The 56,154-nt window shown below is 70.1% G+C and carries 50 protein-coding genes (1 of these 50 only partly in view); 20 read left to right on the forward strand and 30 right to left on the reverse strand.

Annotation, left to right across the window (positions count from 1 at the left end):
• Positions 1–478, reverse strand: a 478-nt coding sequence (locus ACIRQP_RS19215; RefSeq protein ID WP_403891213.1) for a twin-arginine translocation signal domain-containing protein, incomplete at its 3' end; no start/stop codon positions are given.
• A gap of 315 nt (positions 479–793) precedes the next feature.
• Here ACIRQP_RS19215 and ACIRQP_RS19220 point away from each other — a divergent pair.
• Positions 794–1,834, forward strand: coding sequence for an NlpC/P60 family protein (locus tag ACIRQP_RS19220; RefSeq protein ID WP_403891215.1), 1,041 nt, complete (start codon positions 794–796; stop codon positions 1,832–1,834).
• A gap of 86 nt (positions 1,835–1,920) precedes the next feature.
• Here the strand turns inward: ACIRQP_RS19220 and ACIRQP_RS19225 are convergent, their stop codons facing one another.
• From ACIRQP_RS19225 to ACIRQP_RS19280, 12 genes are all read right to left on the reverse strand, one after another.
• Positions 1,921–2,823: a M56 family metallopeptidase gene (locus tag ACIRQP_RS19225; RefSeq protein WP_403891218.1), complete on the reverse strand. Its 903-nt coding sequence runs from the start codon at positions 2,821–2,823 to the stop codon at positions 1,921–1,923.
• The gene (locus ACIRQP_RS19230; RefSeq protein WP_403891220.1) at positions 2,820–3,185 is read right to left on the reverse strand and encodes a BlaI/MecI/CopY family transcriptional regulator; all 366 of its coding nucleotides are present in this window, start codon (positions 3,183–3,185) and stop codon (positions 2,820–2,822) included. The genes ACIRQP_RS19225 and ACIRQP_RS19230 overlap by 4 nt, the downstream gene beginning before the upstream one ends.
• Before the next feature lie 95 nt (positions 3,186–3,280).
• Positions 3,281–3,916, reverse strand: a complete 636-nt coding sequence (locus tag ACIRQP_RS19235; RefSeq protein ID WP_403891223.1) for a hypothetical protein — start codon at positions 3,914–3,916, stop codon at positions 3,281–3,283.
• A 59-nt stretch (positions 3,917–3,975) separates the two neighbouring features.
• Positions 3,976–6,333 (reverse strand): FdhF/YdeP family oxidoreductase, encoded by a 2,358-nt coding sequence (locus tag ACIRQP_RS19240; protein ID WP_403891597.1) that lies wholly within the window; start codon positions 6,331–6,333, stop codon positions 3,976–3,978.
• Between the two features lie 100 nt (positions 6,334–6,433).
• Entirely contained in the window at positions 6,434–6,946 is a 513-nt protein-coding gene (locus ACIRQP_RS19245) for an SRPBCC family protein (protein WP_403891226.1), read from the reverse strand.
• Positions 6,947–7,484: 538 nt separating this feature from the next.
• Positions 7,485–8,765, reverse strand: a complete 1,281-nt coding sequence (locus ACIRQP_RS19250) for an SGNH/GDSL hydrolase family protein (RefSeq protein WP_403891229.1) — start codon at positions 8,763–8,765, stop codon at positions 7,485–7,487.
• Positions 8,762–11,203 (reverse strand): glycosyl hydrolase family 95 catalytic domain-containing protein, encoded by a 2,442-nt coding sequence (locus ACIRQP_RS19255; protein ID WP_403891232.1) that lies wholly within the window; start codon positions 11,201–11,203, stop codon positions 8,762–8,764. The genes ACIRQP_RS19250 and ACIRQP_RS19255 overlap by 4 nt, the downstream gene beginning before the upstream one ends.
• 222 nt (positions 11,204–11,425) lie before the next feature.
• Positions 11,426–13,315, reverse strand: a complete 1,890-nt coding sequence (locus ACIRQP_RS19260) for an alpha-galactosidase D (RefSeq protein ID WP_403891235.1) — start codon at positions 13,313–13,315, stop codon at positions 11,426–11,428.
• Positions 13,316–13,456: 141 nt separating this feature from the next.
• Entirely contained in the window at positions 13,457–14,380 is a 924-nt protein-coding gene (locus ACIRQP_RS19265) for a carbohydrate ABC transporter permease (protein WP_403891238.1), read from the reverse strand.
• Positions 14,377–15,321 (reverse strand): carbohydrate ABC transporter permease, encoded by a 945-nt coding sequence (locus ACIRQP_RS19270; protein ID WP_403891240.1) that lies wholly within the window; start codon positions 15,319–15,321, stop codon positions 14,377–14,379. Before ACIRQP_RS19270 ends, ACIRQP_RS19265 begins: the two co-directional genes overlap by 4 nt.
• 21 nt (positions 15,322–15,342) lie before the next feature.
• Positions 15,343–16,656, reverse strand: a complete 1,314-nt coding sequence (locus ACIRQP_RS19275; protein WP_403891243.1) for an ABC transporter substrate-binding protein — start codon at positions 16,654–16,656, stop codon at positions 15,343–15,345.
• Between the two features lie 8 nt (positions 16,657–16,664).
• The gene (locus tag ACIRQP_RS19280; RefSeq protein ID WP_403891246.1) at positions 16,665–17,840 is read right to left on the reverse strand and encodes an ROK family protein; all 1,176 of its coding nucleotides are present in this window, start codon (positions 17,838–17,840) and stop codon (positions 16,665–16,667) included.
• A gap of 179 nt (positions 17,841–18,019) precedes the next feature.
• On the opposite strand from ACIRQP_RS19280, the gene ACIRQP_RS19285 reads away from it, so the two are divergent.
• On the forward strand, positions 18,020–20,152 hold the full coding sequence (locus tag ACIRQP_RS19285; protein WP_403891249.1) for an alpha-galactosidase: 2,133 nt from the start codon (positions 18,020–18,022) through the stop codon (positions 20,150–20,152).
• A 235-nt stretch (positions 20,153–20,387) separates the two neighbouring features.
• Here the strand turns inward: ACIRQP_RS19285 and ACIRQP_RS19290 are convergent, their stop codons facing one another.
• The gene (locus ACIRQP_RS19290; RefSeq protein WP_403891600.1) at positions 20,388–21,497 is read right to left on the reverse strand and encodes a glycoside hydrolase family 19 protein; all 1,110 of its coding nucleotides are present in this window, start codon (positions 21,495–21,497) and stop codon (positions 20,388–20,390) included.
• A 399-nt stretch (positions 21,498–21,896) separates the two neighbouring features.
• Between ACIRQP_RS19290 and ACIRQP_RS19295 the strand changes: the two genes are divergently transcribed.
• The 8 genes from ACIRQP_RS19295 to ACIRQP_RS19330 are packed head-to-tail and all read left to right on the forward strand — an operon-like array spanning position 21,897 to position 30,076.
• Positions 21,897–22,247, forward strand: coding sequence for an NADH-quinone oxidoreductase subunit A (locus ACIRQP_RS19295; RefSeq protein ID WP_403891252.1), 351 nt, complete (start codon positions 21,897–21,899; stop codon positions 22,245–22,247).
• On the forward strand, positions 22,238–23,485 hold the full coding sequence (locus tag ACIRQP_RS19300) for a hypothetical protein (RefSeq protein WP_403891256.1): 1,248 nt from the start codon (positions 22,238–22,240) through the stop codon (positions 23,483–23,485). Before ACIRQP_RS19295 ends, ACIRQP_RS19300 begins: the two co-directional genes overlap by 10 nt.
• A complete protein-coding gene (locus ACIRQP_RS19305; RefSeq protein WP_403891259.1) occupies positions 23,478–24,422 on the forward strand; it encodes an NADH-quinone oxidoreductase subunit H in 945 nt (314 codons plus the stop codon). The genes ACIRQP_RS19300 and ACIRQP_RS19305 overlap by 8 nt, the downstream gene beginning before the upstream one ends.
• Positions 24,423–24,443: 21 nt before the next feature.
• Positions 24,444–25,025: an NADH-quinone oxidoreductase subunit J gene (locus tag ACIRQP_RS19310; protein ID WP_403891262.1), complete on the forward strand. Its 582-nt coding sequence runs from the start codon at positions 24,444–24,446 to the stop codon at positions 25,023–25,025.
• Positions 25,022–25,327 (forward strand): NADH-quinone oxidoreductase subunit NuoK, encoded by a 306-nt coding sequence (locus tag ACIRQP_RS19315; RefSeq protein WP_403891264.1) that lies wholly within the window; start codon positions 25,022–25,024, stop codon positions 25,325–25,327. The genes ACIRQP_RS19310 and ACIRQP_RS19315 overlap by 4 nt, the downstream gene beginning before the upstream one ends.
• Positions 25,324–27,150: an NADH-quinone oxidoreductase subunit L gene (locus ACIRQP_RS19320; protein WP_403891267.1), complete on the forward strand. Its 1,827-nt coding sequence runs from the start codon at positions 25,324–25,326 to the stop codon at positions 27,148–27,150. Before ACIRQP_RS19315 ends, ACIRQP_RS19320 begins: the two co-directional genes overlap by 4 nt.
• A 5-nt stretch (positions 27,151–27,155) precedes the next feature.
• On the forward strand, positions 27,156–28,661 hold the full coding sequence (locus tag ACIRQP_RS19325; RefSeq protein WP_403891270.1) for a NuoM family protein: 1,506 nt from the start codon (positions 27,156–27,158) through the stop codon (positions 28,659–28,661).
• Positions 28,658–30,076 carry an NADH-quinone oxidoreductase subunit N gene (locus ACIRQP_RS19330; protein WP_403891272.1) on the forward strand — a complete coding sequence of 473 codons (1,419 nt, stop codon included), beginning with the start codon at positions 28,658–28,660 and terminating at the stop codon, positions 30,074–30,076. Before ACIRQP_RS19325 ends, ACIRQP_RS19330 begins: the two co-directional genes overlap by 4 nt.
• 46 nt (positions 30,077–30,122) lie before the next feature.
• On the opposite strand, the gene ACIRQP_RS19335 is transcribed toward ACIRQP_RS19330, so the two are convergent.
• The 5 genes from ACIRQP_RS19335 to ACIRQP_RS19355 all read right to left on the reverse strand — a co-directional run bounded on the left by ACIRQP_RS19335 (position 30,123) and on the right by ACIRQP_RS19355 (position 36,005).
• The gene (locus tag ACIRQP_RS19335) at positions 30,123–30,377 is read right to left on the reverse strand and encodes a hypothetical protein (protein WP_403891275.1); all 255 of its coding nucleotides are present in this window, start codon (positions 30,375–30,377) and stop codon (positions 30,123–30,125) included.
• Positions 30,374–32,431 (reverse strand): heavy metal translocating P-type ATPase, encoded by a 2,058-nt coding sequence (locus ACIRQP_RS19340; protein ID WP_403891278.1) that lies wholly within the window; start codon positions 32,429–32,431, stop codon positions 30,374–30,376. Before ACIRQP_RS19340 ends, ACIRQP_RS19335 begins: the two co-directional genes overlap by 4 nt.
• Before the next feature lie 205 nt (positions 32,432–32,636).
• Complete coding sequence (locus ACIRQP_RS19345) at positions 32,637–34,178, reverse strand: hypothetical protein (protein WP_403891281.1); 1,542 nt, start codon at positions 34,176–34,178, stop codon at positions 32,637–32,639.
• 398 nt (positions 34,179–34,576) lie between these two features.
• Complete coding sequence (gene ddaH, locus ACIRQP_RS19350; protein WP_403891284.1) at positions 34,577–35,392, reverse strand: dimethylargininase; 816 nt, start codon at positions 35,390–35,392, stop codon at positions 34,577–34,579.
• A 121-nt stretch (positions 35,393–35,513) separates the two neighbouring features.
• Positions 35,514–36,005 (reverse strand): Lrp/AsnC family transcriptional regulator, encoded by a 492-nt coding sequence (locus ACIRQP_RS19355; protein ID WP_403891287.1) that lies wholly within the window; start codon positions 36,003–36,005, stop codon positions 35,514–35,516.
• A 247-nt stretch (positions 36,006–36,252) separates the two neighbouring features.
• On the opposite strand from ACIRQP_RS19355, the gene ACIRQP_RS19360 reads away from it, so the two are divergent.
• Positions 36,253–38,148, forward strand: coding sequence for a LamG-like jellyroll fold domain-containing protein (locus tag ACIRQP_RS19360; RefSeq protein ID WP_403891290.1), 1,896 nt, complete (start codon positions 36,253–36,255; stop codon positions 38,146–38,148).
• A 75-nt stretch (positions 38,149–38,223) separates the two neighbouring features.
• Here ACIRQP_RS19360 and ACIRQP_RS19365 read toward each other — a convergent pair whose 3' ends face one another.
• On the reverse strand, positions 38,224–38,628 hold the full coding sequence (locus tag ACIRQP_RS19365) for a hypothetical protein (protein WP_403891292.1): 405 nt from the start codon (positions 38,626–38,628) through the stop codon (positions 38,224–38,226).
• Positions 38,629–38,806: 178 nt separating this feature from the next.
• Positions 38,807–39,460 (reverse strand): N-acetylmuramoyl-L-alanine amidase, encoded by a 654-nt coding sequence (locus ACIRQP_RS19370; RefSeq protein ID WP_403891603.1) that lies wholly within the window; start codon positions 39,458–39,460, stop codon positions 38,807–38,809.
• 250 nt (positions 39,461–39,710) lie between these two features.
• Here ACIRQP_RS19370 and ACIRQP_RS19375 point away from each other — a divergent pair, with 250 nt between their 5' ends.
• Entirely contained in the window at positions 39,711–40,277 is a 567-nt protein-coding gene (locus ACIRQP_RS19375; RefSeq protein WP_403891295.1) for a GNAT family N-acetyltransferase, read from the forward strand.
• A 153-nt stretch (positions 40,278–40,430) separates the two neighbouring features.
• Here ACIRQP_RS19375 and ACIRQP_RS19380 read toward each other — a convergent pair whose 3' ends face one another.
• From ACIRQP_RS19380 to ACIRQP_RS19395, 4 genes are all read right to left on the reverse strand, one after another.
• The gene (locus tag ACIRQP_RS19380) at positions 40,431–41,057 is read right to left on the reverse strand and encodes a DUF305 domain-containing protein (RefSeq protein WP_403891298.1); all 627 of its coding nucleotides are present in this window, start codon (positions 41,055–41,057) and stop codon (positions 40,431–40,433) included.
• A gap of 107 nt (positions 41,058–41,164) precedes the next feature.
• Positions 41,165–41,632 carry a DUF6153 family protein gene (locus ACIRQP_RS19385; RefSeq protein ID WP_403891301.1) on the reverse strand — a complete coding sequence of 156 codons (468 nt, stop codon included), beginning with the start codon at positions 41,630–41,632 and terminating at the stop codon, positions 41,165–41,167.
• Between the two features lie 169 nt (positions 41,633–41,801).
• The gene (locus ACIRQP_RS19390; RefSeq protein WP_403891304.1) at positions 41,802–42,866 is read right to left on the reverse strand and encodes a FecCD family ABC transporter permease; all 1,065 of its coding nucleotides are present in this window, start codon (positions 42,864–42,866) and stop codon (positions 41,802–41,804) included.
• Positions 42,863–43,963: a FecCD family ABC transporter permease gene (locus tag ACIRQP_RS19395; RefSeq protein WP_403891306.1), complete on the reverse strand. Its 1,101-nt coding sequence runs from the start codon at positions 43,961–43,963 to the stop codon at positions 42,863–42,865. Before ACIRQP_RS19395 ends, ACIRQP_RS19390 begins: the two co-directional genes overlap by 4 nt.
• A gap of 154 nt (positions 43,964–44,117) precedes the next feature.
• On the opposite strand from ACIRQP_RS19395, the gene ACIRQP_RS19400 reads away from it, so the two are divergent.
• Positions 44,118–45,179 (forward strand): ABC transporter substrate-binding protein, encoded by a 1,062-nt coding sequence (locus tag ACIRQP_RS19400; protein ID WP_403891309.1) that lies wholly within the window; start codon positions 44,118–44,120, stop codon positions 45,177–45,179.
• 116 nt (positions 45,180–45,295) lie between these two features.
• Here the strand turns inward: ACIRQP_RS19400 and ACIRQP_RS19405 are convergent, their stop codons facing one another.
• Positions 45,296–45,880, reverse strand: coding sequence for a TMEM165/GDT1 family protein (locus ACIRQP_RS19405; RefSeq protein ID WP_403891312.1), 585 nt, complete (start codon positions 45,878–45,880; stop codon positions 45,296–45,298).
• Between the two features lie 450 nt (positions 45,881–46,330).
• Here ACIRQP_RS19405 and ACIRQP_RS19410 point away from each other — a divergent pair, with 450 nt between their 5' ends.
• Entirely contained in the window at positions 46,331–46,948 is a 618-nt protein-coding gene (locus tag ACIRQP_RS19410; RefSeq protein WP_403891314.1) for a hypothetical protein, read from the forward strand.
• Positions 46,949–47,031: 83 nt separating this feature from the next.
• On the forward strand, positions 47,032–47,154 hold the full coding sequence (locus ACIRQP_RS19415) for a hypothetical protein (RefSeq protein ID WP_403891316.1): 123 nt from the start codon (positions 47,032–47,034) through the stop codon (positions 47,152–47,154).
• A 158-nt stretch (positions 47,155–47,312) separates the two neighbouring features.
• Here ACIRQP_RS19415 and ACIRQP_RS19420 read toward each other — a convergent pair whose 3' ends face one another.
• Positions 47,313–48,215 (reverse strand): DUF2382 domain-containing protein, encoded by a 903-nt coding sequence (locus ACIRQP_RS19420; RefSeq protein WP_403891318.1) that lies wholly within the window; start codon positions 48,213–48,215, stop codon positions 47,313–47,315.
• A 342-nt stretch (positions 48,216–48,557) separates the two neighbouring features.
• Between ACIRQP_RS19420 and ACIRQP_RS19425 the strand changes: the two genes are divergently transcribed.
• From ACIRQP_RS19425 to ACIRQP_RS19445, 5 genes are all read left to right on the forward strand, one after another.
• Positions 48,558–49,619, forward strand: coding sequence for an NAD(+)/NADH kinase (locus tag ACIRQP_RS19425; protein ID WP_403891320.1), 1,062 nt, complete (start codon positions 48,558–48,560; stop codon positions 49,617–49,619).
• Between the two features lie 91 nt (positions 49,620–49,710).
• Positions 49,711–50,247, forward strand: coding sequence for a DUF6328 family protein (locus ACIRQP_RS19430; protein ID WP_403891324.1), 537 nt, complete (start codon positions 49,711–49,713; stop codon positions 50,245–50,247).
• 148 nt (positions 50,248–50,395) lie between these two features.
• Positions 50,396–51,175, forward strand: a complete 780-nt coding sequence (locus tag ACIRQP_RS19435; protein ID WP_403891327.1) for an ArsR/SmtB family transcription factor — start codon at positions 50,396–50,398, stop codon at positions 51,173–51,175.
• 6 nt (positions 51,176–51,181) lie between these two features.
• A complete protein-coding gene (locus tag ACIRQP_RS19440) occupies positions 51,182–51,910 on the forward strand; it encodes an SRPBCC domain-containing protein (RefSeq protein ID WP_403891330.1) in 729 nt (242 codons plus the stop codon).
• 146 nt (positions 51,911–52,056) lie between these two features.
• Positions 52,057–52,731, forward strand: coding sequence for an HAD family hydrolase (locus ACIRQP_RS19445; protein ID WP_403891333.1), 675 nt, complete (start codon positions 52,057–52,059; stop codon positions 52,729–52,731).
• A gap of 85 nt (positions 52,732–52,816) precedes the next feature.
• Here ACIRQP_RS19445 and ACIRQP_RS19450 read toward each other — a convergent pair whose 3' ends face one another.
• The 3 genes from ACIRQP_RS19450 to ACIRQP_RS19460 all read right to left on the reverse strand — a co-directional run.
• Positions 52,817–54,046, reverse strand: coding sequence for a PHP domain-containing protein (locus tag ACIRQP_RS19450; RefSeq protein ID WP_403891336.1), 1,230 nt, complete (start codon positions 54,044–54,046; stop codon positions 52,817–52,819).
• Positions 54,047–54,475: 429 nt separating this feature from the next.
• A complete protein-coding gene (locus ACIRQP_RS19455; RefSeq protein WP_403891339.1) occupies positions 54,476–55,132 on the reverse strand; it encodes an LAETG motif-containing sortase-dependent surface protein in 657 nt (218 codons plus the stop codon).
• 434 nt (positions 55,133–55,566) lie between these two features.
• Positions 55,567–56,154 carry the 3' portion of an aromatic acid exporter family protein gene (locus tag ACIRQP_RS19460; protein ID WP_403891605.1) on the reverse strand. It continues 561 nt past the right edge of the window, so the window shows 588 of its 1,149 coding nt (coding positions 562–1,149); its start codon lies off the right edge, out of view — the gene reads right to left on this strand; it ends in the stop codon at positions 55,567–55,569.

Consider the following 56,154-nt stretch of genomic DNA (forward strand, 5'->3'; position numbering starts at 1 on the left):
TGTGGTGGTCCAGAGCCGGGGCGTCGAACTCCATCCCCCAGAACTGGAGGACCTCGGGCACGAGCACCCGCGAGCGCAGCAGGTCGGGGTAGGCCTGCTCAAGGTTCACCTTGGAGTGCGTCGGCCCGCCGTGGTCGGTGCACATCACCCAGTTGAGACCGAAGTTCTTGGCCATGATCGCGTTGGTGACGATCGGGTAGACCGCGTCGGCACCCTTGTGGAACGTGGGCGGATTCGTCGACGTGTCGAACTCACCGCTGTACTCGGAGTGCACATGGTGATCACCGGCACGCCAAACGCGGGTGCGGGAGTCGTCGGACTTCCCGCGCCCGCGGTCCTCATCGTCGCTCGCCCACGCCGGGCCGCCGGTCAACAGCGGGCTCGCGGCCGCCAGCGTCGCCCCGACACCGGCGAACTTGACCAGCCGGCGCCGCGAGATCGCCGAGTACTCAGGATCTTCGCTGCTTCTGTCCTTCACGATGGAACCTCTCGTTCAACAACTCTGGGGGGCGATCATCGAGTCTCGAAGAGCAAACCGAACGCAACATGAACAAGGGCCGGGAGTGCGGAAAACAACGAACTCCGGCACGCGCACAGTCCATTCACCCGCACTGTCCAGCCTGGTTTTAAACCTTTAAGTAGATTAGTGTTCGGGTCCTGGCCTTCGTACGGTCGATCACCCGCCGGGGGTGGCGGCGGAGGCGCCGCCGGATCCACCGTGCCCGGGTGGAGCCGGAGAACAGCTGAGTTTGTTCCTCCGGTGGCGGGCTGTGGAGGAAGGAGCTCGCCTCTCGTGGCGTCCCACCGTCGTCCCAAGCAGTCGAACCACACGTACGCGACCGTTCTTTCGGTGACGGCCGCGGCGGCCGTCGCGGTGTCGGCGCAGTCGGCCTCCGCCGACCCGCTGCCCGACCCGAACAAGAAGGGTGTGCAGGCGCAGATCGACCGCCTGTACGAGGAGGCGACACAGGCCACGGAGAAGTACAACGGTGCGAAGGAGAAGGCCGACGGACTGCAGGAGCAGGTCGACGAACTCCAGGACGCCGCCGCCCGCAAGCAGGCGGACCTCAACGAGTTCCGCGACCGCCTCGGCTCGGTGGCCACCGCGCAGTACCGCAGCGGTGGCCTCGACCCGTCGCTCCAGCTCTTCCTCTCGGCCGACCCCGACGCCTATCTGGACAAGGTGTCCGACCTCGACCGGCTCAGCACCCAGCAGGCCGGCATGCTGGAGCGATTCCTGCGGCAGCAGCGTGAACTGAGTCAGCAGCGCAGCCAGGCCGCGACCAAGCTTCAGGACCTCAAGGACACCCGTAAGGAACTGGGCGGCAGGAAGAAGACGATCCAGGGCAAGCTGGCGGAGGCGCAGCGGCTCCTGAACACGCTGACGGCCGAGGAACGAGCCGAGCGGGCCGCCGAGGAGGAGCGGGCCAACCGGTCCAGCGAACGCGTTGATCTCGGCAATGAGGCCAGCGCGTCCCAGCGGACCGCCGCCGCGTTCAGCGCGGCCAAGAGCCGCGTCGGTATGCCCTACGTCTGGGGTGCGGCCGGGCCGAACTCCTTCGACTGTTCGGGGCTGACGTCGTGGGCGTTCCGCCAGGCCGGTGTGTCCATACCCCGTACCTCCCAGGCCCAGGCCAACGCCGGCACGCGCATCAATTCGTTGAGCGCGCTCCAGCCGGGCGATCTCATCATCATGCGCACCGACCTGAGCCATGTCGGCTTCTACGCGGGCAACGGCCAGATCCTGCACTCACCGAAGCCGGGGGCCCAGGTGCGGTACGAGTCGATCGCGAGGAGCGGCATGCCGTTCATGTGGGGCGTACGCATCAGCTGAGAGCCGTCCCGCCGCGTGACGGAGAGCCCCGCCGCGTGACGGCGAACCGTACAAGGCCGGGTCCACGCCGTCTCGGCACCCGCGTCTCAGCCCAGTCCGGGAGGACACGCGAGGAGAAGGGGGAGCAGCGGTGTCATGACAGAGGTCGCGGCCATGACACCGCGGAGGGCCGGGTGCGCACACCGCGTCGGCGCCAGAATCCGCCGGAGTCTGACGACCGCCGTAGGGCCGCCCGCGGACAGCGTGCCCCGAGGGGCGGCGCTTCCTGACGCCATTTCGAACATGGCCGCGGCCAGCACCCCATGCGGATAGCTGCGCAGCGCCCGGTCGTCGGCGGCCATCTCCAGCAGGAGCGGTATCTGCTCACGGAGATGCCGGGCGAGCGGTAGTCCGCGAAAGACCGTTGCGAAGGACTGGGCCGCGACGAGCACCAGGTGGTGGCGGCAGGCGATATGGGCCCGTTCATGTTCGACCACGGCGCCGAGTTCCGCGCTGGAGAGCAGCTCAACAGCCCTCGTGCTCAGGACGATCCTGGGGCGGCGGCCCGGCAGACAGTAAGCGGCCGGTACGCCGTGCTCGATCACCGTGGCACGCAATCCCGCCGACGGGCGGGCGACCTTGTCCAGGATCCTGCGGTGACCGTTGCGTGCCCCGCGTGCCCGCAACGCGTGGTAGGCGAAAGTCGCCACATGGGCTGTCACCACCATCGCCGAGGCGGCAATGCCGACGTGCTCCATCGTCCCCGCGTCGGGAGAATCGATCCCCAAGGCCACCCGGCACGAGTAGAGAATGCCGTGCAGGTGCGCGTTCGGGGTGGCGAGATGAAGTGCGACGAGAGCGACGCACAGGGAGAAGGAGGCCGCGAACGCGGTCCACACCGTCGCGGCGAGGGCGGGGGACCGATGTGGCCAACTGCTCCGCAGCATCACACGCGGGGCGACCCAGCCAACAGCGGCCGCGTACCCGAGGAGGGCGGGAGCGGCGTTCATTCGACGGGACGGTCGGTGGTCCTGAGCGCCTCGCGCAACGCGGCCACTTCCTCGTCGGTCATCCGCTCGACGAAGTACGCGAGAGCGGCCGGCCGGTCCTCGCTGGCTCCCAACGCGTCCTCCATGAGGGCCGCCGAGTACGCCTCTCGGCTGCGCACCGGCGTGTAGAGCCAGGCACGGCCCTGCTTCTCCCGGATGAGCCACCCTTTGTTGTAGAGGATCGTCGCCACGGTCATCACGGTCGAATAGGCCGCCGGGCGGCGTGTGTTGATGTCATCGACGACTTCACGGACCGTGGCGGGTCTGCCCCACTTCCAGAGGCAGTCCAGGATCTCGGCCTCCAGCTCCCCCAACCACCGCATGCCTCGTGTGTCCTCTCCGCCACCGCCACCGCCTCCGTGCCACCGGCCATGATAGACGTGGTCGCGGTCGACACGGCCTTGGCCGCCGCCCCAGGTCAGCCGGCGGGCAGCGAGTAGGCCAGCGAGATGTTGAGCGAGGTGGCGAAGGTCAGGTACATCAGCCACACCCCGGTGACGATATGGAAGAACCCGAGCGCCAGTTCGCCGGGATTCTTCGCCGTGGGCTTTTCATCGGCGGTGCCCACGGCCGGTTCGCGAACCCCGATCCGGAAGCTGGCGAAGATCTCGCTGAGATAGACCCCGGTCAGGCCGGCGAACAGCACGCCCAGCGGCCAGGCGCCGACGGAGAAGAAGACCACCATGCCCAGTACCGAGATAATGACGAAGGCGATCGACATGAGTCCGTTCGGACGGACGTCATTGCCCTGATATCGGTTCCAGCCCATCGCGAACCAGTGGATTCCGTACGCCGAGAACGCCAGTGCCGCCGTATAGAGGGCCGGTTCCTTCAGCGACTCGAACCAGAGGAGGGCGACGAACATATAGACGCCCGTGACGAACTGGCAGAAGCCGGGGAGCCAGATTCCCCAGACACCGGTCGACCGGTCGACCGAGAGATTCCTCTTCGGGAATCGGAAGAGTTCCTGCGGTCCGTATATGAGATAGCCGGTCCCGAGACCGAAGAATCCCAGCACCACCGGTGCGTACGTGGTCGTGGCGAACGAGATCATCGCGACTCCTCTTTCGGGGGAAAGCCAGGTTGATTCCGAGGACACTTCGCGCCCGGCGGTCACGCGGACGAACGGGACGCGGCTGCCTGTCGGGGAGGAGAGGGTTCGAGGCGGATGACGATCCCTTTGGACGTGGGGGTGTTGCTGATCTCCGCGACGCTGTCCAGGGGCACCAGCACATTCGTCTCCGGGTAATACGCGGCGGCGCACCCCCGCGCCGTCGGGTACGAGACGAGGCGAAAACCGTCCGCGCGCCGCTCGACGCTGTCGTGCCACACACCGACGAGGTCGACCAGAGCGCCGTCGGTGAGTCCGAGTGCCCGGAGGTCGGCCGGGTTGACGAGCACGACGCGTCTGGATCCGTGGATACCGCGATAGCGGTCGTTCAGTGTGTACGGGATGGTGTTCCACTGGTCATGGGAACGCAGGTTCTGGAGGAGCAGGTGTCCGTCGGGGACGTGCGGCATCTGGAACTCGTTCGCGGTGAAGAGCGCCTTGCCGCTCGGGGTCGGGAACACCCCTTCGTTCACCGGATTGGGGAGTCCGAAGCCTCCGGGCTTGACCACCCGCTCGTTGAAGTTCTCGAACCCCGGTACGACATGGGCGATCCGCTGCCGGATGAGGTTGTAATCGGCCTCGAATTGGTCCCAGGGCACGTCCACCGAGTCGCCGAGGGTACGGCGGGCGAGTTGGCTGAGGATGGCCACCTCGCTGAGCAGCGTTCTGGAAGCGGGTTCGAGGCGTCCATGCGAGGCGTGCACCTGACTCATCGAGTCCTCGACGGTGACGAACTGCTCGCCGCCCGCCTGTCTGTCCTTCTCGCTGCGGCCCAAGGTCGGAAGAATGAGCGCGATTTCTCCGCAGACCGTGTGGGAGCGGTTCAGCTTGGTCGAGATGTGCGCCGTGAGCCGGCACCGGCGCATCGCGCTCTCGGTGATTGCGCTGTCGGGCGTCGCCCGTACGAAGTTTCCGGCCAGACCGAGAAAGATCTTGGCGCGGCCGTCGCGCATGGCCCGGATGGAATCCACCGTGTCCCAGCCGTGCTCGGCCGGCGGGGTGAACGAGAATTCGCGGCCCAGCGCGTCCATGAATTCCCGCGGCATCTTCTCCCAGATGCCCATGGTGCGGTCTCCCTGGACATTGCTGTGGCCGCGCACCGGGCACACGCCGGCGCGAGGGGTCCCGATATTTCCGCGCAGCAACAGGAAATTGACGATCTCCCGGATCGTGGGAACGGCATGCTTGTGCTGGGTCAGGCCCATCGCCCAGCAGACGACGATCCGTTCACTGCCCAGTACCAGGTCGCGCAGTTTCTCGATCTCCGCGCGCGTGAGTCCGGTGGCCGTGAGGACGTCCTTCCACGACAGTTGTCGCAGATGTGCGCCGAACTCGGTGAAGCCGCTGGTGTGGTTTTCGATGAACTCGTGGTCGAGCACCGTACCCGGACGGGCGTCCTCGGCCTCGAGCAGCAGCAGATTCAGCGCCTGGAAGAGGGCGAGATCGCCGCCGAGGCGGATATGGAGGAACTGGTCGGCGATCTGTGTGCCCCGGCCGATCACACCGCGGGGTTTCTGCGGGTACTTGAACCGGATGAGACCTGCCTCGGGCAGCGGATTCACCGCGACGATACGTCCGCCGTTGCGTTTGGTCTGCTCCAGCGCGGTGAGCATGCGCGGGTGGTTGCTGCCGGGATTCTGGCCCACCAGGAACACCAGATCGGAGTGGTGGATGTCCCGGAGGCTCACATCCCCCTTGCCGACGCCCAGAGTCTCCTTCAGCGCGGCACCGCTCGACTCGTGGCACATGTTGGAACAGTCGGGCAGATTGTTGGTGCCGAAGGCGCGCGCGAACAACTGGAATACGAACGCCGCCTCATTGCCAGCTCTCCCCGAGGTGTAGAAGATGGCCTCGTCCGGGGAGCTCAACTGCCGCAGCTCCTCGGCGAGCAGACCCAGCGCCTCGCTCCACGTGATCGGTTCGTAGTGGTCAGAACCGACATGCTTCACCATGGGCTCGGTGAGCCGACCCTGCTGGTTGAGCCATAGATCCGACTTCCCGGCGAGCTCACCGATCGCATACTTTTCGAAGAACGCGGCCGTGATCCGTCGTGACGTGGCCTCGTCGTTGACGTGCTTGGCACCGTTCTCGCAGTACTCGTTCCGTGTACGGTGCCCCGGCGCGGGATCCGGCCACGCGCAGCCCGGACAGTCGAACCCCTCGGTCTGATTGATGTTCAGCAGGGTCAGGGCGGCGCGCCGCGGCGAGGTCTCCTCCAGTGAGTACTCCATCGCATGCACAATCGCGGGCACACCGGTGGCCCAGGTCTTCGGTGGGGTGATGCGCGGCTTGTCGCCGCCGGGATCGCCGACCGGTGGTTTCCTCGTCACAAGTCTCAGCCTTTCGCTCGATCCGCACATCAGGTCCACACACGCATCAGGTCCACGCACGCACCAGGTCCACCCACATCAGGTCCACGCGCTCCGGTTCAGCGGCACCACCGCACTCACCACACCGCACTCAGCCCGTGGGCCACGTGGGAACCCGTGGCGATTCCTCGGCGGGGTCCGGCCGTACCCGTCCGGAGCGGATTTCGCCGCGCCAGCCGCCGGTCTCCCGTCCGTGACCCTCGATGAACTCCTTGAAGCACTCCATCCCCCGGTGGACCCGGCGCTGTGCGACGTGGAGGGCGTTTTCGGTCTTCGCGATCACTCCGGACGCTTCGAGGTCCAGCCGCAGGCTGACTCGCGTACGCTCGGGGCCGAGGGATTCGAAGACGACCGTGCCCTCGTGCCGGGGCTCGGTCAGCGTGCGCCAGGTCAGGCGCTCGTCAAGCCGCTGCTCCACGATCTCCACGTCGAACTCATGGGTGACCGCGCCGACTCGGGTGACCCAGTGAGCCAGGGAGCGCTGGGGCTGATCGATGCGCTCCACCCCTTCCAGGAAGCGGGGGAAGCTCTCGAACTGCGTCCACTGGTTGTAGGCCGTCCGGACGGGAACATCGACGTCGATGGACTTCTCGATGATGCTCATGCTGGCCTGGCCTCTACTGCGCGTCACAGGGCGGATCGCGTCCTCACCAGGAGTTTTTCCGTCATGAGGATCAGGAATTCTCATTAAATACCGGGACAGATCGATACGCATGTCGTACGCGGCGCTACGGTCCGTACGCGGCACCACGGCCCGTCGGACCGGCCCGGCCGCTCCGTTTGGCGCGGCGGGCTCGCGCCGGCGGAACGAGGAGGTCGACACGGCGCTCGTCGGCCGGCCGACGACCCGCGCCCCGGTCGCCGTACCGTCGTCTACTTCGGCCCGCTCACCGGCGGCGAGGACGCCGAAGACCCGGTGCGCGGCGGCACACTGCGGAGCCGCGCGGCATCGCGTCGGCACAGCGGCACATCAACCATGTCGCCCTCGCCCGGGACGCGTTGCGCTATCTCGCCGAAGGCGTCGACCAGGCCTGGTGGATCACCGGCGGACGTGACGACCGGCGCACGACCTGGGGGCCGGTTACGGGCAAGGAGTCCCCTGCCCGTAACCGGCCCCCATCTCGCGGCCCCCGGCCCCCGGCTCAGCGAGCGCAGCTCAGAGCGGACAGATCGACCGCGTCGGCCATCGCCTGCATACCCTTGTCGTTCGGGTGGAGATGGTCGCCGCCGTCGAAGAACGGCAGGATCCGCTGGTGGTCGTAGGAGCTGCGCGTGATCCTGTCGAAATCCGTCACGGCGTCGAACGCGCCGCTGTTCCTGATCCAGTCGTTGACACCCTGGCGTACGGCCTCGCCCTCGGCGTCGTACTCGGACCAGCCCTTGAACGGCATGACGGTCGCGCCGACGACACACTTCCCCGCGGCGTGCACCCGGTCGATGATCTGCCGGTAGCCGGCGATCAGATCGTCCACCGTGACACCGGTGTGCGCCTTGATGTCATTGATGCCCTCGAACAGGAAGACCGTGCTGACCCCGGGCTGGGAGAGCACATCACGCTCCAGTCTGTTCAGCGCGGACTCCCCGGCCCCGTCCGCGAGGACCTTGTTGCCCGAGATGCCCTCGTTCGCGACCCCTTTCACCGTGCTGCCGGACGCGGCCTGGAGCCGCCGGGACAGATAGTCGGGCCAGCGGCGGTTCTGGTCCGTGGACGAGGCCCATCCGTCGGTGATGGAGTCACCGAGGGTCACCACCGCGCCGGTCTTCGCGGAGGTCTCCACGCTGACGGCGTCCAGCCAGTACCAGGAGCCCATCGGATCGGTCCAGTTGGCCTCGCCCTCCTCCGCGGCGTGATCGCCGACGGCGGCGTAGTTGGTCTGCATGGCCATGCCGTGACCGGTCGTCGGCCCCAGCGCACCCGTCACATAGAGACTGACGACCAGATCGCTTCCGGCGGCCAGCCTCCCGGGCAGGGGATCGCTGAGCACGGTCTCACCGGCCGGTACGGTGACGGACGCGGCCCCGCCGAACGTCAGCGGCCGGTTCGAGCCGCGGACCAGCTCGGCTCCCTGCTTCCGCAGCCCCGCGTAGGCGCTCGCGAAGGTGACCGGGTGGTCGCCGAAGGCGTTGGAGAGCCGGATACGCAGGTCCGTACCGCCGACGCTGGTGCGTACGAGCAGCCGGTAGCTGCGGTCGGCGGGGCCCGCGCCCTGCTTCTCCGCGCTGGCGCCCCAGGTCACCACGGTGTGCGTGCTCTGCCCGGCCGCCTGTGCCGCTTGCGCCGACGCCCGTGCCGCTTGCGCCGCGTGTGCCGCCGGGGTGGCGGTCAGCGCTCCGCAGACCGCCATGACCAGCGCGCACACGACACCCACCGCCCGGCGCCCGGACGCGGACCGTACCCACCGACCCCTCGGGTCGACCCTCATCCGAGGTTCCGCAGGGTGACGGACTCACCGGGCTTGAGGCTGATCTCGCGCGTCGTGCCTCCGGCGACGACGGTCGTGCCACGCCCACCCACGCTCTTCAGCGTCGCGCGGGTGACCTTGCCGTTCTGCCAGCTGACGTCGGCGACGAAGCCGCCCCGGACGCCCACACCGGACACCGAGCCGGAGGCCGCCCAGGCGTCGGGCAGCGCGGGCAGCAGCTCGATGTGCCCCGGTCGCGAGTAGACCAGCATCTCGATGATCGCGGCGGCCGTGCCGAAGTTCGCGTCGATCTGGAAGATGCCACGCCCCTGCTCGACCTCGTAGATGTCGAAGAGGTTCATCGCGCTGCCGTTGCTGCCGTTGGCCGACGGCCTGAGATTGTTGACGAGGAGCTGGTACGCCTTCTCGGCGTCCTTCAGCCGCGCCCAGCACAGGCCGCGCCAGGCGTTGGCCCAGCCGAAGCTGTTCATGCCGCGCGCGTCGAGAAGGGCCGTCGCGCCGTCGACGATGTCCTTCGGCGTCGAGCCGTCGGGGCGGATCCTGTCACCGGGGAAGAGCCCGATGAGCGGCGAGAGATGCCGGTGTGTGGTCTCGCCGAGGTTGTCGGGCGACATCCACTCCTGCAGCCAGCCGGACGTGGGGCTGACCTCGGGCAGGTACAGGCGCTCACGCAGACCATCGATGGTCTTTCCGTAGCCGGTGTCCTTGCCGAGCACCTCGGTCACGGTGCGGTAGTTGCCGAAGAGGCTCCACATCAGTTCCTGGGCGTAGGTGATGCCCTTGGCGTCCTGGGGGCCGTGCTCGGGCGACCAGTCGCTGTCCGCGATCAGGACCTCGCGCGAGGTTCCGGACGCGTCGGTGACGGTCGTGGTGATGAGGCGGGCCTCCCAGAACTCCACGGCGCCCTTGATGAGCGGGTAGATCTTCGCGAGGTAGGCACGGTCCTGGGTGTACTCGTAGTGTTCGAACAGGCTCTGGCAGAGCCAGGCGTTGCCGGCCGGGTGCCACCACCAGCCGCTTCCGCCGTAGGGGTTGGTGGAGAACGCCACGGCCCACCCGGCGATCTTGCCGCTGGAGTTGCGGAACCTGTTGGTCGAGGTGTTGAACAGCCGCTGCGTGACGTCCGTCCAGCAGGGCAGCTGCGCGAGGCAGTAGTCCGCGAAGGCGTCGAAGCAGCCGCTCAGGCCTGCCCGGTCGGCCATCCAGTAGTTCATCTGGATGTTGATGTCGGTGTGGTAGTCGCCCATCCAGTCCGGGTCGTTGCCGTCCAGCCACAGGCCCTGGAGGTTGAGCGGCAGGCTGCCCCGCGATCCGGAGACCATCAGATAGCGGCCGAACTGGAGGTACGCGGCTTCGAGTTCCGGATCGGGGACATTGTCCCGGTCGCGTGCCCGTACCCGCTCCCACGTGTCGAGTTCACGCTGTGCGGCGGACGAGGCGCCGAGGTCGATGCCGAGTTGTCCGAACACCTCGCGGAAGTCGGCGACATGGGTGCGCAGCAGGCTGTCCGCCGAGTGGCCGGCCGCGTCGAGGACCTTGGTCCTGGCCAGGCGCTCCGGCTCCAGGGACGGGTCGCGGAAACCCGCGGCGGCGTCGGGCGCGTAGTTGGTGCCACCGCTGACGACGACGGTGAGGTCCTGGCAGCCGCTGAAGGTGATCGACGTACCGTCCACCCGGACCGTGCCGGTCCTGCTGTGGGCGGTGACGGCCGCCCCGTACTTCAGGCCATTGGCGAAGGAGGCGCCGAACGACGCGTAGCGCCGGGCGCTGTTGGCGGTGGTGGACTCGCCGTGCGTGCCGGAGAGCGAGATGGTGCCGGTGTACGCGCCGCCGCCGCGCTGGGAGAAGTACAGGACGATGGCGTCGTCGGGACGGCTGGCGAAGATCTGCCGCCGGTAGGTGACACCGGAGAGGTCGTACGAGGTGGTGACCAGGCCCTGGGCCAGGTCGAGGGTGCGGCGGTAGTTGTGTACGCGGCCCAGGTCGTGGTCCGGGAGGGCGACGGTGAGTTCGGCGAGCAGGGTGAAGGAGCCGAAGTCCTCGCGACCGTAGGGGAATTGGCCGTCGCTCTGGAGTGTGTCGTTGAGTCCGCCGGTCCACAGCGTGGCGTCGGTGATCAGCAGGAGCTCGGCGGCGGGGTCGTTGCTCGCGAGCGCCCCGAGGCGTCCGTTCCCGACCGGCAGCCCCTGCTCGATCATCGAGTTGGAGGAGCCCGGAGCCTGCCACCACAGCTGGTTCTTCGCGGCGTCGGCCGCGGACAGCATGGGCGACTCGGTGGGGCGGAGAGGGGCCGCCGAGGCGGAGAAGGCGGGCAGACCACCGAGCGCGGTGGCCGCGCCGGCGGCGGCGGTGAGAGCGAGGAAGCCTCTGCGGCTGGGGCTGCTGGGGCGGTTGTCGGGGGAGGGGGTGTGCGGGATGTCCACGGGTGTGCACTCCATATCCGGGGAAACGCGCAGGCGGGAACGACGGCTGCGGACCGTCGGTGTGACGTCGGGAGATCACTCGGTGGGCGTGTGGATGTGGGGGAGTTCGGGTGGGTGAGCGCGTGGGCCTGGGCGGTGCCGGGGGACCGGGTGGGGGCCGGTCCACCCGGTGCCGGGCCCGGGTCGTGTCACCGGGCCCGGCGTGATCCGGACGAGACTTCTGAAACACGCCCCAGGTCAGACGGAGCGCGGTACGTCGATCCTGTCGAGGTCGGGCGCGTATCCGCTACCGCTGTCGAACGTGACGGTGTTGGTGCCCGCCTTCAGGGCCAGCTGGACGCTGACGGTCTTCGCGGTGCCCCAGTCGCCGGTGGAGGGGAACTTCAGACTTGTGCCGTTACCGCTGTTGGAGGAGACGGTCACCGAGCGCGCGTCGCCACTGACATAGGCGACCCGGACGGTGTAGATCCCGTCCTTCTTCACGGTGACGTCGTTGAACCTCAGCTTGCCGCCGGTGTAGAGGTTGCCGACCTTCTGGCCACCGGAGCAGGCGTCGCATCCGGCGATGGAGGCGTTGCCCGTCAGGGTGTTCGCCGCGGCTTCGGCCTCGTAACCGGTGGTGGGCAGTGTCTCGCCGCCGGGCTTGACGGTGAACAGCCGCGAGCCGTGTGCGGGCAGGGCCGCGGTGATCCTGTTCTTGTGGGGCCCGAGGTTCTCCTTGTTCCACAGGTCGCGCACGGAGGCGTTGCCGGTGAAGCCGAAGGCTGCCCAGTGGGCGGTGACGGAGGCCGGCGAGTCGCCGAGGTTGAACAGGGCGACGGTGTAGCTGCCGTCGGAGTTCTCGGTGCCCCAGACCTGCTGGTCGCCCATCGGGGTGACCGGACGTGCCACGGGCGAGTCGCTCTGGTCGACGGCGATGACTTCGCGGTTGGTCAGCAGCGAGACCCCGTAACTGTCCAGCTTGGTGAGGTCGTCACCGGTGTAGAGGGGCGACTTGTTGATGGCCCACAGGGTCATATAGCTCTGCCGTTCGGCCTTGGTGAGGCCGTCCATCTCCCCGTTGCCGACATCGATCGCGTCGAGGTCGTTCCAGCCTCCCGGACCCGCCTTGTCGCTCCACGCGGGGGCGTCGTCCCACCGGTCGTTGACCGAGTTCTCCCAGGTGACGAGGGTGTTGCAGTAGCACTCGATGTCAGTGTCGATGCGCCAGCCGTTGGAGTACCGCTTCCAGTCGGCGGCATGGCCGATGTCGAGCGACCAGGAGAGCTGGAGGTGGATCGGGCGCCCGGTGGCGGCGATGGCCTTCTGCCAGGCGGCGACGTCGGCGACATTGTTGTAGTTGTCACCGGACTTGAACGAGCCGGGGCCCACGCCGTCCAGCTTGAGGAAGTCGTAGCCCCAGTCGGCGAACAGCTGGGCCTGCGAGTCGATGTACTTCTGCGCGCACGGGTTGGCGAAGTCCAGCTTGTAGGAGCTGTCCCAGCCGTTGGTGGTCCGCAGATCCGGGTGGACGATATCGGCGGTGGTGCAGCCGGGGGCGTTCCAGATCGGCACCTTGCCGTCGCCGTACGCCTCCTTCTCCAGGCCGACGGGCAGGTAGATGCCCGCCTTGAGGCCCTTGGAATGGATGTGGTCCGCGACCGGCTTCATGCCGCGGGGGAACCGGACCGGGTCGTTCGTCTGCCGCCCGTACTCGTCGAACCCGGGCTTCCAGTCGTTGTCGCGCCACCAGCCGGCGTCGATGTTGACGCGGTCGTAGCCGTATTTCTTCAGCTTGGAGGCGAGGGCGTCCGTCTGCTTCAGGACGTTGGCCTCGGTGAGATAGCTGTAATCGCCGTCCGGGTTCAGCCCCGGGTACTTGGAGGACTGCATGCTCCAACTGGACCAGCCCATATAGGGCTTGGCGGCGATGTCGGCGGCGTCCGCCGTGCTCGCGGCGGACGCGGCGGTGGTCGTCGCGGCGGCGGACGGTGCCGCCGCCGTGTCCCGGGCGGGAGCCGTGGCCTCGGCGGCGGGAACGGCCGTGGCGAGACCGGCGGTGACGGCCAGGACCAGTATGGCTCTCATGGTCCGGCGCGCGGAGCCGGTCCGGGCTGCCGGCGGGGCTGAGTACGAGGATGACCGCATGGGGTCGCACCTCCTGTTGTCGGGTCACGGGGATCGCGCGGGTGGAACCGGGCAGGGGACGTGCGTGCCTGACGGCGTGGGTCGGCCGGCCCCTCGCGGTACCGGTCGAGAGAGCGGGCCGGCGGTGCGCCGGGCGGCGGTTCAGCCCTTGCCCGAGCCGATGGTGAGTCCGCTGATGAACTGGCGCTGGAGCGCGAAGTAGACCAGCAGAGTCGGGATCGCGGTCAGCAGGGCGCCCGCCGCGATGAGGTTCGGGTTGGTGAAGTACTGACCCTCCAGATTGGCGAGGGCCGACGTGATCGGACGCTTGTCACCGGTCTCGATCAGCGCGAGGGACCAGAAGAAGTCGTTGTAGATCCAGATGGATTCCAGCGTCGCGAGCGCCGCGAACGCCGGGCGGCACAGCGGCAGCACGATCTGGAAGAACTGGCGCCACACCGGAGCGCCGTCGACGAGAGCGGCTTCGAAGATCTCCTTCGGGATCGTCTTCATGTAGTTGCTGAGTACGAAGGTGCAGAAGCCGCACTGGTAGGCGATGTGAATGAAGATGATGCCCCAGAGCGAGTTGTAGACGAGCAGGGAATCGCTCATCCACGCCGGCAGCGGTATCAGCAGATACAGCTTGTACAGCGGCGTGATCAGCACCTGTGCGGGGATGAGGTTCCCCGCGGTGAAGAGGATCAGCAGCGCGATGTTCCAGCGGAAGTCGAACCGCGAGACGAAGAAGGCCACCGCCGCGGCGAACAACAGGGTGCCGAGGACCGCCGGAATGGTGATGAGCACCGAGTTCCAGAAGAAGCGCGGCATCCCGGACTGGCTCCAGGCGTCCGCGAAGTTCTGCAGACCGATGCTGCGCGGCCAGGACAGATAGCCGTGCTGCGTGGTGTCGGAGTAGGGCCGCAGGGAGGTGTAGACGGCCCAGAGCAGCGGGACGAGCCACAGCAGCGCGATGCCGCTGAGCATGAGGTGCCGTCCCGTCTGCCGCTTCGGCCCCCGGGGAGCCTCGGTGGTACGGGGGAGCGGGGTGCGTGACCGGGGGGCCGGTGGCGTGACGGTCGCGGTCACTGGTCCTCCTTGCGGAAAGTCTGGAAGAGGAAGGCCCCGATCGCCGCGAGGGAGACGAGGAGCAGGATGACCGCGAGGGCGGACCCGTATCCGATATGGCTGGACTCACCGATGATGTTGTCGGTGATGAGGAGGGACAGCAGCTCCATGCCGGGTTTGCTGCCGGTACCGCCGCCGAGTACGTAGACGATGTCGAAGGCGCGCAGGGACTCCATGACGGTGACGACCACGACGATGATGTTGACCGGCTTCATGGCCGGCAGCACCACCCGCAGGAAGGTCTGGCGTCCATTGGCGCCGTCGAGCGCGGCGGCCTCCTTCAGGGCCGGGTCGAAGCCCTTGAGCCCCGCCAGGTAGAGAATCATGATGTAGCCGGCGTGCCGCCAGCCGGACGCGACCAGCACGGCCCAGAGGTTGAGGTTCGGATCGCCCAGCCAGTCGATGTGGTGGCCGGGTGATACGGCGCCGATCACCCCGTTCAGCAGCCCGTTGTCCGGGTTGTAGATGATCTCCCACATAAAGCCGACGACGGCCAGGGACAGCACCATCGGCATGAAGATGGCCGTCTGGTAGATCCGGGTGAAGCGGATCTTCCGGTCCAGCTGGTAGGCGAGGAAGACCCCGAACGGGGCGGGCAGCAGCACCGTGAACAGCAGCCAGATCACGTTGTGTTGCACGGCCGGCCAGAACGGCGGGTAGTTGGTGAAGATCTGGAGGTAGTTGTCCAGCCCGACCCAGTGGATGTCGGACAGGTAGAGGCCGTCCCAGCTGGTGAAGGACAGACCGATGGAGGCCAGCGCCGGCAGCCACACGAAGACCAGCAGGGCGATCAGCGGGATGCCGACGACCACCGTCAGAAAGAGGCGGTCACCAGGACCGAGCCGGCGAGGGCGGGGGTGTGCGCGCGACGGGGACCGGCGCGCGGTACGCACGGAGGACATGGTGGAACCTCTCCGGTGGGATCAGGCCGTGAAGAAGCGCGAGCGCTGCGACTCGATCTTCTTCAGCAGGGCCGAACCGTCGTCCGGGTGGTTCAGCCACTCGGTGAAGCCGGGCTCGACCACCGTGGAGATGAACCCCGGGTCGCTGTCGCGGTCCCCGAACTGGGTGATGTGCTTGGCGCCCGCGATGAGTGCGGCCGACTTCTTCTGGAGCGCGTTGTACGAGCTGGTGTCGGCGCCGGAGTTGACCGCGACATTGCTCGGGTCGACGCCCATGTAGAGGTTCTCGGCCTTGGCGCCGCCGAGGAATTCGAGGAACTTCCTCGCGGCGTCCGGGTTCTTCGGCCTGCGGCTGAGCATGAAGCCGTCGGTGGGCGCCTCGACCGTGTCCTGACCGTACGCCGGGTCGATCTCCGGGAACGGGAAGAAGTCGATGTCGGAGCGCAGGGATTCATCGGTGATCTGCTGGCCGAGGAAGAGGCCGATGATCGCCATGCCGGACTTCTTGTCGAGCAGCGACTGCGCGGCATCCTGCCAGGAACGGCCGCCCGCGCCCTTCTGGTAGTACGGGGTGAGCTCGCGCCACAGGTCGATGGCCCTGGCGGTGCGCTTGTCGGTCCAGGAGACCTGGCCCCGCATCAGGGACATGTGGAAGTCGTAGCCGTTGGCGCGCAGGTTGAGATAGTCGAAGGCGCCGAGGATGCTCCAGATGTCGCCGCCGCCGTAGCCGGAGGCGATGGGGGAGAGGCCGTCCTTCCTCATCTGCTTGGCCAGCGCCGTGAACTGACTCCATGTCACGGGTATCTCGTAGCCGTACTGCTGGAAGACGCTCTTACGGTAGAAGACGGCCCACGGGTAGTTGTAGAGCGGGACGAAGTAGTACTTGCCGTCCTCACCCTTGGACAGTTGCTTGGCGGCGTCGCTGAAGCCGGCGCCTATCGTCTCCCACACGTCGTCGATGGGGCTGGCGAGGCGCTTCTTGGCGAAGTACTGCATGCGGTAGCCGGCGAACCAGGTGAAGACATCGTCCGGGGTGCCCTGGAGATAGGTGGAGATGCTCTTCTGGAACGTGTCGTGGTCGACGGTGTTCGTCTTGACCGCGAGCTTGCTGTCCTTCTCGAAGGCGTCCGTCACCGCGGCGTACGCCTTCTTCGGTGTGGCGTCCGCGCCGTTCGAGCCGAAGGTCACCGTCTTCGGGTCGGACGCGGCCCCTCCGCCGCAGGCGGCGAGGGCGGGCATGGCCAGGGCGGCGGCCCCGACACCGAACAGCCCCTGGACCACCCTTCTGCGGTGTGGACCCACGGAGGTCCGGGGGGTGCGGCTCTGCAGCGTCATCGCTACTCCTATTGCGTGTCTGATCCGATGAAGGACTGGATCGCGGTGGCCGCGGCCCCGCGCGCCCACTCCTCGAAGGGCAGCGGACGTGTCATCACGTCGCACTGCGCGGCGGTGCCGAAGGCGGACGCGGCGAACGCGTCGCGGATGCCCTCGGCGAACAGGTCGTACGCGGCCAGGCCCTCGCCGGAGATGATCACTCGTTCCGGACCGAGGACATTGACCACCGAGCCGATGGCCCTGCCGATGGCCTCGCCGGCCCGTGCGTAGACCTCACGGACCCCGGGGTCGCCGCCGTGGGCCAGTTCCAGCGCCTCGGCCGCGGTGGTCACGGGCCTGCCCGTGGCCTCCCGGACTCCGCGCAGGATCGCCGGGTCCGCCGCGATGGCCTCGACGCATCCGTTGTTGCCGCAGTGACAGGGCGGGCCGAGCGGGTCGATGGACAGATGTCCGATCTCGCCGGCCACGCCGTGCGCGCCCGACACCACCCGTCCATGCACCACCAGGCCACAGCCGATACCGGCGCCCACGGTCACCAGGGCGAAGTCGGAGAGCCCGACCCCGGCCCCGAACCACTGCTCGGCGACGGTCAGCGCCCGTACGTCGTTGTCGACCGTGACCGGCAGGCCGGTCGCGGTTCCGACGATCTCGGCGAGCGGGATGTCCCGCCATTCCAGGAAGGGCGAGTAGCGCACCACACCGTCCGCGCGGTCCACATCACCCGAGACGGCGATGCCCAGCCCCCGCACCCGCACACCGAAACCATCGGCCTCCAGGAGCAGTTCCCGCACCAGCGCGGTGAGGGAGGGGAGCACCGCCGCCGGCTCACGGTCCGTGAGCCGAACGTGCCGGGCGACCCGGATATGGCAGCACAAGTCGGCCAGGACGGCGATGATCTCGTCGCCCGTCACCTTGATCCCGATGAACAGCGCCCGGCCCGCGTCGACCCGTACCAGGTTGGCCGGACGTCCGAGAGCGGGCGGCGCGCTTTCGTCCACCCCTTCGACCAGATACCCGACCTCCATCAGCGGGCGCACCGCCTTGGTGACCGCGGCCGGGGACAGCCGGGCCCGCCGCGCTATCTCGGCCCGGGTGAGCGGGCCGTGGGACAGCACGGTCGTGAAGACCAGGGAAGCGGCCGGCGTCGATGCCGGGACCACTTCGTGAGGAGTGGTTGAGCGCATGGCCGGAAAGGTAGGGTGATTCTTTTCTGCTGTCAATGAAAGAAGCAGACCTCATGTGAAGAACCTTCTGTGAGTACCCTCAACCTGCAAAAGAAAGATCCTGTGGTGGTGTTGACAGTCGATCGAAGGAGAGGTTGGCTGCTCACCTCTCCTGTGGCGCTAACTGAACGCGAGGATCAATGTCTCTGATCTCCTTCGCCCCGGCCTCCGGGGTCTGGCTGCTCTCCACCGCGCGCACCTCCTACGCGCTGCGGGTCGATGAGACGGGAGCGCCCTGCCACCTCGCGTGGGGACCGCGGCTGACCCTCGCGGCGGCCGCGCAACTCGTGCCTCCGCCGGCCACGGAGATCAGTAGTTTCGAGGGCCGGCCGGCGGTCGGCGAGGAGTTGCCCGTCGACGGAGGGGCGCGCTACGGAGCGCCCTCCCTGCGGGTACGGTTCGCCGACGGCACCCGCGCCTTCGAGTGGCAGTACGTGGGCCACCGCACCAGCGAACCGGCGCCGGGAACAGCCGAGTTGGCATGGGAGTTCCGCGACCGCCACTACCCGCTGGCGGTCACCCTGCACTACCGCGTCCACGAGGACACCGATGTCATCGAGCGCTGGACCGTGCTGCGCAACACCGGCGGGGAACCGCTCTCACTGGCCCGCGCGGACTCCGCCGCCTGGACGCTGCCGCCGCGCGACGACTACCGGATCAGCCATGTCACCGGACAGTGGTCGGCGGAGGGCGCGCTCCACCGGGAGCCGGTACCGCACGGCGAGACCGTGCTCACCAGCCGGCGCGGTATCACCAGCCACCACGCGAACCCATGGCTGATGCTGGACGCCGGCGACGCCACCGAGGACCGGGGTGAGGTGTGGAGCGCGGCCCTGGCCTGGAGCGGAAGCTGGCACGTCACCGTGCAGCGCACCTCCGACGGACGTACGGCCTTCACCGGCGGAGCCGGACATGACGGGGCGTCACTTCCGCTCGGTCCCGGCGAGGAGTACGTGACCCCGCGCTACGCGGCCGTGTACACGGACGGCGGCTTCGGCGCGGCCAGCCGCGCCTGGCACGCGTACATCCTGGCCCATGTGCTGCCGCACCCCGAGGAGTCGCGCCCCGTACTGTTCAACTCCTGGGAGGCCACCGGCTTCGAGGTCGACGAGGCCGGGCAGAAGGCGCTGGCGGCGCGGGCCGCGGAGCTCGGAGTGGAGCTCTACGTCGTCGACGACGGCTGGTACGGCGGGCGCCGCGACGACACGGCCGGACTCGGCGACTGGGTGCCGGCGGTCAAGGGCTTCCCCGCCGGGCTCACCCCGCTGATCGAGGAGGTCCACCGGCTCGGTATGCGCTTCGGCCTGTGGGTGGAGCCCGAAATGGTCAACCCGGACAGCGACCTGTACCGCGCGCATCCGGACTGGGTACTGCACTTCCCGCACCGCACCCGCACCGAGCTGCGCAACCAGCTGGTGCTGAACTTCGCCCGGGACGATGTGGCCGAGTGGGCGTACGGCTGGCTGACGCGGCTGGTCGCGGAGAACGGGATCGACTTCCTCAAGTGGGACATGAACCGCGCCTTCAGCGAGGCCGGCTGGCCCGGCCGCGAGGACGGCGCGGACGTGTTGTGGACGCGGTACACACACAACCTGTACAAGGTCATCGACCGGCTGCGCGCGGACCACCCGGGGCTGCGGATCGAAACGTGCAGCGGGGGCGGGGGCCGTGTCGACCTGGGCATCCTCTCCCGTACGGACCAGGCGTGGCCCTCCGACAACACCGACGCGGCGGACCGCGTCTCGATCCAGCACGGTTTCGGCCAGATCTACCCGGCACGGACGATGGCGGCCTGGGTGACGGACGTGCCCAACCAGCTCACCGGCCGCTCGGTGCCGCTGCGTTACCGCTTCCATGTCGCGATGGCGGGGGTGCTGGCGGTGGGCGGCGATCTCGCGCGCTGGACGGCGGCCGAGCGCGCCGAGGGCGCCGAGTGGGTGGCGGAGTACAAGAAGGTCCGCCATATCGTGCAGCACGGCATCCTGCACCGGCTGCGCGGTCCCGTCGACGACGCGCCGTCCGCCGTGCAGTACACCACCACGGACCGGCGGGAGGTGTTCGTGCTGGTCTGGCAGCGGGCACCGCGCCACGGCACCCCGCGCCCCGCCCTCAGGCTCGCGGGCCTGGACCCCACCGCACGCTACCGGGACGCCCGTACCGGCGCCGTGCATCACGCGTCGGTGCTGACCGGGTACGGGATCACGCCCGAACTGCCGGCCGGGGACTGGGCGAGCACGTCCCTGCATCTGATCAGGGTGGACGAGGAGGCGTAGGGGAGAGGGGCCCCGGGCGGCAGGGGCTCCGGCGGCGGGGCCCGACGGCCGGTGCCGGAGCTCGCCGCCGGAGCCGGACCCGACGCGGTCGGCGCCCGGTCCTGGGGCTCGTGAGCGTGTCCGCCACGGCCCACGCCCCGCTCTGCGTTGTGCGTGACGCACGACGGGGGCCGCCCGGCACGCGGCCGGACGGCCCCCGAGATCTTCATCGGGCTACGCGACGCTGTCCCGGAGGTCAGCAGTAGAGGTTGGCGCCAGGAGTGGTGCCGAGGATCGAGACGAAGCGCTGGTAGGCGTCGACCCGGCTCTGGACCTGGGCGGGGTTGCGCCCGTCACACTCCAGGGAACCGTTGATGCTGCGGATCGTCTGGCCGAAGCCGCGCTGGTTGACCATCGCGTTGTGCGGGGTCATGGTGCCGGGGCCGGACTGGGTGTTCCAGTACCAGAGGGCGGTCTTCCAGGCCACGGCCGCGTCGTTCTGCACGAGCCAGGGGTTGTTGAGCAGGTCGATGCCGAGCGCGTCACCGGCCGCCTTGTAGTTGAAGTTCCAGCTGAGCTGGATCGGGCCGCGACCGTAGTATGCCGCCTGGCCCGCCGGGCAGCCGTAGGGCTGGCCCCAGTCGCAGTAATGCGGGTAGTTGGCGGTGTTCTGCTCCACGACATGGACCAGGCCGCCGGTCTCGTGGTTGACGTTCGCGAGGAAGGCGGCCGCCTCCTGGCGCTGGACCGTGTCACTGCCGGTCTTGGCGAAGGCGGGGTAGGCGCCGAGGGCGGCGGTCAGACCGCTGTACGTGTAGAAGGGGTTCCGGCCGGGGAACATCTGGTTGAACTGGGCCTCGGAGACCACGAATCCGCCCGGACTCGGGTTGCCGCCGCCGGGGGCCGGAGCCGACCACTTCTGGTTCGTGGCGCCGGTGCAGGTCCAGATCTGCAACCTGGTTCCGTTGGCCGAGTTGTTGCCGGTGACATCGACGCACTTGTCGGCAGCGATGCTGACGATGTCCCGCGCGGCGGTCACGGCCCACCGCTGATTGGCGGCGCCGGTGCAGTCCCACAGCTGGAGCACGGCCCCGTTGGCGGTTGAATTGTTGGCGACATCGAGACACTTGCCGAGGGCGCGGATGGTGCCGTCCGAACCGACGTTCCACTGCTGGGCGCCGGAGCCGTTGCAGTCGTACAACTGCACGGCGGTGCCATTGGCGCTCGAAGCGGCCGCCACGTCGACGCACTTGCCCGCCAGTCCGCTGATCTGGCCGGTGGCGGCCGCGGCGGGAGAGGCGGGGAGCACGCTCAGCAGACCCACGACGAGCGAGCCGACGGCCGCGTACGCCGCCCTGCGGGTCATGGAGACGCGCCGCCGGGCGACCACGCGTCTCCAGTTGATTCTCATGCCCATGTCATACCTTTCGCGAGAAGCACACAAGTGGGGGAGCTGACAAGGGAGTTCAATACTTGATTCAAGGTGTGAGCGAAGCCCACGTCAAGGGCTTGGTATGGACCAATTGCAGTACCGCGCGACCGGTACGGGACCGGGCGGACGAGGCGACCCGCACGTGAGATCTTCGCCGGTGCGCGATCGGCGCGGCTCCGGGCTGTCGAGTCCTCACCGCGCTCCCCCCTCACCCCGTATCCCTCCTCGCCGGACGTCATGGGCCGCGCCTCCACGGCATGCGTGTGCCGACGGCACACCATGAGCAATCGAGGTCGTTCCGGGACGAACGGGAGAGAGCGGAGGCGGGGCGAGGTGGATGGGTGGCAGCCGGTACTGGTTCTCCTCGCGGTGGTCGTGGCCGGTCTGGCGGCGCTGTACGGACTGGCAGCATGGCTGGCCGTCGACCGAACCCCGCTGGAATCAGGTCCGTTCGCCGGTGGACTGCCCGCCGAGGAACACGCGTTCTCGCGATTCCATGTGCGCTGGTACCCCGTCACCATGATCTTTCTGGCCTTCGACATGGAGATGCTCTTCATGTACCCGTGGGTCAAGGTGGTGTCGCGGGTCGGGGCGAGCGCCGTCATCGAGATGTTCCTGTTTCTCGGAGTTCTCTTCGCCGGGGTGGCCTATGCCTGGCGCGAGGGGGCCTTCCGATGGACCTGAGAGTCGCTCTGCGGCGTACCGCCATGAAGCGTCCCGCCGTCTTCCTCGTGACCTGGCCGGGAGCGACCGGGACCCGGCTTGGTGTCGAGGCGGAGCTCAGGCGCCGGGGGTGGCCGGTGATGGCCTCGCCCGCCGCCGCCGACGGGCTGGTGGTCTGCGGGGCCCCGGTGCCCGCCCGCGCACGGTGGCTGGACGATCTGGAACGCTCCGTACCGCGCCCGGCCGTCCGCGTCACCGTGACGGAGCCCGGTGACGCCGCCCGTCTGCTCGATGACGTACGGGCACGGCTATGGGCACAGCCGGGTACGGGAACGACACCGCGCCCCACCCGGCGCGAGCCCACGCCCCGAGGTGCTCACGGCCCGCGTACGCGCCCGGACGGCGACGGCCACGAGGGCCACGGCGGTCACGACGGGCACCACGGCCACGACACACACGCGATGTCCGAGGTGGCGGGTCTGCCCCTGGCCGAACGGGCCGACGACAGGGACGGGCTCCGGCTGGACCAGTTGCATGTGCCGCTGGGACCGGCACTCGCCGACTGGCCGGCCGGGCTGATCCTGCGCTGCGCGCTGCAAGGGGACATCGTCCAGCGGGCCGACGCCGGGCATCTCCCCGGGACGCCGCACGGCGCGCCGTTCTGGCCCGCACCCTGGCTGCGGGCCGCCCGCGGTGCGCACATCACGCGCGGGACCGCCGCCCGCCGCCGGTGCGCGGCCCATCTCGACAGCCTCGGCAGACTGCTCGCCGTCGTCGGATGGGCTGATCCCGCCGCCCGCTCCCGGCGCCTCCGGGACGAGGTGCTGGCAGGCCCGGACCCCGCGCGTACGACCGCGGAACTGCACCGCCTGGCCGGGAGGGTGGGGCGGTCCCGGCCCCTGCGGTGGCTCCTCACGGGACTCGGCCCGCTGCCCGCGGCTCGTGCGCGGGAACGGGGCGTGACGGGCCCGGCCCTCGCGGCCGACGGTGACGCCTATGCCCGCCTCCACCTCTGGCTGACGGAAATCGGCCGGGCCGTAGGGGACTTCGACGACACTCGGCCACTGGCCCCCGGCGACATGCGCGGACCGCGCGGTGACCTCGACGGGGACCGTCCGCCCTCGCGGGCGCTTCTCGATGTGCTGCCGGAGCTGCTCGCGGGGGCCGAATTCTGGTGCGCGCGGGTCATTCTGGCGAGCCTCGATCCCGATATCGACGAGGTGGCGGCCACACCGGCGGCGGGGACGGCCCATGTCTGAATCCGCGCCTCTGTGGGCCACCGTGGTCCTGCCCGCCGTGCTGGTGGCCGCGGCCGTCGTCACGGCCGGATTCGACGCGGCACTGACGGCCGGGGCGGAGCGGGGACGCGCGGCGACACCACGCGAATGGTGCGTTCGGGCGGCGGCGCCGGTGCGTGAGGGCTTGCGCCTCCTCGTACAGCAGCGGCGCCGGACGACGGCCGCGGACCTGGCGCTGGGCAGGACCGGGGTGGTGCTGGTGCCCGTGGCCGCCGTACTCGCGGGCGCGGTGCTGCCCTGGGGGTTTCGCGCCGTCAGCGATCCGAGCGTGGGCGTGGTGTGGTTCAACGCGATGGAGGCCCTCGCCTGGGCGGCGGTGTGGCTGGTGGGCTGGGGTCCCGACTCGGCGTTGTCACTGATCGGCGGATACCGCTTCCTCGCGCAGGGGCTGGCGTACGAGCTTCCGCATATGTTCGCCCTCACCACCGCGGCCCTGGGCGCCGAGTCCCTGCGGGTCGGCGATGTCGTCGCCGCTCAGGACGGGCTCTGGTTCGTGGTGTGGATGCCGGTCGCCTTCGTCGTCTATCTGCTGAGTGCCATGGCCATGTCGTTCTGGGGGCCGTTCGGCGGGCCGGTGGGACGGGACACGGCGGGCGGAGCGGCGATGGAGCTGTCGGGCGTGGACCGGCTGGTGTTCCTGGGCGGGCGGTGGCTGCTGCTCGTGGTGACGGCGGCCTTCAGCGTGCCGCTCTTCCTCGGCGGCGGACAGGGGCCGCTGCTGCCCGGCTGGGCGTGGACCGTTCTGAAGACCGCGGTGGTACTGGCCCTGCTGGTCGCGGGGCGCCGGCTGCTGCCGGTCCTGCGCATGGACCGGTACATGGGGCTCGCCTGGCTGGTGCTCGTACCGCTGACGCTTCTTCAGGCGCTCTTCGTGGCCGTGGTCGTGCTCGGCCGATGACAGAGCGACGAGAGGCCGCCGATGCGTGACGACGTGATCTTCTGGGCGCTCGCCGTCCTCGCGGTCGCCGCCGGGATCATGGTGTTCCGCTTCGACTCGATGGCGCGGGCGACATACGCCCTGCTGATGTCGTTGCTCTGCGTCGGCGGCGAGGTTCTGCTGCTCGGTCTCGACTACCTCGGCGTGGTGATCATCCTGATGATGACCATCGAGATGGCCATCATGGCCGTGTTCATGGTGATGTACATGATGAACCCGGCCGGTCTCCTGCCCATGTCGATGGTGCACAACAAGAAGGGCGCGGCCTGGATCAGCGCGGCGGTCTTCGTGGTGCTCGCCGTCGGCGTGCTCCTCGCGCCCTGGCCCGCCCGGAAGGGAAGAGCGCCGGACGATCCCACGACGGCGCTCGGTCTGTCGCTGATGGGATCGCAGATGCTCACCATGATGACCCTGGGGCTGGCCCTGTTCGCCACCATCGTCGCCACGGTGGCTCTCGCCACCCGCCGCGGACGCTACGACCGGTTCGGCGACGACCTGCGAGCCGGAGCTGGAGCCCGGACCCGTACCGCCGGAGACCCGGCGCGGGGAGGCGGCGGCCGATGAGTCTCGAACTTTTCCTCCTGCTCGCCGCCGCGCTGTTCAGCACCGGGCTGTTCGGCGCCCTGACCCAGCAGTCGGTCGTCATGCTGATGATGGGGCTCGAACTGATGGTGGGCGGAATCATCGTCGCCGCCGCGGCCGTCTGGCACTACATCACGCCCGCCGCCGCCGACGGCCAGGTGCTGGTCGTCCTCGCGGTCACGGTGATGGCCGTGGAGATGGCCATCGGCTTCGCCGTGGTCACCGCGCTGTTCCGGGCCCGCGAGGTCGACATGACCGACATGGCGGCGGAGCTGAGGGAGTGAGCGTCCTGCTGTGGGCGCTGCTCGCGCTGCCGCTGACCGCGGGAACCCTGCTCGCGGTCATGGGCCGCGCCGCCGACCGGGCCGCACCCGTGGCCGCGGTCGCCACCGCCCTCGTCACCCTGGGCCTCGCCATCGCGGTCGCCCTCGGCCGTCCGGCGGCCGGGGCCCCGCTGCTCGACGGGCTGCCCGTGCGGCTCGCGGTGGACGGGCTCTCCGGGCTGATGGCCGTGACGGTGGCGGCGATCACCACCGCCGTCCTGGTCCTCAGCGTCGGCGACATCCGCCCCGGGGAGGCGCGCGCCCGCTTCTTCGGGCTCATGCTCCTGTTCAGCGGCGCCATGCTGACCACCGTGACGGCGGCGACGCTCCCCGTACTGCTGATGGCCTGGGAGATGATGGGCGCCACCTCCTGGGCACTCATCGGTTTCTGGTGGCGCGACCCCGAGCGCGGCCGGGCGGCGAACACCGCCTTCCTCACCACCCGCGCGGCGGACCTCGGGCTGTATCTCGCCGCCGGGGCCGCTCTCGCGGCCGGTGGGGCCGGCACGCTCGCCCTCGCGGATCTTCCGCGCGCCACCGGGCCCTGGCTCGCGGTCATCACCGCGGGGGTCATCGCCGCCGCACTCGGCAAATCGGCCCAACTCCCCTTCAGCTTCTGGCTCTCGCACGCCATGCAGGGGCCGAGTCCGGTCTCCGCCCTGCTGCACTCCGCGACCATGGTGGTGGCGGGCGCGTATCTGCTGATCCGCCTGGAACCGCTGCTTGCCGCGTCCGGCTGGGGAGGGACTGCGGTGGCCTGGGCGGGCGCGGTCACCGCCGTGCTGCTCGGTCTGGTCGCGGTCGGGCAGAGCGACCTCAAGCAGCTGCTGGCCGCGTCCAGTTGCGCGCAGATCGGCTTCATGGTGCTGGCCGCTGGCGTCGGTTCGGCCACCGGCGCGACCATACAGCTGATGGCCCACGCGGCGGCCAAGAGCCTCGCGTTCCTGGTGACGGGCTGCTGGCTGGCCGCCCTGGGGGCCAGAACACTCCCCGCCCTGCGCGGTGCGGCGCGCCGGAACCGTACGGCCGGAGTCACCTTCACCGTCGCGGCCCTCACGCTCGCCGGAGTCCCGCCGCTGTCGTTGTGGGCGGCGAAGGATGTCGTCCTCGCCGCGGTGCTGCACGAGAACGCCACGCTGTATGTGGCCGCACTGGCGGGGGCCGTCGTGTCGGCGGTGTACGCGGTGAAGGCGCTCTGGTTCGTCTGGCAGCCCACCGACACGGCCGAGGTGACCCTTCCACGGGTGTCCCGGCCGCCGCTGGTGGCCCTCGCCGTCGCGTGCGCCGGACTGACCGTGCTCGGCTTCCCGCCGGGGCGCGAGGCCCTCGGCCGCGTACTGGGAGTCCCCGCCGAACCGGCCCCGGTGGCCGGGGGGTTCGTACTCTCCGGCGCGCTCGCCCTGGTCACCTCCGTCGTCGTGTGGGTGGGCGGCCCGCGTTCCCCCGGACGCCGGTGGGCGGCCGACTGGCTGGGTCTGGAGGCCGCCGCCCGCCTCCTCCTCGTACGGCCGGTGATACGGCTCGCCCGCGCCCTGGCCGCGTTCGACGACCGCGTACTGGACCGCGCCGTCGAGGGCGGCGCACGTGGCGTCCTGCGGCTCGCGCGCTGGACCGACCGCCGGGCCGAAGGGCGTGTGGACGGCGCCGTCGAGGGCGTCGCCGCCGGCGCGCGCGCACTCGGCCGCTGGGCCCGCATGCCGCAGACCGGTCAGCTGCATCAGTACCTCGCCCAGGCTGTGGTCGCCTTCACCGTCCTCGCCGTCGTACTCGTCCTCATGAGGTGACCGCCGTGCTCACGGCCATCGTCCTGCTCCCGACCGCCGTCGCGGCTCTGCTGCTCTGCGCCCCGCGCAGCGCCCCGCGCGGCCTGTTCCCCGCCGCGTGGGTGGCGACCGCCACGGCGGAACTGGCCCTGACCATCGCCGTGTGGTGGGGGTACGGGGCCGGCGACGGGATGCGGTACGAGACCCGGGCCCGCTGGATCCCCAGCGCCGGGGTCGGCTACCACGTGGGCGTCGACGGGCTGTCCCTGCCGCTGGTCGCGATGGCCTGTGTGCTGTTCCTGGCCTGCGCGCTGTACGCGTGGCGCGAGCGACGACGCGTCCGCGAGTTCGCCGCGCTCTTCCTGTTCCTCCAGACGACCTGTCTGGGGCTGTTCGTCGCCCTCGACCTGATCCTCTTCTTCGTCTTCTTCGATCTGTCGATCGTGGCGATGTACTTCGTCATCGCGGGGTGGGGACACCGTGCCGCGGTCCGTGCCGCGCTGAAGTTCTTCCTCTACACCTTCATCGGCTCGCTGGCCCTGCTCCTGGGATTCATCGGCCTGTATCTGGCCGCCTCCCCGCACACCTTCGACATCGTCGATCTGACCCGCGAGAACCCGCTCGCCGGACGGTCCCTGTACGGAGCTCTCGTCCTGCTCGCGATCGGCGTCGGCCTGGCGGTCAAGACACCGACCGTCCCCTTCCACACCTGGCTGCCTCCGGCGCACACCGAGGCACCGGCGGCGGGGTCGGCGATCCTCGCCGGGGTCCTGCTGAAGATGGGCACGTACGGATTCCTGCGTATCGCCCTGCCGATCCTCCCCGGCGCCTGGCGGGAGTACGCCACGGTCTTCGTCGTGGTCGGTGTGGTCTCCGTGCTGTACGGGGCGCTGGTCGCGCTCGCCCAGAGCGACTTCAAGCGGATGATCGCGTACACCTCGGTCAATCACATGGGCTACATCATCCTGGCGATCGGCGCGGCGGCGTCCGTCGCCACGGGAGCGGAGGCGCGCCAACTCGCCGTCACCGGCGCCGTGTTCCAGATGGTCAGCCACGGCCTGCTGACGGGAGCGCTGTTCCTGCTCGCCGGGGTGCTGTACGAACGCGGGCGCACGTACGACATGGCGGCGTACTCGGGCGTCGCCGGACGGGCGCCGGTCTTCGCGGCGCTGACCGGCGTCGCCGCGTTCGCCTCGCTGGGGCTGCCCGGGTTCTCCGGCTTCATCGCCGAATTCCAGATCCTCACCGGGAGTCTCGGCCCGCGGCCGGTGGCGACCGGGCTCGCCGTGCTCGGGATCCTGATCACCGCGGGCCTGTTCCTGCGCGCCCTGCAACAGGTCTTCCTCGGCACGCTCCGGCTGCCGGCCGTCGCACCGGGCGCGGCGGAACCGTTCCCCGACCTCCGGCCCCACGAGAGCGCCGCCGTCGTTCCTCTGCTCGGCCTGGGCGTGATCCTCGGGCTCGCACCGCGCTTCGTGCTGGACGTCATCGAGCCGGCCTCCCGAGAAGTGCTGGAGCTGCTCGCGCGATGACGGCGATGAACGCGAACCCGCTCCCTCTGCTTCCCGAGGTACTGCTCGCCGCGTCCGCCGTCCTCGGACTGCTGCTGGGCGCCTGGCTGCCGAGGCGCCGGCAGTGGCTGACCGGAGCACTGGCGCTCGCGGCGTGCGGCGCGGGCATCGTGGCGTCCGCCGTGGCCGCCGCCGGGCCGACGACCACCGCGTTCGGCGCCTCCTTCGCGGTCGACCCGGTCACGAACACCAGCCGGATCGTCATCCTCGGCGGCACTCTGCTGGTCCTGGCCCTCGCCGTCGGCCCGCTCCACGCGAACCGCCGGGAGAGCGAGTTCTACGTGCTGCTGCAACTCTCGGCGCTGGGGGCGCTGATGCTCGCCGGAACCCAGGACCTGCTGCTGCTCGCGGCGGGCTATCTGTTGGCCGGCGTCCCCGCGTACGCCCTGGCCGGGTTCCGCAAGGACGGGCCGGGGACCGAGGCGGCACTGAAGTACTACGTCGTCGGAGCCCTCCTCGGTGTGTTGATGCTCGGCGGGATCACGCTGCTGCTCGCCGCCGGAGGCGGCACGTCGTATCCCGTCCTGCGGACCGGACTGCCCGAGACGTCCGTGGGGCTGGTGGCCGCCGGTGTGGTGGCGCTGCTGGCCGGGGTGCTGTTCAAAGCGGGCGGTGTACCGGCGCACTTCTGGGTTCCGGACGCCGTACAGGGCAGCTCGGCGCCCGTGGCGGCGTTCCTCACGACCGTGCCCAAGATCGGTGCGCTGGCCGCGTTCTACCGCCTCGCGGCCGTACCCCTCGCGGACACCTCCGTTCCGTGGTCCGAACTGGTGGCGGTCGTGTCCGTCGCGTCGATGACCGTGGGAAATCTGGCCGCCTTCTTCCAGCGGGACGTCAAGCGACTGCTCGCGTACTCGACCATCAGCCAGGTCGGCTACCTCCTGCTCCCCGTCGCCGTCGCGGGACGTACGGACATCGACCAGCGAGCCCTGCTGTACTACCTGGCGGCGTACGCGCTGACGAACCTCGGGGCGTTCGCCGTCGTCTGCGCGCGGCCGGAGGCGAGCGCCATCGAGGACTACCGGGGCCTGATACGGGAACGGCCCGCGCTGACCGGCGCGTTGATCGTCTGTCTGCTCGGCCTGGTGGGAACGCCGCCCACCGCCGTCTTCCTCGGCAAACTGGAGGCGTTCAGCGCGGCGTTCGACGGCGGCTACGCCTGGCTGGCGGTCGTCGCCGCGGTCAACACCGTGGCCTCGCTCTTCTACTATCTGCGCTGGATCGCCGCGGCCGTCTCGGGCCCCGCCGCGACGACGCCTCGCGCGTGGTCGCGGACGGCCGGCGGCCTCGCCTGCGCGATCGCCGCCGCCTCGGTGGTACTCGGTCTGCTCGGCGGGCCCGTTCTCGGGATCCTGGACGGCCGTCCGGCGCCCTGAACGGGCCGCGCGTGCCGGTGGCCCGGATCACCGGGCCATCGGCGGGTCAGGTCCAGTGGACGTACTGGGGTGATCCCGACAACGCGGCGAGCGTGCGCGCCGGCCGCCGCCGGGCAGGCGGGACTTTGAAGACACGCCCCAGGGAGGCCACATCCGCCAACGACGTTCGCAGATCCGCCAGTTGAGCGGCGTGGTCCAGGTGCGGGGCCCTGGGGGTGCCGCAGCAGCAGCCGCGGCAGACGGTCACTGTGGGACGGGCAGCCCCCGGCGGGGTGGCGGCCTCCCGACCGCGGCGGCTCATCGGTCCTCCCCGGCTGGTGCGGCGGCGCGGCGCCAGGCCGCGTCGCGGAGCAGGCGCAGGCCGTTGAGGCCCACGATGACGGTCGAGCCCTCGTGTCCGAGGACGCCGAGCGGCAGGGGCAGATGGCCGACGAGGTCCCAGATCACCAGGCCGGAGATGAACACCCCGGCGATGATCAGATTCTGCACCACCAGACGACGGGCCGCGCGGGAGAGCGCGACGACGGTCGGCACGGTGGCGAGTTCATCGCGGACGATGACCGCGTCGGCTGTCTCCAGAGCGAGGTCGGAGCCGGCCCGGCCCATGGCGAGCCCGGTGTGGGCGGCCGCCAGCGCGGGGGCGTCGTTGACACCGTCGCCGACCACCAGCACCCTGCGGCCGGCCGCCTCCCACTCCCGTACGGCGGTGACCTTGTCCTGCGGGAGCAGTCCGGCGCGGACATCGGTGATACCGGCCTCCGCGGCGAGGCGGGCGGCGGCTCGCGGATTGTCACCGGTCAGCAGGGTGGGGGCGGTGCCGGTCAGGGTGGTGAGGGCGGCGACGGTGGCGGCGGCGCCGGGGCGCAGCCGGTCCGCGATGCCCAGCACCCCGACGGGGACACCGTCGTACTGGACGAGGACCGCGGTGCGGCCACCGTCCTCCAACTCGCCCACGACCATGACCACGGCCGGGTCGGCGGTGTCCGCGAGGAGACGCGCGGGCGCGCCGACGGCGACCGTACGGCCGTCGACGACGGCGGTGACCCCGACGCCGGGGGAGGAGGAGAAGTCCCGTACGTCCGGGAGGGCAAGGCCCCGTTCACGGGCGGCGGCGACGATCGCGCGGGCGAGCGGGTGCTCGCTGGGATGCTCGGCCGCCGCCGCCAGGCTCAGCAGTCCGTCCTCGGTCGGCCCGGTCGGCCCGGTCGGCCCGGTCGGCCCGTTCGGCCATGCCGGAGCGGTCGGAGCGGTCGGAGCGGTCGGTCCGGCACCGGTCAGCGGACGGATGTCGGTGACACGCGGGGTGCCTTCGGTGAGCGTGCCCGTCTTGTCCAGGGCGACGGCGTCGATCTGGCCGAGCCGTTCCATGACCACGGCGGACTTGACCAGTACGCCATGGCGTCCCGCGTTGGCGATGGCGGACAGCAGCGGCGGCATCGTGGCCAGCACCACGGCGCACGGAGACGCCACGATCATGAAGGTCATCGCCCGCAGGAGCGAATCGGTCAGGTTCGCGCCGAAGGCCAGGGGAACGCCGAAGACCGCGAGGGTGGCGAGGACGATACCGACCGAGTACCGCTGCTCGACCTTCTCGATGAACAGCTGGGTCGGCGCCTTGGTCTCGGAGGCTTCCTCGACCATCGTCACGATTCGGGCGATCACCGAGTCGGACGCGTCGCGCTCGACCTTCACCCGCAGCGAGCCGGTGCCGTTGAGGGTCCCGGCGAACACCTCGTCCCCGGACTCCTTGAGTACGGGCAGGGGCTCCCCGGTGATGGTCGCCTGGTCGACCTCGCCGGCGCCGTCCAGTACGCGGCCGTCGGCGCCGACCCGCTCGCCGGGTCGGATCAGGATGGTGTCGCCGACCATGAGGTCCTCAGTGGCGACGGTCTCCTCCCCGCCGTCGTCCAGCAGTCGGGTCGCGGTCGTGGGCGCGAGGTCGAGCAGGCCGCGCACGGAATCCGCGGTACGGGCGGTGGCCAGGGCCTCCAGCGCGCCGGACGTGGCGAAGATGACGATCAGCAGCGCGCCGTCCATCACCTGCCCGATCGAGGCCGCGCCGATCGCCGCGACGATCATCAGCAGATCGACATCGAGGGTCTTCTCCCGCAGCGCTCGGAGCCCCGCCCAGGCGGGCTCCCAGCCGCCGGTCACATAGGCGAGCGCGTAGAGCGGTCCCCAGGTCCATGGCGGGGCGCCGGTCAGTTGCAGGGGCAGGGCGATCAGGAAGAGGGCCAGCGCCGCGGCCGCCCAGCGGGCCTCGGGCAGTGCGAACACGCGTGTACGACGCCGGGGGGCGACGGTTCCTCGCGGGGCTGTCACCCGGGCCGGGCGATCGTTGAGGGCGAAAGACATGCGAGTGGGTTCCTTCACGGCGGACGGCACCGAGCGACCCGTCCACCATACAGGAATGAATGAACACCTCTTCATTTATTGTTGCGGATCGGAACCGCGAAGTCCCGCCCACCAGCGGCGGGCGGGACTTCCCTGTACGGCCTAGGCCGTGTCTGACACATCCCGCCTGGCCTCCGGGCGGACGGCGCTATTTATCAGACACGCCCTAGAAACCGGTGCCGAGGCCCTCGACCACGTAGGCACACTCCGTGTACGTGTAGCCCGGCTCGATCTTGGTCGTGTCCGTACCGGTCGAGGCGGATCCGCCCGTGGACTTGTGCAGGAAGTAGGTGGTGCCCGCGGGCAGGCTGATCGTCTTGCTGGGGTAGTTCTCGCCGCCCTGACAGGCGCTGACCGACGCGGCCACGGAGCTCTGGTACCTCTTGCACCCGCCGCAGGCCTTGAGCTTGACGCTGCCGGTGACCGGACCCGTGTAGAGGATCTCGACCGCTTCGGGGCTGTCGTTGCTGATGGTGACGGTGATGCCGCCGCCGGAGGCCAGCGTGGGCAGACGCTTACCCGCGGCGGGCTCGTCCTGGGCTATCTCCGCGGCTATGGCGATCTTCTGCGCGCGCGTCCGGTTCTTGTCGTTCTTGTACGTGCCGACGAACTCGTCCATCGTGTCCTGCGCCTCGTCGAACTTGCCGTCCCTGTACTGGTCCACGCCGCACGCGTACGTACCGGCCTGGACATGCCCCCTCGCCCTCGCCGCGTCCTTGTCCAGGGCGGCGGACAGGCCCGCCGCGTCGCCCGGCAGGGCCTTGGCCTGGTCGGCGAGGATGCGCATCGTCTCGTTGGCCGCGCACGGTTCGCCGCCCTTCAGGTCCTTCGCGGTCTTGTCGATCGCGGAGCCGACGGCCGGTTCGACCCGCGCGGCCTGCGCGGAACGGGGGAAGGTGGTCAGCAGCTCGTCGAGGTGACCACCGGTCTCCGCGCCTCCCGTGGCGCTGCCGAGACCGGGCAGCCCGCACTCGTAGAGCGAGGTGGCGAGCCGGTCGTCGGGCCAGCTGACCAACGAGCCGAGAACCTTCTCGCCGATGGTGTCCGGCACCGACCGCAGATGGTTCAGCGGTGCGATCGCCTCGCAGTACTTCCGCTCGTCGTACGGAGCGCCGACCGTTCTGTAGTACGTGTTCAGCCGGTCGGGAACGCGCTTGGCGGCCCGGGAATCCGCGTGGTCCTCACGGAGGTCGCGGTAGACGGCCAGCGCCGTGGTGTAGTCCGTCTCGGCCGTCTCGAACGGCTTGCTCCTGGCGGTCCGCACGAGCTGATCGGCCTGGCCGAGGCGGTCGAGGAGCATCTGCTGTGTGGCCTCCTCGCGCGCCCCCTCGTAGAGGACGACTCCTCCGACCGGTGCGGCGAGGAGTACGAGACCGAGCAGCACGGCGACGGGCGACCGCGGCGGCCAGACCAGCGGGGTGCGCAGCCCGCGGGCCGCGCCGTGAGCGGCCGCGAGGGCCAGGAGGACGACGTAGGCGGTGAGTACACCACCGGAGACACCGTCCGGCTCCGCGGGCAGGGCGATCACCAGCAGGACACCGGTCACGATCACGCACACCGCCGTCGCGAGCCGGCGGCGCATCAGGGCGTAACCGAGCCCAAGGCCGGTGAGGTTGAGCAGGGCCACCGCGACGGCCCGCGCCGGGTCCGCGGGCCCGGGAGGCGGAGGCGGTGCGGCCGGCGGCTGGGCGGGCGGCGGGGGCACCACGAACCCTCCGGCTCCGCCGAACCCCCCGGTCCCGCTGCCGGGCTCCCCGAACCCCCCGGTCCCATTTCCGGGCCCGCCGAACCCTCCGGCCCCGGTGTTCCGTCTGTCCCCGTCCGGCTCATCCCAAGACATCGTGCCCCCCAATCCGTCGGACGCGACAAAGCGCCCGTTACCGAATTCTAGGGCCAACCGCCTTGCCACACACGTCGGTTGGGGCGCCGTCGACCGATCGCCGGGACCAGGGAGCGGGTCCGCGGAAGACGCCGACCCCGCCCGGCGGTTCAGCTACGGCCTTCGGCTCATCCTCAGCGGTATCCACCACGGACTCGCCCGGCCCCGCACCGGCCGGCTGTCGACGACCTCGTCATGACGAGGTCGTCCCGCTCCACCGTACGCACCTACTGTGTACGGAGTTCCTGCGTACAGCATTTCACCCCGCCGCCGGCTTTCCGGAATTCCGAGAGATCCACCGGGACCGGACGGTATCCGCGGTCCGCCACTGCCGCGATGAGACCGGCGGCGTCCCGGGCGATGACCACATGGTGTCCGTCCGACACGGAATTGAGCCCGAAGCACTTGGCGTCCTGCGCTGTCGCGATCAGCGCGTCGGGAAAGAGGGTTTTCAGCACGCGCTGACTTCCCGGCGAGAACGCGCCCGGATAGTAGGCGACATTGTCGTCGTCGAGCGCGAACAACGCCGTATCCAGATGGTAGAAGAGCGGGTCGACAAGGCGCAGGCTGACCGTGGGTACACCGAAGAACTCCTGGGCCTGCTGGTGCGCCTGCGGCAGCGTACGGAATCCCGTCCCGGCGAGGAGAAGCCCTCCCACCGGTGTGAAGTCGCCCTCTCCCTCGCAGATATGGACAGGGGTGCCCACCTCGAAGCCGGCGCTCTCGAACCACGCCCGGTAGTGACCGGATTCCGGCCGCCGCTCCGGTGCGAGAAAGTGCGCCCCGAACGCCCTGCCGCCGAGCACCAGAGCGGAGTTGGCGGCGAACACCATGTCCGGCAGACCGGCGACGGGTGTCATCGTCTCCACGTCATGCCCCAGATCCCGGTATACCGAGACGAGGGATTCCCATTGCCGCAGAGCCAGCGCGGAATCCACCGGCTCCGCCGATGTCATCCAGGGGTTGATGGCATAGCGGACCTCGAAATAATCTGGCGGGCACACCAGATAACGGCGCTTCCTCGCTGTCCGTCGCTCCCTCATGAACGGCCCTTTCGTGGAACCGGCGAGATGAGCACCAGAATATGGAGGCCCGGGACACGCGAACAAGAGAGGAATGTTGCGCGGGACCGCAACTCTGTTGCGTGTGAAGGCGTGAGAGCGGCTACTCGTTAATCCGTGAGAAGCGTCCCGAGCCCGCCTCGGGGCTGCTCGGGAGCAGATGGGACAGCACCACGAAGCTGTGCGTCTCCTTCACGAACGATTCCGCGCGGATCCGTTCGAGGACGTCCTCGAAGTGCTCGACGTCGAGCGCCCTGATGTGGAGGATCGCGTCGGCGCGACCGGTCACGGTGACGGCCGACTGGATCTCGGGGTGGTTCCGTACGACCTCCGCAAGCCGCTTCGGGGGCGCGGCCCCCTCGCAGAACACCTCGACATACGCCTCGGTGTGCCAGCCCAGCGCCGACGGTGTGACCACCGTGGTGAAGCCGGTGATCACCTCGTCCTGCCGCAGCCGGTCCACCCGGCGCTTCACCGCGGGCGCCGACAGCCCGATGGACAGACCGATCTCCTTGAAACTCGCCCTGGCGTCGGCGATCAGCGCTGTGAGGATCTTGCGATCGAGGTCATCCAGAACAGTTCCGTGACGGCGCATCAGGAATCCCCTCCACTCGGGCACACGCGCTGTCGCGCGGCCGTTGCGACGATCTTCGTGCATCACTACGACGGCGTCAGCGGTGAACTCGCCCGGGGCGGACCTCACCGTACGATCCGGGTCGCTTCGCGCCGTGTGGGCCCATTCGTGCGGCGGAGGGCGGCGGCCGTTCAGCTCCCTGCCATCGGACGGACACGGCGGATCAGCACAGTGCAGCGGACACGGACATCCAGAACATGGAGTGCGCATGAGTACGGCGGACAGCAACAAGAATCTGGACAGACGGGCGCTGCTTCAGGCCGCGCTCGTCGTACCGGCCGCGGGCGCCGCGGCGACGGCGCTCGGTACCGTACCGGCGCGGGCGGCGACAGCGACGGCGGCGGCCACGGCCGGGGGCGGTGGAGACCGGTTCGACGCCGACAGCCCCCGGTTCGCGCTGGCGGTCCTTCCGGACACCCAGTATCTCTTCGATGCCGACAGCTCCGACCCGGCGCCACTGCGCGAGACGTTCCGCTACCTCGTCTCGGAGCGTGACGAAGCGAATATCGCGTTTATGACGCACCTCGGTGATGTCACGGAGCACGGCACCGAGGAAGAGATCGAACTCGCCGCCGACACCTTCCGTACCCTGCACGGCAAGGTGCCCTACAGCGTCCTCGCGGGCAATCACGACATCAACGGGTCGATGGACGACCAGCGTGGCGACAGCGCGTACCTCAAGGCCTTCGGGCCGAAGCGCTACTCGTCCATGCCGACCTTCGGGGGTGCCTCGCCCGATGGCTACAACACCTACCACGTGATGCGCGCGGCGGGCCGCGAGTGGCTGGTCCTCGCCCTGGACTGGCGGGTGTCGGACGCGGGACTGCGCTGGGCGCAGGGCGTGCTCGACAAGCACCCGTCACTGCCCGCCGTGCTGACCACCCACGACCTCGCGTGGTCGGACGACGACGGTCAGGCCCAGCTGTCGGACAACGGCAAGCGGCTGTGGGACGGCATCGTCCGCGGCAACGACCAGATCTTCCTGGCCCTGGGCGGTCACTACTGGCCTCCGGGCCGCACCGTACTGACCAACGACGCCGGTCATGACGTACACGTCCAGATCACCAACTACCAGGACCGCTACTACGGCGGCGCCGGGATGATCCGGCTGTACGGCTTCGATCTGGCCCGCGGAGTCATCGACGTCGAGACGTTCTCACCGTGGTTCCTCGCCCGTGATCCGGAGAAGCGGACACCCCTGGAGGCCGAGACCATCGAACTGACCGGCCCGGTCGACCGGTTCAGCCTGGACATCGACTTCACCGAACGGTTCGCGGGCTTCGCCCCCGCCACACCGCCCGCCCCGCGGCCCGCCTCCGCGGTGATGCCGCGCGGCACCGTCGCGTACTGGCGGTTCGACTCCTCCGGCCTACCGGACGGCGGCCAGGCGGGCAAGCCCGTGACGGACGGCAGGGTCGCCCGTGACCTGACCGGCAACGGCAACGATCTGACGGTACGTCGGCTCCACACGAGCGGCGCCGACGCGCTGACCTGGTCGGCCGAGCACCATCTCGGCCAGCCCGCCCACGCGAGCCTGCGCTTCGACGGAGGCAAGGCCCCGGACCGCGGCGCGGTCCTCACCACCGCGGCGGGCGCCCCTCTCAACAGCGCCATCTTCACCTCGGGTTACACCATCGAGACCTTCATCAAGCTGCCCGAGCCGTTCGCCGGCGATCACGCCTGGATGGGGATCCTGAGCTGGGAAGGGCGCAACGGCGACGCGGGCAAGACGACCGGCTGGTCGCCCGACGAGCCGACGTGCAGCCTCAATCTCTCCCCGGAGCGATTCCTCCAGTTCGTCGTCTACCCGCAGCGCCAGGACGCCGACCCCACCTCCTGGAGCCACGCCGTCCCGGTGGGCCGCTGGATGCATATCGCCCTCGTCAACGACGCCCGCCGTACGGTGATGTACGTCGATGGCTCGAAGATCGCGCGCAACCCGACCCAGAAGTCGACCGGGATCGCCACGCTGGGCAAGCCCTTCGTCCTGGGCGCCACCCAGTTCGACGAGCAGTTCGGCCAGGGTTTCTACGGCTGGATCGGTGACACCCGCATCGTGAGCCGGGCGCTCGCGCCCAAGGACTTCCTGACCCCGTTCGCGTAACGCGGCGGGCCGGGTGGCGGCGGCGGGCTCACGTCCGTCGCCACCCGGCGGGCACGCTCGCTTCTCGCGGGACGGTCAGCGCCGGCAGTACGGCACCGGCGACTGGTTCTCGACGTAACGGGCCGCGACATAGCCGGGCCGTGCGTCCCCGAGCAGGTACCAGAGGTTGTTGCCGTCCACGTTCTCGCCCCTGACCTTGCAGAAGAGCGGGATGACCGTACCGGGCCGCAGGCCGCCCAGATAGGCGGAGCGGGAGGTCGGCTCCTCGCGGATGCTCAGGGTGATCCGCGAGACGACCTTGCCCCGAGGCTCTCCCACGGGCACCTTCGCCGACCGCGTGGCCGGGGGGCCGGCCGAGCCGTCCGCCGCGGAAGAGACGGCGGGAGATCCGGCGGCGCCGGCGGGTGTGGCGGCCAGTGGCCCGGAGCCGGCGATCACGAGTACGGCGAGAGCCGAGGCGACGCGGCGCCCCGTGCGCATTCTGTACACGGTGTTCTCTTTCCCTTATGGGATGTGGCCTCTTCCTTATGGCACGCGGGACGGGACGACCGCCAGACCGGAGGGGATTCCTCACCCGAACGGGGCGACGTACCCGCTGTGTTCGGTGGCGCGGTCGACAACGGCCGCCGTCCGCAACCCTGGTGGAACACCGGACCGGTCAGCTGTTGACCAGATCGATGTACCGGTCCCAGTCCCAGAGCCGGCCCGGATCGGTGTGCGTGGCGCCGGGGACCTCGCTGTGGGCGATGATGTGTTCGCGTGTCCTGGGGATGCCGTATGTGGCACAGATGGCGGCGGTCAGCGCCGCGGACGACGCGTACATCGCGTCCGTGAAGTACTCCGGCCTGTCCACCCAGCCCTCGTGCTCGATGCCGATGGTGCGGGTGTTGTAGTTCCAGTTGCCCGCGTGCCAGGCCACATCCTTCTCGCGCACGAACTGCCCGATATAGCCGTCGGCCGAGGCGACCATGTAGTGCGCGGAGACCTTCTTGGCCGGGTCCTGGAAGATCTTCATCGCGTCGGGGAAGGTCTCTTGCGTCACATGGATGACGACGAAGTCGACCTGATATGTCGTCGGACGGCTGGACACCGTGTAGTTGGAGCTGCTGGCCGGGATCCAGTGGGTGGGCGGATAGGCGGCGGAGGCCCGCGGTCCGGTGACGGCGGCGCTCCGTTCGTCGGGGGCACGCCCTTCGCCGGCGGCCTGGGCGGTGGACGCGGAGACCGTGGCGAGTCCCAGCGCGGCGGCGCCGAGACCGGCACCGGAGCGGAGTAAGGCGCGGCGGGACGGCGTGGGGGCGTGGGCTTCCATGGTGCCTCCGAGATCCATTGCCAGGAAGGGGTGACGCGCGTAGTGCGGTTCCATGCTGAAGCTTCCGCATGTCCATGCCAATAACCGCCGGGCAAAGAAAGAAAACGGCTCTCGGTCTGGACCTCTGGCATACGCGACGCGCTCCGGGGGGCGGTTCGGCGCACCGTCCCCGGCCCTCATGCTGTCGGCCGCCCGGAGCCGCGTACAGGGCGCCATGTGTCTGGTGTGACGCGGGTGTAATACTCTCCCCATGGTTTCGCGAGTTACGCGTGTGGGCGATGGGGTGGCCGGTGCGACGGTCTCGATCAGACGGGCGATCGCGCGGGACGCCCGGCGGCTCACCCGGCTCGTCCGGGTCTCCCGCGCCTACGAAGGGCCGTACGCCCCGATGATCGCGGGGTACCGGGTCGGCCCCGACTACGTCGAGACCCATCGGGTTTTTCTGGCCGTGGCGACCGGACGGCCGGAGGGCAACGCGGACGCTGTACGTACCGACGAGCGGCTGCTCGGCTTCTACGCGCTCGTTCTCGATCCGCCGGAGCTCGATCTGATGTTCGTCGCGGACGCGGCTCAGGGGCTCGGTGTCGGCCGCCGGCTCGTCGAGCACATGACGGACGAGGCGCGTGGCGCCGGACTCGATGCCGTCCGGGTCGTCTCCCATCCGCCCGCCGAGGGTTTCTACCGCAGCGTGGGCGCCCGTCGCACCGGCACCGTGGCCGCGAACCCACCGGCCGTGATGTGGGACCGGCCGGAACTGGTGATCCCGGTTCCGGCCGTCGTGAATCGTGCGGGGAGTGGCGGAGCGCTGCTCTCGTAGCGGAGAAGTGCTTCCGCGGCAGGGCGCCGCTTCTGCGGCGGTGCGCCGCTCTCGTGACGGTGCGCCGCTCTCGTCGGCGAGCGCTGCCCGCGACCGACCGGGGGCCGCGCATTCGGCACGGCCCCGGTCGCCAAGGCCCCCCGGGCCCCGGTGCTACTGGTCGAGCAGCTTGTTCATCCTGGTGATCTCGGCGCTCTGGGACGTGATGATGGCGCCGGCCATGTCCTTGGCACTCCGGTCGGCCCCGTCCGACTTCTCGGTCCTGGCCATCTCGACCGCGCCTTCGTGATGCTTGACCATCAGCTTCAGGAACGCGGTGTCGAACGCCGGGCCCGACGCCTTCTCCAACGTGGACATGTCGCCCTCGGCCATCATCCCGGGCATCGAGTGCCCCGAGTGATCCATGCTTCCCTGCGTGGGCACCTGCGCGTCCCAGGACGTGAGCCAGCCGGACAGGGTCTTGATCTCCGGTGCCTGGGCCTTCTTGATCTCGGCGGCGAGCTTCTTCACCTCCGCCGACGAGGCCCGGGTGGCGGCGAGGTCGGCCATCTCCACCGCCTGCTGGTGATGCGGGATCATGCTCTGCGCGAAGGACACGTCCGCGGCGTTGTGCGCCGAGCCCGCTGCCGGGGCTGGGGCCGAAGCCGAGGAGGACGCGGACGTCGAGGCGGTGGAGGACGGGCTTCCGTTGTCCCCGCCGCAGGCGGCGAGGGTGAGCGCGGCGGCGGTCACGGCCGCGGCGATGGCGGCCGTACGGGCCGCGTGACGGTACGAGGTCATGGTGGAACGACTCCTGTGCGTGAGGGGGAGATGAGGGCATACCGAACGCGGCCACCGGCCCGGCGAACCGATCGACTCGGCAGCGGGGACGGCCGCGGGAGCGGCGCCTATATACGCAGGAGTTGGAGTTCGCTCAATGAGGGAGGATCCCGGTCGCCCGTCGCCGTCCCGGGAGCCTGTCGTAGCGCGGCGGGCACGTCGAGCGGGCCGGAGGGCAGAGCGGAGGCGAGCGAGGTCGGCAGCGCGGGGCCGGCACCGACACCGGCGGCGGCGCAGGTGGCATCCGCGTGGTCCAGATGCCCGCCGCCTCCGTGATTCTGATGTACGCAGTCCCCGTCCACCGCGCCGGCGGGCATGGCATGAGCGGGGGGCGCGGGTACGGAGGACGACTGCGGGCCCATGGCGGACGCCGAAGCCGGCGAGGCCGGAGCGGACGCGGCATGAGCCTTCGCCATGGGAACGGGCGACAGCCCGTGCATCGCCAGCAGACCTGTCATCACCGCGGTCACCAGCAGCAGAAGAAGGACCCGTGGCCCAGTGGGCCGGGTCCTGCCGCGTGATGACCATCGCTTCATACGATCATCGTAAACAACGTAGGGCGCCAAGCTGACGCGGCCCGGCCGTCGGGGAGGGATCTCTTCTCCCGGACCGGACCGCTCGCCACCGGACCCGCCCGCGTCCACGATGGCCATGGCCCACCGGCCCGGCCTCGCCCGGCCCGGTCCCGGCCCGGCCCCGGCTCTCTCATCGGGGTCGGGCGTTCCTCTTCTCCCTGGACAGCAGCCACAGCAGATAGAGACCGCCGAGGGCCCCGGTGACGAGCCCCACCGGGATCTGGAAGGGGGACAGCAGCCTTTGGGCCAGCAGATCGGCGGTGGCGAGGATCAGCGCGCCCGTGAGCATGGCCGAGCCGATCGGGGCCCCCGGGGCCCGGGTGATTCTGCGGGCCAGTTGAGGGGCCGCCAGCGCCAGGAAGCCGATCGGGCCCGCGACGGTGATGGCCGCGCCCGCCAGGGCGACCCCCAGCAGCAGGCCGAGTGCCCGGACGCGGGCGACGTTCACCCCGAGGGCGCCTGCCGTGTCGTCCCCCATCTCCATGAGCCGCAGCGGCCGTCCCACGGCCAGGGTCGCCGCGGCGAGTACGGGCAGCGCGAGCGCCAGCGGGGCGACCTGCGGCCAGGAGACGGCGTTGAGGCTGCCGAACGTCCAGGCCTTGGCGTTCTCCGCGGACTCCAGATCGGCGCGGGTGATGAGGAAGTCGTTGACCGACGCCAGCATCGCGCCGACGGCGATACCGGCGAGCACCAGCCGGTTGCCCGAGACACCGCGCGACGCGGTGAACGCGTACACGGCCACCGCCGTCACCAGCCCGCCGAGCACCGAACCCGCGCCGACGCCGAGTCCGGCCGTGCCTCCGCCGGCCAGGATGACGACGAGCGCGCCGCTGGTGGAGCCGGTGGTGAACCCGATGACGTCCGGGCTGCCGAGGGGGTTGCGCGACAGGCTCTGGAACAGCGCCCCGGAAAGCCCGAGGGCCGCACCCACGAGCAGTGCGGCGCAGACGCGCGGCAGCCGCTGCCCGACGATGATGAACCGGTCCGTCCCCGATCCGCCGCCGGCGAGTATGTCGAGGATCCGGCCCGTGTCGATCCGGTACGTACCCGTGAACACGCCGAGCGCCCATACCACCGCGCATCCCAGCAGCAGAACGGCCGTCACGGTGGCGCTCCGGCGTGAGTAGCGCAGGGTGAGTTCTCCGGGAAGCCGCAGTACGCGTGTCGGCGCGGCAGGATGGTACGGAGTGTTCACGCCGCGACCTCCTTGCGCCTGACGACGAGCCAGAGCAGCGCGGGGGCCCCGATGAACGCGGTGACGATGCCGGCCTCGATCTCGCCCGGCGGGGCGATCACCCGTCCGGCGATATCACTGACGAGCAGCAGGATGGCGCCGCCGGGCAGCGCGAGGACGAGCAGCGGACGCAGGTCCGGGCCGAGGACCAGCCGCAGCACATGCGGAACGACCAGACCCACGAACCCGATCGGCCCCGCGGCGGCGGTCGCCGCGCCGCAGAGCAGCATGATCGAGAGGAAACCGGCGGCGCGCACCCAGGGGACTCTGAGGCCGAGAGCCGCCCCGGTCTCGTCACCCAGCGCGAGCGCGTTCAGGGACGGACCGAGCGCGAGCGCGATCAGTGTGCCGGTCACGACGAAGGGGACCGCCGCGGTGAGCGCTTCCGTACCCCGGTTCTCCAGCGACCCCACCACCCAGAAGCGGTAGGAGTCGAACGCCGTGGTGTTGAACATGGTGAGGATGCCCGTACAGGCGCCGAGACTCGCCGACAGCGCCGCCCCCGCCAGGACGAGCCGGGTGTGGTGGTGGCCGCGGGTGGCGCCCGAGGTGAGTGTGTGGACGACCAGCGCGGCCAGGACCGCTCCGGCGAAGGCGAACCAGATGTATCCGGAGACGCCGGTGACATGGAACGCGGCGATGGCGATCACGACCGCGAAGGAGGCGCCCGCGTTGACGCCGACGATCCCCGGCTCGGCGAGCGGGTTACGGGTGATGGCCTGCATGACGACCCCGGCCAGGGCCAGCGCGGCACCGACGACGACCGCGAGGGCGGTACGGGGCATCCTCAACTGCCGCACGATGATGGCCTCCGGGCTTCCGTCGTCGTGGAGCAGCACACGCCCCACGGTCCCCAGGGGGATGCCCCGCGCGCCGACGCCCAGGCTGATCAGTACGAGCAGGACGACGAGGGCGAGAGCGACGACCAGGGCGGCGAGGTGCTTTCCGCGCCGACGCCCGCCGGTCCGTGACCGCGCGCCCGGCGGGTTGACGGTTCGCTGCCCGCCGGTTCGCCGCCCGTCGTCGACCGGGGCCACCGGCTCCGCCTCCACGGGCATCGCTACCGCGGACTCCTCTTCTCCGGGACCCTCTTCTCCGGGACCCTCTTCTCCGGGACCCCCTTGTCCGGGACCCGCGCCTCCGGATATGTGATCCATCGCATGATCGTCGTACCTACTCATCCACACTTAGGGAAGCCTAAGCTAATGCCTCGTGTACCGCTTCCGTGATCTCCCTCTCATCCGTCTCGTCAGTGGCGTCGCCATAGCCGGCGCGCTGCTGCTCAGCGGCTGTTCCACCAACTCGACGGACTCGTCGGGCGACGGCGCGGCGTCCGCCCCGCGGGCCACACCGGCCGCGTCGACCCACACGGCGCCCCGCTCCGTGCCCAAGGGCATGGGAAGCGGAAAACCGGACGGGCGATTCCCGCGCACCGTCAGCCACTTCGAAGGCAAGACCACCCTTGAGGCCGCACCGAAGAAGGTCGTGGTGATCTCCACCGGGCAGGCCGACGCGCTGCTCACGCTCGGCACGGTGCCGGCGGGTTCGACACGCGGGGACGGGGCGGATCTCGTCCCCCAGTACTTGAAGGACGACTTCCCGAAGGACGCAGCCCAGCTGGCGAAGGTCGTGGACGTGGGCTCGCGGGTCGACCCGAACCTGGAGACCATCGCGAACATCGAGCCGGATCTGATCCTGATGAACATCGCGGGCAAGAACGCGAAGACCCTCTACACCGCGCTGACCGAGCTGGCGCCCACCATCGCCACCCAGGGCACGGGGCTGTACTGGAAGCAGGACTTCCTGCTCGTCGCCGACGGGCTCGGAAAGACCAAGCAGGCGCAGACGTACCTCGACGACTTCCACGCCGACGCCGAAAAGCTCGGCAAGCGCCTCGACAAGCCGGTGACCGTGTCCTTCCTGCGGCTGAACGGCGACCGGCTGCGGGTCTTCGGCGTGCCCTCGTTCACCGGGAGCGTCGCCGAGGACGCCGGGCTCGGCCGTCCCAAGAGCCAGCAGTTCGACAAGACCTCGCAGAACATCAGCAACGAGCAGCTGGACCAGGTCGACGCGGACTGGCTGTTCTACGGGGTCCAGGGCGCCGCGTCCAAGGCGTCGGAGCTGACGAAGGCGCCGCTCTGGCCGACGCTGTCCGCCGTCGCGGGCAAGACGGCGATCCCGGTCGACGACGACGTCTTCTATCTCAACACCGGGCCCGCGGCGGCCCGCGATGTCCTCGCGGTGCTCGACAAGCACCTGGCTCCGGCCGCCTGAGCGCCGTCGTCCAGGCCGATCCGTCCCGTCCGAAGCCCTGCCCGCCGGCTCACGTCGGCGGACAGGGCTCCTCACGTTCGCGGCTCACCGGTCCTGGGCCCGGATGGAGCGGGTCGTCAGCCCACGAAGATCTCGGTCACGGACCAGATGGCGAGGCCGAGCATGCAGAGACCGCCGATGCGCTGGACGGTCTTGAGGGGGACACGGGTGGCGATGAACCGGCCCGCGAGCAGAGCCAGCGCGGATACGGACATGAGCGCGGCGGCCGAACCGATGGCGGTGGACCATGTGCCGTTGCTGGCCGCGAGGTTGGCGGTGGTGATCTGGGTGAGATCGCCCCACTCGCTGATGAAGACGGCCATGAAGGCGGTGGAGTAGACGGGCCAGAAGCCCGTGACCGTCTTCGGTTCGCCGTCCTCGTCCCCGTCGTCGCCTCCGCCGCGCAGCAGCATGAAGGCGCCGAACGCGAAGAGCGAGGCGGAGACGAGCTTGACGATCCAGCCGGGCAGGAGCCCGATCAGACTGCCCGCGCCGACGGCGATGGCGACATGCACGAGGAACGCCGTTGAGGTGCCGAACCATACATAGAGCGGGCGCATGCGCGTGCCCATGGCCAGGGACGCGAACATGGTCTTGTCGGGGAGCTCCGCTAGGAAGATCAGCCCGAAGGCGGTGAAGATCGCCAGGGGGTCGAGATGCATTCCGGGTGGCTTTCTCTGAGGGCCGGGCCCGGATCTTCGCGAAGCCCCGTACGGAGCCAGGAGGACACTCGGCCCGGCACGACGGCGGCGCCCGCACGTCGCGGGCACCGTCAATGCCTGACCGAAGGTCTCGCCCGCCCACCGGATCAGTGGGCCCGGCCACCGGGAACCCGAGGGTTCCAGTGTGTCGACGACCGGTTCGCGGGGCTACTCCCCTTCGCAGCGGTCAGAGTACCTCACCCGACCGGCGGATCCCGGACCGGTATGCCCGTCGGACCCGTTTCGGGGCGGCCCGGCGCTGCCCTTACGTGTGAATGGTCCGGGGCCGTGTACTCCGGACGGCTCTGTCCGGTGGCCCGCTTTCGGCGCCTGTCGTGTAGTGGGAGCTGCGGCCGCGATCGGGCGGGCGCTGAGCTGCCCCTGGGGCGGCCCTGAGCTGAGGAGACTTGAATGAGGATCAACACCAGGACAGCCACTGCGGTGGCCACGGCCGCACTCTGTGCCGGGGTGGTCGCCGGGTGCTCCGACAGCGGGAGCGGCTCGGCGTCCAAGGAGGAGCCGGCGGACTTCGTGGCCGCCTCTCCCACCACGTCTCCGCCTTCGACCATGACGGGCTCCCCGTCGGTGAACCCGTCCCTGGAAGTGGGCAAGGTATCCGTCGCGACCGGGTCCTTCGGAAAGATCCTGGTCAACGGCAAAGGCCACACGCTCTACCTCTTCGAGGCGGACAAGGCGAAGAAGTCCACGTGCAGCGGGGACTGCCTCGTGGACTGGCCGCCCGCGCTCGTCACGGGCACGCCGCAGGCGGGTACCGGTGTCAAGGCGAACCTGCTGACCACCACCACCCGCGACGACGGAACCAAGCAGGCCATGTACAACGGCCACCCGCTCTACACGTTCAGGGAAGACACGAAGCCCGGCGACACCAAGGGCCAGGACCTGACCGAGTTCGGCGCCAAGTGGTTCGTGGTCAGCCCTGACGGCAAGGCCATCACCACCCCGCCGCAGAGCGCGAGCCCCACCTCGACCAGCAGCCCGACCACGACCGCCAGCCCGAGCGCGAGCTGACGCCCGGTCCCGCGCGCCCCGTTCACCGGCCCGAACGCTCGGAGAGGCCATGCCACTCACGCACGGTACGCATCGGGCACACCGTGCCGCCGGGCACCCTCGACCCCGGGAAGCCGGCCGCCGTCAAGGCGTCCGCCCAGGCCGGAACGCATCCGTACAGCCGCACGACCGACCCCTTCACCAAGGGCACCCGCACGGTCCGCTGAACCTTCGCCGTTGTGTCCTCGCGCCGTTGTGTCCCCGCGCCCGCCGGAATCCTCGCCGTGGCGCGAGACATGACGGCGTGTGTGCGTATGGCCCGCCCCCGCCGGCCACGCGGACGTGGTGGGCGGGGGCGTATGTGTGCGGCCGGACACCGGCGGGGTCAGCGGCCGGAGCCGCGCCTGCCGCCCATGCCCGTGTCGGTCTGATCGGTGTCGTACTCGATCTGCTCCTTGCGGACCTCGGCGGAGACCTCCTTCTGCTCGGTCACCTTCTCCGTCTCCATGCGCACGCGCTCGACCGGGACGGACTCCTTGCGGATGACCGGCTGTTCGGCGTGCAGGGTCACTTCGGTCTGGGCCTCCCCGATACGGGAGCCGCGGACGCCGGTCCGGTCCTCGGGCGCGATCGCCTCGTGGACGACCCGGATCTCCTCATGGCTGAGCGGTACGGAGGTGGTCACGTTCTCGGTCACCACGACCTTGCGCAGCCGGGCGTGGCCCACTTCGTGTTCCTCGGTGCTGACGTACAGCCGCTCCTCGGACCGGATCAGTTCCTCGCCGTGCCCTTCCTTGCCCTCGTCGGGCATCGAGCCGCGCACCCCGGCCATGGGCCGTCCAGTGCCGCCGGTGGAGGCGGTGCCGGCTCCCTTCCGCCCCGTGCCGGAGGCGGCGCCCGTGGCAGTGCCGGAGGTCGTGCCCGTACCCGCGGCGGTGTCCGAGGCCATGCCCAGACCCGCGCCCGTGGCGGTCAGACCGTAGTGCTTGTAGAGCTGCTTCTCCTGACTGGGGTCCAGATGCTCGTCGGCGTCCAGCCGCGGAGCGTCCTTGACGGTCTCCTTCGCGTACGGGACGTGGATGTCCTCACCCGCGCGGCGGGCGCCGGACAGCGGGACGAGGCTTTCCTTCATGCCGAACAGACCGGTCTTCACGGTGACCCACTCCGGGCGGCCCGAGCGGTCACCCACATAGACCTGGCCGACGTTTCCGATCTTGTCGCCGTCCTTGTCGTATATGGCCAAACCGTTGAGCCTGCTGGGGTTGTCGAACACGCCATCGGCTGACATCAGCGATCACTCCTCGCGTGGGGGAAGCGCGTCTGCGGGATCAGGCCCCTCACGGTCAGGCGCGCACGTGTCCATCGCGCATCCGTCCGGGACCCGGGGCAACCGGGGCGGCGTGCCGGCACCGCCGTGACCCGGCCCCGGGTGCCTGTCGGACCAGCGCTCACGGTGGTCGGTGCCGTGACGGGGCCATCCGGGACCATCCGCCATTCGGGTGAATCCGATACGGGGCCGACCGGCCCCGGGCGCCCCGCCGGGTAATCGGCGACCCTGGAAAGTACGCGGCGGCACCTGACCGCCGGAGCGGACGGATTCAGAGGGACCGGACGTACGGAGAGCGCGAGCATGTCTGTCGAACGCATCGGACTCGTGGTTCACCGGGGCCGTCCCGCGGCCGTCGAGGCGGCGAGCGCCGTCCACGCCTGGTGCCGCGCGCATGCGATCCCGTGCAGGGAGATCGATGTGTGGCAGAGCCGTGAACCGCGTCACGGAGGCCAGGAGGAGGCCACCGCGGCCGGCCATCCCGACCTCGTACTGACCCTCGGCGGCGACGGCACCTTCCTGCGCGGAGCACGGATCGCCGCCAAGAGCGACGCGGCGGTGCTCGGGGTAGATCTGGGCCGGGTCGGGTTCCTGACGGAGGTCCCGGCGGAGAAGGTCACGAAGGCGCTGGACGCCGTCGACGAGGGGCGCGCCGAGATCGAGGAGCGGATGACGCTCACCATGCGGACCTCGCGCGTTCCGCAGATGCCGACCGTCATGGAGGCGCTTCTGCGCTATGGCCGCGTGCCGTCGCTGCCGCCGCCCCATGTCCGGACGGACACCGAGGAGGGCGACGGCTGGGGGGTGGCGCTGGACATCGTCGCCGTCAACGATGTCGTACTGGAGAAGCTCGTCCGGGACCGGCAGGTCAGCCTGGGGGTCTATATCGCGGGACGCCTTCTCGCCGCGTACTCCGCGGACGCGGTCATCGTGGCCTCCCCGACCGGCTCGACGGCGTACAGCTTCGCGGCCGGAGGCCCGGTGCTCTCGCCGCACATGGACGCCGTGGTCTTCACGCCCGTGGCCGCGCACATGACGTTCGACCGTACGGTCGTGGCGGCGCCCGACGAATCGGTGGCCATGCGGATACTGCCCCACTCCGGGGAGGTGGCGCTCAGCATCGACGGGCAATTGCGCGGGGTGCTCGGGCCCGGCGACTGGGTCGGGGTGTACGGCGCCAAGTACCGGCTGCGGCTGGTCCGGTTGGGCCCCACCGACTTCTACACCCGGCTGCGCGCCCGCTTCCGGCTCACCGACGCACCCGCGACGGCCGCCGACGGCGAGTCGGCCCCGCTGTTCCGCCCCAACACCCCGGTCCCGGACGACCTGGCCCATCTGCGCCTGCCACCGCCCCCCTCGGAGTGACGGTTCACGGTGAGCGGCGGCGGAAGGGGTATACGACACGCCCTGGGAGGCCCGGCATACCGATCGAGGGAAGGCGGGTGACGACGGCGTGATGAGACAGGGCGCGGACCACCACGGCCGGCACGAGACGGTGGAGGAGCGTGCGGACCGCCTCTGGGGCGAGCTGCTCCAGGAACTGCGCGTGGCGCAGACCGGCGTGCAGATTCTGTTCGGATTCCTGCTCACGGTCGTCTTCCAGTCGCGGTTCACCGATCTGTCGGAGGCCGACCGGGTCATCTACACCGTCACGGTGATGCTCGGCGCGGGTGCGGTCGGCGCGCTGATCGGGCCGGTGTCGTTCCACCGTCTGCTGACGGGACGGCGGTTGAAGCCGCGGATGGTCGTCTGGGCCTCCCGGCTGACCGTCGTCGGGCTGGTGCTGCTCTTCTGCACGATGGTCTCGGCCCTGCTGCTCATCCTGCGGCTGGCGGTGGACCACACCCTCGCGCTGTGGCTGGTCGCCGTGATGGCCGTGTGGTTCGTCCTGTGCTGGTGTGTGCTCCCCGCGTTCGCCCGTCACGCGGTGCGCTCGGAGAACGGAGCGGGCGGGCCGGACGAGGGGCCGGGCGGCGGACATACGGAGGGGTGACCGCCACCGGGTCCCCGCGGGGGAGGCACGCTGCCCGCGTCGGTCGAGCCGGTGGCGGCGGCCGGGGCTGATCAGGCTCGATTGCGAAGAGTCCCCCGACGAGTAAATGGTTCTGGACAAAAAAAGTTGTCGGTGCGATGGTGGAGCCATGTTGGACGTGACCGTGATCGAGGACGCGGCGGCGGCAGCCGTCTCGCTGGACCCCATGAGAGCCCGGCTGCTCGCCGAGCTGGCCGTCGGGCCGGCGTCGGCGACGATGCTCGCCGGGCGGGTCGGGCTGCCCCGGCAGAAGGTGAACTACCACCTCAAGGCGCTGGAGCGGCACGGCCTGGTGGAGCTGGCGGGGGAGCGCAGAAGAGGCAATGTCACCGAGCGGCTGATGCGGGCCACCGCGGCCTCGTATGTCATCTCGCCGCTCGCGCTGGCCGCCGTGCAGCCCGACCCGGCCCGCTTCCGTGACCAGCTCTCCGCGCGCTGGCTGCTCGCGGTCGCCGCGCGGCTCGTACGCGACGTGGGCGCGCTGATCACCGGCGCGACGAAGGCGCGCAAGCGGCTCGCCACCTACGCGCTCGACGGAGAGGTGCGCTTCGCCTCCGCGGCCGACCGGGCCGCGTTCGTCGATGAGCTGACCCGTGGCGTGAGCGCGTTGATCGCCAAGTACCACGACGAACACGCGGCCAATGGCCGCGATCACCGGATCGTCGTCGCGCTCCATCCCACCGTCAAGCCCGGCACCGTCACGTCCGACGCCGTGGGGCCGGTCCCCGTCACGTCCGACGCCGTCGGGCCGGCGGGCGCCGGACCGGCGGTCGAGAGCGGGTCGAACCCCTCTGACGCGCGGCTGCCCGAACGCGCGTCGCACACCCCAGCACTCTCACACACCCCAGCACCCTCACCCGCACAAGCACCCTCACACGCACAGGAGTAGGTCGTCATGTCCAAGGAATTCGAGATCGTCCGCGAGTTCGAGGTGGACGCGAGTCCCGAGCAGGTCTGGGAAGCGCTCACCACCGGTACGGCGGGCTGGCTGTGGCCCATGGAGTACGAGCCCCGCGAGGGCGGTGCGGCGCCGCACGGCGGCACCGTCACGGCCTGGGACCCGCCGAGGCGGCTGACCGGACGGGTCGAGAACGTCGAAGGGATTTCGCAGCAGACGCTGAACCAGCTCGACCATGTCATCGAGCCGCGCGAGGGCGGCGGTTCGTGGGTGCGGTACGTCCACAGCGGCATCTTCGTCGACGACTGGGACAACCAGTACGACGGTGCCGCCAAGCACACCGACTTCTATCTGCACACACTGCGCCAGTACCTGCTGCACTTCACCGGACGCGCGGCCGTGTTCGCCGCCGTGGACGGACCCGCCGCCTCCCGGGCCGCGGGCGCCCTCGACGTCGCGAGCCGGGGGCTGGGGCTGCCGGACGAGGCGGCGGAGGGGGCGACCGTACGGATCGAGGTGCCCGGCGCGGGGCCCGTCGACGCCGTCGTCGACTACCGCAATCCGTACTTCGTCGGTGTGCGCACCGACACGGCGATGTACCGGCTGTTCGGCAGGAACCACTTCGGCGCGCCGGTGGGGATCAGCGTGCACGACTTCGCGCCCGGCGCCGACGCCAAGGCGATCGAGGGCACCTGGCGCAACTGGCTCGACGGCCAGTACGCGTAGGTCCTGTCCGGTCGGTGGTTCACCCGTACGGCCCCGCTCAACCCGCTGCGGGCCGGGAGAAGACGGCATGATCAAGACGTTGCTCCAGGCATCCGGGGCGCCGGGGCGTGCCCCCGGGGCCCGACCCGAACGGGAACGGGACACATATGGCGACGTGCGCGGCACTGTTCGACATCGACGGAACGCTCGTCGACACCAATCACCTCCATGTGACCGCCTGGTGGGAGGCGTTCCGCCAGGCCGGGCACACGGTGCCGATGTCGACGATCCACCGGGCGATCGGCCTCGGCTCCGGCGATCTGATCGCGCATCTGCTCGGCGACGAGCGCGACCGCGGCCAGGACGCGCGGATCAGCGCCGCGCACACCACGCTGTACGGGACCTGTCTGGACCGGCTGCTCGCCTTCGAGGGGGCGGGTGATCTGCTGCGGTCGCTCGCCGACCGCGGCTGGCGGATCGTGCTCGCCACCCCGGCGGGCGAGGCCGAGATCGCCGCGCTGCGCGGGGCGATCGACGCCGACGACGTCATTCTCGGGACCGCGGGCACGGGCGACGTACCGGCGGGCGAGTCGGCCCCCGACCCGGTCGGCCCGGCGCTGGAACTGGCCGGGGTGCCGGCGGAACTGGCGGTGTTCGTCGGCGACTCGGTGTGGGACATGGAGGCGGCGACACGAGCCGGTGTCCGCCCCGTCGCCCTGCTGTCGGGCGGCATTCCGCGCGCCGCCCTGGAGTCCACCGGAGCGGTGGAGGTGTACGAGGATGCGACCGATCTGCTGGCTCGCCTCGACACCAGTCTCTTCGCCGAGCTGGACGGTCGCTGAGCCCGGCTCTCTCACGTACGCCGCTGAGCCCGGCTCTCACGGACAGCGAGAGCCGTTCAGCCGTACGCCGCGCCGCCCGCGGCGGTCAGCCCGGGGCCGGTGCCCGTCGCGTCCGCGTCCACTCCCGCAACCCTTCGGCCGGCCAGGTGTTGACGACCCGGTCGGCGGGCACGTCGCACTCCTCCGCCCGTGCGCAGCCCAGGAGTTGCCAGTCGAGCTGCCCCGGCGCGTGCGCGTCCGTGTCGATGGCGAAGAAGACCCCGGCCGCCACCGCCCGGCGCAGCAGCCGACGGGGCGGGTCGAGCCGCTCGGGCCTGCTGTTGATCTCCACCGCGGTGCCCGATTCCGCGCACGCCTCGAACACCGCGTCCGCGTCGAACGCCGACTCCGGCCGGCTGCCGCCCGGCCCGCCGCGATCCCGCCGGCTCCGTCCGATGACCAGGTCCTGTCCGGCCGATCTTCGTGGGCCCGCGGCGTCTGGCACGGCACCTCGCCGCGTTGTCGGAGTCGTCCACGTACGGCCGGGCCATCCACAACGACGATCCTCCGCCTTGCGATGCACCGCACCAGACGCCGCAGGCTGATCCACGAAGATCGACCGGACAGGACCTAGCCGTCCCGTGCAGTGACCCAGCACATCGGTCAGTGGGTTGCGTACGGCGGCGATCATGCGTCGCGTCATCGGAGCGGCGTCCATGCGCAGTTTCGAGTGGACGGACGCCACCACTAGATCGAGCTGGTCGAGCAGTTCCGGCTCCTGGTCGAGCGAGCCGTCCGGCAGGATGTCGCACTCGATACCGGTCAGCAGCCGGAACGGCGCCCACCGCTCGTTCAGTTCCGCTATCACATCGAGCTGTTCACGCAGCCGCCCGGCCGTCAGCCCCCGGGCCACGGTCAGAGTGGGGGAATGATCCGTGAGCACGGCCCATTCATGACCGAGCGCGGCTGCCGTCCGTCCCATTTCCTCGATGGGGCTGCCGCCGTCCGACCAGTCGGAGTGCAGATGGCAGTCACCGCGCAGCGCCGCGCGCAGTGTGTGTCCACGCTCCGCGAGGGGCCCGGCGGCCTCCTGCTCCAGCCGCGCCAGATACTCCGGAACGGAGCCCTTCACCACGGCTTCCACGACCTGTGACGTCTTGGGACCGATGCCGCGCACCCGGCCGAGCGTGCCCGCCTCGGCGCGCCGCGCGACCTCGTCGGCGGGCATGTCCGCCACCACCGCCGCGGCGGTACGAAACGCCCGCACCCGATAGGTCTCGGCCCGCGAGCGCTCCAGCAGGAAGGCGATCCTGTCGAGAGCCTCCACCGGATCCATGGCGCCCCCAGTCTGTCGGTGGCCTGTCGGCGGGCTTCCGGTCCGGCGGCAAGGTCTGGCGGCAAGGTCCGGCCGTCGGGGTTTCGCCGTCGCGGTTCCGCTCGTCGGCGGGTTTCCGGTTCATTGTCCGCCCCCGGGTCGCGCCGCGCATGGCGAGGCCCCGCGGACGGGGGATGTCGCGGGGCCTCACACTGCGCGAGGAGTACGTCCGGCCAGCGCCCCATCGGGGCCGCCCGTCCGCGCCGTACGTCCTCGACTCTTCACATCACCTCTGCCGCGGGGAGTCCGGCCGACGCGCCCATGGTGGGCGAGCAGTCGTCCGGTCCATGCCTCATGGCCGGGTCACCACTGTCCGGGCCGCCGAGTGTTGGCGGTGGAAGTCCGGACGGCGTCCGGCGTGGCGGCGGGGGTAATGTGCCGAGCGGTGGGTCAGTTTCCCGCGGTACGACGCTTGCGTGCGGCCCACATGATGCCCGCTCCGGCGACCAGTACGACAGCGGCCGCACCGGCGATCATCGGGGTGGCGCTGGAGGAACCCGTCTCGGCGAGGTCGTCCCCGGCCGGGCTCGGCTGCGAGGAGGGAACCTCCGCCGACGCCGAGCTGCTGGCCTCTTCCGAGGGCGTGAGAGTCGACGAAGGCGTGGGCTTGGGCGCCTCGGTGGAGGGCGTCGCCTCCGAAGGCGTCGGAGTCGGCTTCGGGGTCTCCGACGACGGCGGCTGAGTGGGCTCGTCGCAGACCGGAGCGGTCTTCGTCTCGTCCTTCGAGAACTGGTCGCCGTCGGCGGCCACCACGACGAGACGAACGCTCAGCTCGCTCTTGTGCTCGGGAAGATCGAGCTTCTTGTGGAAGTCGTTCTTGAAATTCTGGGTGGGCAGCAGGTCCTTGCCGTCCACGGTGACCGTCACCGTGTTCTTGTCGCTGTTGCCGTAGGCGGTCAGGTCGAGGCTGACCTCGGAGCAGGTCACCGACCACGTCGGCGTGTGCGCGACGGCGGGAACGGCCGACAGGCCGACACCGAGCGCGCTTGCCGTGGCGACGGTTATGAGGGCGCTTCTGCGCCGCCATGATCCGCTGAATAGAGTCACAAAATCCTCCGCGATAACCGCGCCGCCCACGATGACGGCGCGCGCGCACAGTACCGCCATCCGCACCGGCCCCATCAACCGCCCCACCCAACTCGCTCTCTCCGCACACCCCATGGACCTGCTGAGACGCCGGAAAACGGTCCGCGCGGCGCGCGCGGGCGGCGGGAGCGAAGCTCATGATCACATCCGGCCGCGCGGCCGGATCTTGTCGTCCTCGCTGATGGCGCCCATGATTGCGGGCCCGAAGGGGGGCGGGCGACGGCCTCTCCGCCCGAATACACCTCGTCTCCATGTGTCGTGGGCAAAAACTCCGTCAATAATCCGGCGGGAGTTTCCCGTTGCGCCGTGAACGAGCGATTCACGCCAGGGCGATGACCGGGAGAAGCCGGGCGTCGGCCCACGCTTTCCCGGGTCGATATATCGGCCGACCGGTTTTATCCCCGCCGCCGCGGCAGCCCTTCCCGTACCCATTGCCACGCGGCGGCCAGCCGGGGGTATCGCTCACGCGTTTCGCGAGAGGCGCGGTCCAACTCCTCCATTAGCCGCTGGGAGCGGTTCTCCATGTCGAGCTCGTCCAGGATCCGGTCGATCTCCGCGAGCAGCGCGCCATGGAGCTGCCACTGCCGAGGGTGCCGCTGGACGCCTTCCAACAGCAGTCCCGCCAGTCGTTCCCGGCTCACGTTCGCCGCCCGCAGATCCTCCGCGAGCCGTGACTCCGCGGTCTCCGCGCTCTGGCTGGCCTCCGTGGTGACCAGTACGGCGAAACTCACGACGGCGTTGGCGATACGGGCCAGCAGCTCCTTGAGCGCGATCCCCACATCCTGCGGGAACAGCGGCTCCTCCGTACGCTCCTTGGCGAGGTCGGTCAGTGTCCTGGCCAGTACACGCAGCACCACCGTGCAGATCTCCAGGGTGTCGAGACCGGTCCGCAGCACCACGCGGTGCAGCAGCCCCTCCTTGACCCGGGGGTTGAGCCGGACGCTGTCCTCCGCCTGCCGGAGATCGGCGTCCACTTCGCTGAT

This window comes from Streptomyces sp. NPDC102274, assembly GCF_044766385.1.
Lineage (GTDB): Bacteria > Actinomycetota > Actinomycetes > Streptomycetales > Streptomycetaceae > Streptomyces.

What these genes read in the sequence shown, in the direction of transcription:
- ACIRQP_RS19225 (WP_403891218.1), bottom strand. Translation starts at nt 2,823, where the DNA reads ATGAACGCCGCTCCCGCCCTCCTCGGGTACGCGGCCGCTGTTGGCTGG.
- ACIRQP_RS19230 (WP_403891220.1), bottom strand. Translation starts at nt 3,185, where the DNA reads ATGCGGTGGTTGGGGGAGCTGGAGGCCGAGATCCTGGACTGCCTCTGG.
- ACIRQP_RS19235 (WP_403891223.1), bottom strand. Translation starts at nt 3,916, where the DNA reads ATGATCTCGTTCGCCACGACCACGTACGCACCGGTGGTGCTGGGATTC.
- ACIRQP_RS19240 (WP_403891597.1), bottom strand. Translation starts at nt 6,333, where the DNA reads ATGTGCGGATCGAGCGAAAGGCTGAGACTTGTGACGAGGAAACCACCG.
- ACIRQP_RS19245 (WP_403891226.1), bottom strand. Translation starts at nt 6,946, where the DNA reads ATGAGCATCATCGAGAAGTCCATCGACGTCGATGTTCCCGTCCGGACG.
- ACIRQP_RS19250 (WP_403891229.1), bottom strand. Translation starts at nt 8,765, where the DNA reads ATGAGGGTCGACCCGAGGGGTCGGTGGGTACGGTCCGCGTCCGGGCGC.
- ACIRQP_RS19255 (WP_403891232.1), bottom strand. Translation starts at nt 11,203, where the DNA reads ATGGAGTGCACACCCGTGGACATCCCGCACACCCCCTCCCCCGACAAC.
- ACIRQP_RS19260 (WP_403891235.1), bottom strand. Translation starts at nt 13,315, where the DNA reads ATGCGGTCATCCTCGTACTCAGCCCCGCCGGCAGCCCGGACCGGCTCC.
- ACIRQP_RS19270 (WP_403891240.1), bottom strand. Translation starts at nt 15,321, where the DNA reads ATGTCCTCCGTGCGTACCGCGCGCCGGTCCCCGTCGCGCGCACACCCC.
- ACIRQP_RS19275 (WP_403891243.1), bottom strand. Translation starts at nt 16,656, where the DNA reads ATGACGCTGCAGAGCCGCACCCCCCGGACCTCCGTGGGTCCACACCGC.
- ACIRQP_RS19280 (WP_403891246.1), bottom strand. Translation starts at nt 17,840, where the DNA reads ATGCGCTCAACCACTCCTCACGAAGTGGTCCCGGCATCGACGCCGGCC.
- ACIRQP_RS19285 (WP_403891249.1), top strand. Translation starts at nt 18,020, where the DNA reads ATGTCTCTGATCTCCTTCGCCCCGGCCTCCGGGGTCTGGCTGCTCTCC.
- ACIRQP_RS19290 (WP_403891600.1), bottom strand. Translation starts at nt 21,497, where the DNA reads ATGACCCGCAGGGCGGCGTACGCGGCCGTCGGCTCGCTCGTCGTGGGT.
- ACIRQP_RS19300 (WP_403891256.1), top strand. Translation starts at nt 22,238, where the DNA reads ATGGACCTGAGAGTCGCTCTGCGGCGTACCGCCATGAAGCGTCCCGCC.
- ACIRQP_RS19305 (WP_403891259.1), top strand. Translation starts at nt 23,478, where the DNA reads ATGTCTGAATCCGCGCCTCTGTGGGCCACCGTGGTCCTGCCCGCCGTG.
- ACIRQP_RS19310 (WP_403891262.1), top strand. Translation starts at nt 24,444, where the DNA reads ATGCGTGACGACGTGATCTTCTGGGCGCTCGCCGTCCTCGCGGTCGCC.
- ACIRQP_RS19315 (WP_403891264.1), top strand. Translation starts at nt 25,022, where the DNA reads ATGAGTCTCGAACTTTTCCTCCTGCTCGCCGCCGCGCTGTTCAGCACC.
- ACIRQP_RS19330 (WP_403891272.1), top strand. Translation starts at nt 28,658, where the DNA reads ATGACGGCGATGAACGCGAACCCGCTCCCTCTGCTTCCCGAGGTACTG.
- ACIRQP_RS19335 (WP_403891275.1), bottom strand. Translation starts at nt 30,377, where the DNA reads ATGAGCCGCCGCGGTCGGGAGGCCGCCACCCCGCCGGGGGCTGCCCGT.
- ACIRQP_RS19340 (WP_403891278.1), bottom strand. Translation starts at nt 32,431, where the DNA reads ATGTCTTTCGCCCTCAACGATCGCCCGGCCCGGGTGACAGCCCCGCGA.
- ddaH (WP_403891284.1), bottom strand. Translation starts at nt 35,392, where the DNA reads ATGAGGGAGCGACGGACAGCGAGGAAGCGCCGTTATCTGGTGTGCCCG.
- ACIRQP_RS19355 (WP_403891287.1), bottom strand. Translation starts at nt 36,005, where the DNA reads ATGCGCCGTCACGGAACTGTTCTGGATGACCTCGATCGCAAGATCCTC.
- ACIRQP_RS19360 (WP_403891290.1), top strand. Translation starts at nt 36,253, where the DNA reads ATGAGTACGGCGGACAGCAACAAGAATCTGGACAGACGGGCGCTGCTT.
- ACIRQP_RS19365 (WP_403891292.1), bottom strand. Translation starts at nt 38,628, where the DNA reads ATGCGCACGGGGCGCCGCGTCGCCTCGGCTCTCGCCGTACTCGTGATC.
- ACIRQP_RS19370 (WP_403891603.1), bottom strand. Translation starts at nt 39,460, where the DNA reads ATGGAAGCCCACGCCCCCACGCCGTCCCGCCGCGCCTTACTCCGCTCC.
- ACIRQP_RS19375 (WP_403891295.1), top strand. Translation starts at nt 39,711, where the DNA reads ATGGTTTCGCGAGTTACGCGTGTGGGCGATGGGGTGGCCGGTGCGACG.
- ACIRQP_RS19380 (WP_403891298.1), bottom strand. Translation starts at nt 41,057, where the DNA reads ATGACCTCGTACCGTCACGCGGCCCGTACGGCCGCCATCGCCGCGGCC.
- ACIRQP_RS19385 (WP_403891301.1), bottom strand. Translation starts at nt 41,632, where the DNA reads ATGAAGCGATGGTCATCACGCGGCAGGACCCGGCCCACTGGGCCACGG.
- ACIRQP_RS19395 (WP_403891306.1), bottom strand. Translation starts at nt 43,963, where the DNA reads ATGCCCGTGGAGGCGGAGCCGGTGGCCCCGGTCGACGACGGGCGGCGA.
- ACIRQP_RS19405 (WP_403891312.1), bottom strand. Translation starts at nt 45,880, where the DNA reads ATGCATCTCGACCCCCTGGCGATCTTCACCGCCTTCGGGCTGATCTTC.
- ACIRQP_RS19410 (WP_403891314.1), top strand. Translation starts at nt 46,331, where the DNA reads ATGAGGATCAACACCAGGACAGCCACTGCGGTGGCCACGGCCGCACTC.
- ACIRQP_RS19420 (WP_403891318.1), bottom strand. Translation starts at nt 48,215, where the DNA reads ATGTCAGCCGATGGCGTGTTCGACAACCCCAGCAGGCTCAACGGTTTG.
- ACIRQP_RS19425 (WP_403891320.1), top strand. Translation starts at nt 48,558, where the DNA reads ATGTCTGTCGAACGCATCGGACTCGTGGTTCACCGGGGCCGTCCCGCG.
- ACIRQP_RS19430 (WP_403891324.1), top strand. Translation starts at nt 49,711, where the DNA reads ATGAGACAGGGCGCGGACCACCACGGCCGGCACGAGACGGTGGAGGAG.
- ACIRQP_RS19435 (WP_403891327.1), top strand. Translation starts at nt 50,396, where the DNA reads ATGTTGGACGTGACCGTGATCGAGGACGCGGCGGCGGCAGCCGTCTCG.
- ACIRQP_RS19440 (WP_403891330.1), top strand. Translation starts at nt 51,182, where the DNA reads ATGTCCAAGGAATTCGAGATCGTCCGCGAGTTCGAGGTGGACGCGAGT.
- ACIRQP_RS19445 (WP_403891333.1), top strand. Translation starts at nt 52,057, where the DNA reads ATGGCGACGTGCGCGGCACTGTTCGACATCGACGGAACGCTCGTCGAC.
- ACIRQP_RS19450 (WP_403891336.1), bottom strand. Translation starts at nt 54,046, where the DNA reads ATGGATCCGGTGGAGGCTCTCGACAGGATCGCCTTCCTGCTGGAGCGC.